Annotated in this window: 61 protein-coding genes and 1 tRNA gene (2 of these 62 running past the window's edge); 56 read left to right on the top strand and 6 right to left on the bottom strand. The window is 58.7% G+C overall.

The annotated features are described in order from the left end of the window. The 3 genes from phaeop14_RS14500 to tuf (phaeop14_RS14490) all read left to right on the top strand — a co-directional run. Positions 1–1,135: the 3' portion of a DNA topoisomerase IV subunit A gene (locus tag phaeop14_RS14500; protein WP_040181700.1), read on the top strand. 1,214 nt of this gene lie to the left of the window's left edge; 1,135 of the gene's 2,349 nt are visible here — the last part of the coding sequence; its start codon lies off the left edge, out of view; the stop codon is at positions 1,133–1,135. A gap of 127 nt (positions 1,136–1,262) precedes the next feature. Then, complete coding sequence (locus phaeop14_RS14495; RefSeq protein ID WP_040176076.1) at positions 1,263–1,874, top strand: hypothetical protein; 612 nt, start codon at positions 1,263–1,265, stop codon at positions 1,872–1,874. A gap of 262 nt (positions 1,875–2,136) precedes the next feature. After that, positions 2,137–3,312, top strand: a complete 1,176-nt coding sequence (gene tuf, locus phaeop14_RS14490) for an elongation factor Tu (RefSeq protein WP_024095804.1) — start codon at positions 2,137–2,139, stop codon at positions 3,310–3,312. A 404-nt stretch (positions 3,313–3,716) separates the two neighbouring features. On the opposite strand, the gene phaeop14_RS14485 is transcribed toward tuf (phaeop14_RS14490), so the two are convergent. Next, on the bottom strand, positions 3,717–4,427 hold the full coding sequence (locus tag phaeop14_RS14485; protein WP_158524516.1) for a lysophospholipid acyltransferase family protein: 711 nt from the start codon (positions 4,425–4,427) through the stop codon (positions 3,717–3,719). A 152-nt stretch (positions 4,428–4,579) separates the two neighbouring features. Between phaeop14_RS14485 and phaeop14_RS14480 the strand changes: the two genes are divergently transcribed. Beyond that, positions 4,580–4,655: transfer RNA gene (locus tag phaeop14_RS14480), tRNA-Trp, on the top strand. A 167-nt stretch (positions 4,656–4,822) separates the two neighbouring features. Here the strand turns inward: phaeop14_RS14480 and phaeop14_RS14475 are convergent. After that, positions 4,823–7,015 (bottom strand): O-linked N-acetylglucosamine transferase, SPINDLY family protein, encoded by a 2,193-nt coding sequence (locus phaeop14_RS14475; protein ID WP_096789933.1) that lies wholly within the window; start codon positions 7,013–7,015, stop codon positions 4,823–4,825. Positions 7,016–7,340: 325 nt separating this feature from the next. Between phaeop14_RS14475 and secE the strand changes: the two genes are divergently transcribed. Then, positions 7,341–7,538: a preprotein translocase subunit SecE gene (secE, locus tag phaeop14_RS14470; RefSeq protein ID WP_008560174.1), complete on the top strand. Its 198-nt coding sequence runs from the start codon at positions 7,341–7,343 to the stop codon at positions 7,536–7,538. A 244-nt stretch (positions 7,539–7,782) separates the two neighbouring features. After that, entirely contained in the window at positions 7,783–8,316 is a 534-nt protein-coding gene (nusG, locus tag phaeop14_RS14465; RefSeq protein ID WP_072503622.1) for a transcription termination/antitermination protein NusG, read from the top strand. 133 nt (positions 8,317–8,449) lie between these two features. On the opposite strand, the gene phaeop14_RS14460 is transcribed toward nusG, so the two are convergent. Then, entirely contained in the window at positions 8,450–8,878 is a 429-nt protein-coding gene (locus phaeop14_RS14460) for a RidA family protein (protein ID WP_052465765.1), read from the bottom strand. A 287-nt stretch (positions 8,879–9,165) separates the two neighbouring features. Here phaeop14_RS14460 and rplK point away from each other — a divergent pair, with 287 nt between their 5' ends. The 6 genes from rplK to rpoC all read left to right on the top strand — a co-directional run bounded on the left by rplK (position 9,166) and on the right by rpoC (position 20,416). Then, entirely contained in the window at positions 9,166–9,591 is a 426-nt protein-coding gene (gene rplK / locus phaeop14_RS14455) for a 50S ribosomal protein L11 (protein WP_024095809.1), read from the top strand. Position 9,592: 1 nt separating this feature from the next. Beyond that, positions 9,593–10,291 carry a 50S ribosomal protein L1 gene (gene rplA / locus phaeop14_RS14450; RefSeq protein WP_014878906.1) on the top strand — a complete coding sequence of 233 codons (699 nt, stop codon included), beginning with the start codon at positions 9,593–9,595 and terminating at the stop codon, positions 10,289–10,291. Positions 10,292–10,737: 446 nt separating this feature from the next. Continuing rightward, complete coding sequence (gene rplJ / locus phaeop14_RS14445) at positions 10,738–11,256, top strand: 50S ribosomal protein L10 (RefSeq protein WP_040173578.1); 519 nt, start codon at positions 10,738–10,740, stop codon at positions 11,254–11,256. Positions 11,257–11,337: 81 nt separating this feature from the next. Further along, positions 11,338–11,712, top strand: a complete 375-nt coding sequence (rplL, locus tag phaeop14_RS14440; protein ID WP_040173581.1) for a 50S ribosomal protein L7/L12 — start codon at positions 11,338–11,340, stop codon at positions 11,710–11,712. 274 nt (positions 11,713–11,986) lie between these two features. After that, positions 11,987–16,123, top strand: coding sequence for a DNA-directed RNA polymerase subunit beta (rpoB, locus tag phaeop14_RS14435; protein WP_040182876.1), 4,137 nt, complete (start codon positions 11,987–11,989; stop codon positions 16,121–16,123). Between the two features lie 51 nt (positions 16,124–16,174). Continuing rightward, positions 16,175–20,416, top strand: a complete 4,242-nt coding sequence (rpoC, locus tag phaeop14_RS14430; RefSeq protein WP_040173586.1) for a DNA-directed RNA polymerase subunit beta' — start codon at positions 16,175–16,177, stop codon at positions 20,414–20,416. 153 nt (positions 20,417–20,569) lie between these two features. On the opposite strand, the gene phaeop14_RS14425 is transcribed toward rpoC, so the two are convergent. Beyond that, positions 20,570–21,586, bottom strand: a complete 1,017-nt coding sequence (locus tag phaeop14_RS14425) for an alpha/beta hydrolase family protein (protein WP_096789932.1) — start codon at positions 21,584–21,586, stop codon at positions 20,570–20,572. A gap of 303 nt (positions 21,587–21,889) precedes the next feature. On the opposite strand from phaeop14_RS14425, the gene phaeop14_RS14420 reads away from it, so the two are divergent. Then, positions 21,890–22,714, top strand: a complete 825-nt coding sequence (locus tag phaeop14_RS14420) for a glycosyltransferase (protein ID WP_096790324.1) — start codon at positions 21,890–21,892, stop codon at positions 22,712–22,714. Next, positions 22,711–23,613, top strand: a complete 903-nt coding sequence (locus phaeop14_RS14415; protein WP_096789931.1) for a DMT family transporter — start codon at positions 22,711–22,713, stop codon at positions 23,611–23,613. The genes phaeop14_RS14420 and phaeop14_RS14415 overlap by 4 nt, the downstream gene beginning before the upstream one ends. Positions 23,614–23,619: 6 nt before the next feature. On the opposite strand, the gene phaeop14_RS14410 is transcribed toward phaeop14_RS14415, so the two are convergent. Next, complete coding sequence (locus phaeop14_RS14410; RefSeq protein ID WP_040182874.1) at positions 23,620–24,396, bottom strand: putative rhamnosyl transferase; 777 nt, start codon at positions 24,394–24,396, stop codon at positions 23,620–23,622. Positions 24,397–24,810: 414 nt separating this feature from the next. Between phaeop14_RS14410 and rpsL the strand changes: the two genes are divergently transcribed. The 13 genes from rpsL (at position 24,811) to rplP (ending at position 35,120) form a co-directional block, all read left to right on the top strand. Continuing rightward, complete coding sequence (gene rpsL / locus phaeop14_RS14405) at positions 24,811–25,182, top strand: 30S ribosomal protein S12 (protein WP_005621086.1); 372 nt, start codon at positions 24,811–24,813, stop codon at positions 25,180–25,182. 15 nt (positions 25,183–25,197) lie between these two features. Further along, positions 25,198–25,668, top strand: a complete 471-nt coding sequence (gene rpsG / locus phaeop14_RS14400; RefSeq protein WP_014876015.1) for a 30S ribosomal protein S7 — start codon at positions 25,198–25,200, stop codon at positions 25,666–25,668. 18 nt (positions 25,669–25,686) lie between these two features. Beyond that, positions 25,687–27,807 (top strand): elongation factor G, encoded by a 2,121-nt coding sequence (gene fusA, locus phaeop14_RS14395; protein ID WP_040173605.1) that lies wholly within the window; start codon positions 25,687–25,689, stop codon positions 27,805–27,807. A 66-nt stretch (positions 27,808–27,873) separates the two neighbouring features. Next, positions 27,874–29,049 (top strand): elongation factor Tu, encoded by a 1,176-nt coding sequence (tuf, locus tag phaeop14_RS14390; protein WP_024095804.1) that lies wholly within the window; start codon positions 27,874–27,876, stop codon positions 29,047–29,049. Between the two features lie 598 nt (positions 29,050–29,647). Beyond that, positions 29,648–29,962: a 30S ribosomal protein S10 gene (gene rpsJ, locus phaeop14_RS14385; RefSeq protein WP_008563081.1), complete on the top strand. Its 315-nt coding sequence runs from the start codon at positions 29,648–29,650 to the stop codon at positions 29,960–29,962. A gap of 18 nt (positions 29,963–29,980) precedes the next feature. Next, complete coding sequence (rplC, locus tag phaeop14_RS14380; RefSeq protein ID WP_024095823.1) at positions 29,981–30,694, top strand: 50S ribosomal protein L3; 714 nt, start codon at positions 29,981–29,983, stop codon at positions 30,692–30,694. Then, positions 30,691–31,308, top strand: coding sequence for a 50S ribosomal protein L4 (rplD, locus tag phaeop14_RS14375; RefSeq protein WP_040174834.1), 618 nt, complete (start codon positions 30,691–30,693; stop codon positions 31,306–31,308). Before rplC ends, rplD begins: the two co-directional genes overlap by 4 nt. Continuing rightward, on the top strand, positions 31,305–31,601 hold the full coding sequence (locus phaeop14_RS14370; protein ID WP_014876008.1) for a 50S ribosomal protein L23: 297 nt from the start codon (positions 31,305–31,307) through the stop codon (positions 31,599–31,601). Before rplD ends, phaeop14_RS14370 begins: the two co-directional genes overlap by 4 nt. Positions 31,602–32,478: 877 nt before the next feature. After that, on the top strand, positions 32,479–33,321 hold the full coding sequence (rplB, locus tag phaeop14_RS14365; RefSeq protein ID WP_040174830.1) for a 50S ribosomal protein L2: 843 nt from the start codon (positions 32,479–32,481) through the stop codon (positions 33,319–33,321). A gap of 3 nt (positions 33,322–33,324) precedes the next feature. Next, complete coding sequence (gene rpsS / locus phaeop14_RS14360; RefSeq protein ID WP_005980699.1) at positions 33,325–33,603, top strand: 30S ribosomal protein S19; 279 nt, start codon at positions 33,325–33,327, stop codon at positions 33,601–33,603. A 3-nt stretch (positions 33,604–33,606) separates the two neighbouring features. Further along, positions 33,607–33,987 (top strand): 50S ribosomal protein L22, encoded by a 381-nt coding sequence (gene rplV, locus phaeop14_RS14355; RefSeq protein WP_008560423.1) that lies wholly within the window; start codon positions 33,607–33,609, stop codon positions 33,985–33,987. Continuing rightward, a complete protein-coding gene (gene rpsC, locus phaeop14_RS14350; protein WP_024095828.1) occupies positions 33,987–34,694 on the top strand; it encodes a 30S ribosomal protein S3 in 708 nt (235 codons plus the stop codon). The genes rplV and rpsC overlap by 1 nt, the downstream gene beginning before the upstream one ends. Before the next feature lie 12 nt (positions 34,695–34,706). Continuing rightward, complete coding sequence (gene rplP / locus phaeop14_RS14345) at positions 34,707–35,120, top strand: 50S ribosomal protein L16 (RefSeq protein WP_014876004.1); 414 nt, start codon at positions 34,707–34,709, stop codon at positions 35,118–35,120. Positions 35,121–35,238: 118 nt separating this feature from the next. Here the strand turns inward: rplP and phaeop14_RS14340 are convergent, their stop codons facing one another. Further along, positions 35,239–35,706, bottom strand: a complete 468-nt coding sequence (locus phaeop14_RS14340) for a DM13 domain-containing protein (protein WP_096789930.1) — start codon at positions 35,704–35,706, stop codon at positions 35,239–35,241. Positions 35,707–35,828: 122 nt separating this feature from the next. On the opposite strand from phaeop14_RS14340, the gene phaeop14_RS14335 reads away from it, so the two are divergent. From phaeop14_RS14335 to phaeop14_RS14195, 29 genes are all read left to right on the top strand, one after another. After that, positions 35,829–36,449, top strand: coding sequence for a TIGR02466 family protein (locus phaeop14_RS14335; protein WP_096789929.1), 621 nt, complete (start codon positions 35,829–35,831; stop codon positions 36,447–36,449). A 67-nt stretch (positions 36,450–36,516) separates the two neighbouring features. Beyond that, positions 36,517–36,861, top strand: coding sequence for a hypothetical protein (locus phaeop14_RS14330; protein WP_123580077.1), 345 nt, complete (start codon positions 36,517–36,519; stop codon positions 36,859–36,861). Between the two features lie 73 nt (positions 36,862–36,934). Beyond that, complete coding sequence (locus tag phaeop14_RS14325; RefSeq protein WP_096789927.1) at positions 36,935–37,300, top strand: hypothetical protein; 366 nt, start codon at positions 36,935–36,937, stop codon at positions 37,298–37,300. 214 nt (positions 37,301–37,514) lie between these two features. Then, positions 37,515–37,715, top strand: a complete 201-nt coding sequence (gene rpmC, locus phaeop14_RS14320; protein WP_014876000.1) for a 50S ribosomal protein L29 — start codon at positions 37,515–37,517, stop codon at positions 37,713–37,715. Between the two features lie 12 nt (positions 37,716–37,727). Continuing rightward, on the top strand, positions 37,728–37,958 hold the full coding sequence (rpsQ, locus tag phaeop14_RS14315) for a 30S ribosomal protein S17 (protein WP_014875999.1): 231 nt from the start codon (positions 37,728–37,730) through the stop codon (positions 37,956–37,958). 100 nt (positions 37,959–38,058) lie between these two features. Beyond that, positions 38,059–38,427 carry a 50S ribosomal protein L14 gene (rplN, locus tag phaeop14_RS14310; RefSeq protein ID WP_005621870.1) on the top strand — a complete coding sequence of 123 codons (369 nt, stop codon included), beginning with the start codon at positions 38,059–38,061 and terminating at the stop codon, positions 38,425–38,427. Between the two features lie 2 nt (positions 38,428–38,429). Then, entirely contained in the window at positions 38,430–38,741 is a 312-nt protein-coding gene (rplX, locus tag phaeop14_RS14305; protein ID WP_014875998.1) for a 50S ribosomal protein L24, read from the top strand. Next, positions 38,734–39,297: a 50S ribosomal protein L5 gene (gene rplE, locus phaeop14_RS14300; protein ID WP_040180838.1), complete on the top strand. Its 564-nt coding sequence runs from the start codon at positions 38,734–38,736 to the stop codon at positions 39,295–39,297. The genes rplX and rplE overlap by 8 nt, the downstream gene beginning before the upstream one ends. A gap of 18 nt (positions 39,298–39,315) precedes the next feature. Further along, complete coding sequence (gene rpsN / locus phaeop14_RS14295) at positions 39,316–39,621, top strand: 30S ribosomal protein S14 (RefSeq protein WP_040174804.1); 306 nt, start codon at positions 39,316–39,318, stop codon at positions 39,619–39,621. A gap of 13 nt (positions 39,622–39,634) precedes the next feature. Beyond that, positions 39,635–40,027: a 30S ribosomal protein S8 gene (gene rpsH, locus phaeop14_RS14290; RefSeq protein ID WP_014875996.1), complete on the top strand. Its 393-nt coding sequence runs from the start codon at positions 39,635–39,637 to the stop codon at positions 40,025–40,027. Between the two features lie 12 nt (positions 40,028–40,039). Continuing rightward, positions 40,040–40,573, top strand: coding sequence for a 50S ribosomal protein L6 (rplF, locus tag phaeop14_RS14285; RefSeq protein WP_014875995.1), 534 nt, complete (start codon positions 40,040–40,042; stop codon positions 40,571–40,573). Between the two features lie 11 nt (positions 40,574–40,584). Next, a complete protein-coding gene (gene rplR, locus phaeop14_RS14280; protein ID WP_014875994.1) occupies positions 40,585–40,944 on the top strand; it encodes a 50S ribosomal protein L18 in 360 nt (119 codons plus the stop codon). Between the two features lie 167 nt (positions 40,945–41,111). Next, positions 41,112–41,678 (top strand): 30S ribosomal protein S5, encoded by a 567-nt coding sequence (gene rpsE / locus phaeop14_RS14275; RefSeq protein WP_014875993.1) that lies wholly within the window; start codon positions 41,112–41,114, stop codon positions 41,676–41,678. A gap of 12 nt (positions 41,679–41,690) precedes the next feature. Continuing rightward, the gene (rpmD, locus tag phaeop14_RS14270) at positions 41,691–41,879 is read left to right on the top strand and encodes a 50S ribosomal protein L30 (RefSeq protein WP_014875992.1); all 189 of its coding nucleotides are present in this window, start codon (positions 41,691–41,693) and stop codon (positions 41,877–41,879) included. A gap of 343 nt (positions 41,880–42,222) precedes the next feature. Continuing rightward, positions 42,223–42,438 carry a DUF1127 domain-containing protein gene (locus phaeop14_RS14265; RefSeq protein WP_040174801.1) on the top strand — a complete coding sequence of 72 codons (216 nt, stop codon included), beginning with the start codon at positions 42,223–42,225 and terminating at the stop codon, positions 42,436–42,438. Between the two features lie 628 nt (positions 42,439–43,066). Then, a complete protein-coding gene (gene rplO / locus phaeop14_RS14260; RefSeq protein WP_040174795.1) occupies positions 43,067–43,537 on the top strand; it encodes a 50S ribosomal protein L15 in 471 nt (156 codons plus the stop codon). Between the two features lie 110 nt (positions 43,538–43,647). Then, complete coding sequence (secY, locus tag phaeop14_RS14255) at positions 43,648–45,012, top strand: preprotein translocase subunit SecY (protein WP_040174793.1); 1,365 nt, start codon at positions 43,648–43,650, stop codon at positions 45,010–45,012. Further along, the gene (locus tag phaeop14_RS14250) at positions 45,009–45,656 is read left to right on the top strand and encodes an adenylate kinase (protein WP_096789926.1); all 648 of its coding nucleotides are present in this window, start codon (positions 45,009–45,011) and stop codon (positions 45,654–45,656) included. Before secY ends, phaeop14_RS14250 begins: the two co-directional genes overlap by 4 nt. 331 nt (positions 45,657–45,987) lie before the next feature. Beyond that, positions 45,988–46,356: a 30S ribosomal protein S13 gene (gene rpsM / locus phaeop14_RS14245; protein WP_014875983.1), complete on the top strand. Its 369-nt coding sequence runs from the start codon at positions 45,988–45,990 to the stop codon at positions 46,354–46,356. A gap of 15 nt (positions 46,357–46,371) precedes the next feature. After that, complete coding sequence (gene rpsK, locus phaeop14_RS14240; RefSeq protein ID WP_014875982.1) at positions 46,372–46,761, top strand: 30S ribosomal protein S11; 390 nt, start codon at positions 46,372–46,374, stop codon at positions 46,759–46,761. Positions 46,762–46,876: 115 nt separating this feature from the next. Continuing rightward, entirely contained in the window at positions 46,877–47,893 is a 1,017-nt protein-coding gene (locus phaeop14_RS14235; protein WP_014875981.1) for a DNA-directed RNA polymerase subunit alpha, read from the top strand. A gap of 134 nt (positions 47,894–48,027) precedes the next feature. Beyond that, entirely contained in the window at positions 48,028–48,450 is a 423-nt protein-coding gene (rplQ, locus tag phaeop14_RS14230; RefSeq protein WP_014875980.1) for a 50S ribosomal protein L17, read from the top strand. A gap of 188 nt (positions 48,451–48,638) precedes the next feature. Then, a complete protein-coding gene (locus phaeop14_RS14225; protein WP_040180855.1) occupies positions 48,639–50,036 on the top strand; it encodes a trypsin-like peptidase domain-containing protein in 1,398 nt (465 codons plus the stop codon). Positions 50,037–50,038: 2 nt separating this feature from the next. Next, the gene (locus tag phaeop14_RS14220) at positions 50,039–51,361 is read left to right on the top strand and encodes a replication-associated recombination protein A (RefSeq protein ID WP_096789925.1); all 1,323 of its coding nucleotides are present in this window, start codon (positions 50,039–50,041) and stop codon (positions 51,359–51,361) included. A gap of 134 nt (positions 51,362–51,495) precedes the next feature. Further along, positions 51,496–51,876 carry a fluoride efflux transporter CrcB gene (gene crcB, locus phaeop14_RS14215; RefSeq protein WP_040174786.1) on the top strand — a complete coding sequence of 127 codons (381 nt, stop codon included), beginning with the start codon at positions 51,496–51,498 and terminating at the stop codon, positions 51,874–51,876. Then, entirely contained in the window at positions 51,873–52,919 is a 1,047-nt protein-coding gene (locus phaeop14_RS14210) for an RluA family pseudouridine synthase (RefSeq protein ID WP_014875976.1), read from the top strand. Before crcB ends, phaeop14_RS14210 begins: the two co-directional genes overlap by 4 nt. Before the next feature lie 12 nt (positions 52,920–52,931). Then, the gene (locus phaeop14_RS14205) at positions 52,932–53,600 is read left to right on the top strand and encodes an HAD-IA family hydrolase (protein WP_096789924.1); all 669 of its coding nucleotides are present in this window, start codon (positions 52,932–52,934) and stop codon (positions 53,598–53,600) included. A 4-nt stretch (positions 53,601–53,604) separates the two neighbouring features. Then, on the top strand, positions 53,605–54,312 hold the full coding sequence (locus tag phaeop14_RS14200; protein WP_096789923.1) for an ATP12 family chaperone protein: 708 nt from the start codon (positions 53,605–53,607) through the stop codon (positions 54,310–54,312). A 229-nt stretch (positions 54,313–54,541) separates the two neighbouring features. Further along, positions 54,542–55,037 carry the beginning of an amino acid ABC transporter substrate-binding protein gene (locus phaeop14_RS14195; RefSeq protein ID WP_014875973.1) on the top strand. 521 nt of this gene lie beyond the right edge of the window, so only the first 496 of its 1,017 coding nucleotides appear in the window; it begins with the start codon at positions 54,542–54,544; its stop codon lies off the right edge, out of view.

Raw genomic sequence — 55,037 nt, 5'->3', positions numbered from 1 at the left:
TGATATCATCCGCTATGACGATGATCCCAAAGCGGCGTTGATGCGGGAAAACTGGTCGCAGGATCACCCGCGCGCCTATACCGAAGCAGACTATGTTTCGCCTGCTACCGGTGCCGGGGAGTTGAGCGAGGTGCAGGCCGAGGCGATCCTCAACATGCGCCTGCGCAGCTTGCGCCGCTTGGAAGAGATCGAACTGGTGCGCGAACGTGACGCCCTGCGCGAAGAACGCGCCGGGCTGGTTGAATTGTTGGCGTCGGAAGACCTGCAATGGTCCCGCATCGCGGAACAGCTGAAGGACACCAAAAAGCAGTTCGGCAAAACCTATGAGGGCGGCCCGCGCCGCACCCGCTTTGCTGAGGCGGGAGAGGTCGAAGAGGTGCCGCTGGAAGCCATGATCGACCGCGAGCCGATCACTGTGGTTTGCTCGCAAATGGGCTGGATCCGGGCAATGACCGGCCATATCGATCTGGGGCGCGAATTGAAGTTCAAGGACGGCGACGGCCCGCGCTTCATCTTCCACGCCGAAACCACAGACCGGTTGCTGGTCTTCGCCTCCAACGGGCGGTTTTATACGATTTCCGCATCCAATCTGCCCGGCGGGCGTGGCATGGGAGAGCCATTGCGGCTGATGGTTGACCTGCCGAACGAGGTCGAAATCGTCGATATCCTGATCCACAATCCGGAAGGCCGCCTGCTGGTCGCTTCGGATGCGGGCAATGGTTTCATCTGCGCCGAGAAAGATATCGTGGCCCAGACCCGCAGCGGCAAACAGGTGCTGAACGTCAAAGACGACGACCGCGCCAAGATCTGTATCCCGGTGACGGGCGACCATGTTGCGGTGGTGTCCGAGAACGGCAAATTCCTTGTCTTCGCGGTTGAGGAAATGCCGGAACTGACCCGTGGCAAAGGCGTGCGTCTGCAGAAATACAACATGGCGCGTGGCAAGCAGGGCTCGTTGGAACTGGATGGCGGGCTGAGCGATGTCACCACCTTCAACTGGGATGATGGCCTCAGTTGGGAAATGGGTGGCGGCAAGACACGGCACGAAACTGACTTGGGGCAATGGCTGGGCAAACGCGCCGGTATCGGCAAGCGGCCGCCCTATGGTTTCCCGCGCAATTACAAATTCAAATAAGGCACCTCTTGCGGCCACGCACCTGTGGCCTCAGCGCCACCCGTCGGAACCACGGTGCCATCATGGCTTTACCGGTTCCGCACGGGGCGGCTATCTGAAGGCGCACGTTAATTGAAATGAGACTGCTATGATCCGGATCTTCGCTCTCCTGGCCGCCATGGTCGCCGTTGCCGCCTGTACCGCAGCCGCGCCTGACGAACCGCTGGAGGATCTCGGAACCTTCAAGCTGGGCCATAATATCGTCATCGCCTCCAAGGTGCAGATGGTGCCGGGATCGCGCGAGGTGTCCAAGCAAGAGTGGGTCGATATTCTCACCAATGAGGTCGATGCCCGGTTCAACCAGTATGACGGCGACAAGATCTATCACTTCGGCATCAGTGTTGAGGGCTATTTTGTTGCTCCCGGCGGTGTGCCGCTTGTGCTTAGCCCGAAATCTGTTCTGGCGATCAATGTGACTGTCTGGGATGACGCCGCAGGCACCAAACTGAACAAGGTCGTGAAGAAATTCACCGTCTTCGAGACGACAACCGCAGACAGCTTCTTGGTTGGATCGGGCCACGCCCGCACCCGGGAAGAGCAGATGCGGGGGCTTGCGCGCAATGCTGTTGGCCAGATCGAAGACTGGCTTGTTGAGCAGCGCAAGGACAACGGCTGGTTTGAGCCGGAGCAGAGTGATGCTGCAGACCTCAGCGAAGATGCCAGCGCCGCAAGCGCCGGGCCCGCAGCGGTGGGTGGCTAACGGTCCAAGATCGCAGTTTTTATCGCGTTCTAGGCGGCATAAATTCGCGCGCATAGCGCGCGAGTTGGAGACTTCGGCCTGACATCAGGCCAACTGCGATGAGCCGGGCACGCGGGCTGTGGGGTCTTCTCTACGATCTTGTGGGGATTTGCGCGCCGACGTGCCGGAACGGGTTGATTTTCACCCGCAAACCAAATAAGCCGCGCGCGCAGAGGAAATTCGGGTCGGGTTCCGACCCCCAATTCAAAAGGGCGCCTACAGAATGGCTAAGGAAAAGTTTGAACGTACAAAACCGCACGTCAACATCGGCACCATCGGCCACGTTGACCACGGCAAGACCACGCTGACCGCAGCGATCACCAAGTATTTTGGTGACTTCAAAGCCTACGACCAGATCGACGGCGCACCTGAAGAGAAAGCGCGCGGGATCACCATCTCCACCGCGCACGTGGAATATGAGACCGAAGGCCGTCACTACGCCCACGTCGACTGCCCCGGCCACGCTGACTATGTGAAGAACATGATCACCGGTGCGGCGCAGATGGACGGCGCGATCCTGGTTGTGAACGCTGCTGACGGCCCGATGCCGCAGACCCGCGAGCACATCCTGCTGGGCCGCCAGGTTGGCATCCCGAAGATGGTCGTGTTCATGAACAAAGTGGACCAGGTTGACGACGAAGAGCTCCTGGAGCTGGTCGAAATGGAAATCCGCGAGCTGCTGTCGTCCTACGACTACCCCGGCGACGATATCCCGATCATCGCAGGGTCCGCTCTGGCGGCGATGGAAGGCAACAAGCCTGAAATCGGCGAAGAGAAAATCAAGGAGCTGATGGCGGCTGTTGACGATTACATCGACACCCCTGAGCGTGCTGTTGACCAGCCGTTCCTGATGCCGATCGAAGACGTGTTCTCGATCTCCGGTCGTGGTACCGTTGTGACCGGTCGTGTTGAGCGCGGCGTGATCAACGTTGGCGACTCGATCGAAATCGTTGGTATCCGTGACACCTCCACCACCACCTGTACCGGTGTGGAAATGTTCCGCAAGCTGCTGGATCGTGGTGAAGCAGGCGACAACATCGGCGCGCTGCTGCGCGGTGTCGACCGTGACGGCGTTGAGCGTGGTCAGGTTCTGTGTAAGCCGGGTTCCGTGAAGCCGCACACCAAGTTCGAAGCTGAGGCCTATATCCTCACCAAAGAAGAAGGTGGTCGTCACACCCCGTTCTTCGCGAACTACCGTCCGCAGTTCTACTTCCGCACCACCGACGTGACCGGCACCGTGACCCTGCCTGAGGGCACCGAGATGGTTATGCCGGGCGACAACCTGAAGTTCGACGTCGAGCTGATCGCACCGATCGCGATGGAGCAGGGCCTGCGCTTCGCGATCCGCGAAGGCGGCCGCACCGTCGGCGCTGGCGTTGTGTCGAAAATCACTGAGTAAGGTCGAGTTTCCAACGGAAACTCTGGCCTGTGGCGGCAGGCGGTTTTCCTTCGGGAAAACTGCCGAGAGCCCGCACCGGTGAGATGATAGAAAGGCCGCTCCAACTGGGGCGGCCTTTTTTCTATGGGCTGAGGTCGGCGGAGCAGAGGCCGATTAGTTACCTGAGCGAGACGGTAAAGCGGTCGAGTTTTCTCTTATGGCTTTCATGAACACCTGCGTTACGGGGATTTCTGCCAAGGCATGGTTGGTGTCGTCAGAGGACGCCTTTTTCCGAACCTTGCTGGTAGTGCAGGAAAGCAGGTCCACAAACCGCGCGGTCTTCGGGGCGGTGGGCGGAGATCAAAGAATACTCTGCGTATCGGTGATCAATCCACGAATCGAAACTGCGGCGAAAAACGCATTAACTAACCTGCCGGGTTCTTCTGCCCCTCACCGTCGCGCCCGACCGCCGTATCGGCCGCATTGGTGATGGCATCCAGTGAGGCCTGCAGGCTCAGTCGCAACGTTTCCACTTGCTCATCGGTGGGCTTCTTCGGCACCTCGTCTGTCCATTCCTGACAGAGGAGAACACCATGTGAAAATGGCAGGGGCAGCATTTGCTGATCCCACGTCGGCAGCTTGATCACTTTCCGCTCTGCAAAAGCGACGGTGAACACACGGCATCCGGTCATCCGCGCCCACGTGATCGGCACGCCCGAAGATATACGGGCCGGGCCTCTCGGTCCGTCGGCGGCGATGCCGATGGAACAGCCTTCTTTGGTGCGGCGCAGCACTTCGCGGGATAGGGCGACGTGGCGTTTGTGACTGGACATCGGGATGGTCTCAAATCCCAGACGGACGAGAATCTGTCCGGCCAGCCGCCCGGCACGGGCGGCGGAGGTCAGCGCACAAATGCGGCCCAGAGAGGTGTCAAACAGATAGGGGGCCATGATCAGCCGCTGGTGCCAGAGCACGAAGATCACGGGTTCCCCTGAGGCGACGCAGGCATCCATCTCCTCAAATCCGCGACGCTCCCAGCGTGAGGTTCGATAGGCGAATCGCACATAGCCGGCCAATAGGGCCTCGACGGCGCGATTCACCTTCGGGCTGTCGGCGATTTTCTTACGCAGGCTCACTCTGGGCTCTTTCTTCTGGATCCTTTGCCCTGTCATACTGGAGCCTGGCAGCCGGGACCAGCCATCCCGGGCTGAGACGCGGAAATCAGGGGGATTTCGTCGATTTCCCTCTTGCCAGCGGCGCATCCCTGGCTTAGGAACTGCCGCATCGTAGGGGTATAGCTCAGTTGGTAGAGCGACGGTCTCCAAAACCGTAGGTCTCGGGTTCGAACCCTGATGCCCCTGCCATTTTCCAAACTTTCCAACCTCGCAGGCAGCTGCGTGATGATCTCAATCAGTTGTTGTCTGTGCTATCGCGGGCAGACGGCTGCGGTAGTGATCTGCATCCACGCGGGATGCCCCCGCCGCCTTGTTCGGGCAGCGAGGGCAAATGCGTTGGTTTGCCTATACAGTGATCAAGCCGCGTGAATGGGCGGCGCGGCCACTTTCCCGTGGGAGAATCTGTCGACGGGCGGTTTGGGCAGGGGATCCTCGGCCGGGACCGCCACGTGTTGAGGCGGTAGGGCGTCGCAATGCCGTGCAAACACAATGTCCAACCCGCGCTCCAGATCCTGCATATAGCGCGCCGTATCGAATAGAGGGGCCTTAGATTGCATCAGACGCAGTTTGCTGCGCAGCGCCATCAGCTGGTCGCGATCTCCGGCCAGCGTCTGCGCCCGCGCCTCATAGGCCTGGGGGGTGGTTGTAACCAGCTCCTCCATATGGGCAGCAGCCAGCAGACTGGCGGTGGTGCGGGCAGCGAACTGGCGGCCAGCCATTGTCAGCACGGGCAGCCCGGCAACCAACGCATCGCGGGCGGCTGGGCCGGCATTAAGGGTAAAGCTATCGAGGAAGAGATCTGCAACCATGCTGCGGGCCATCCGCTCTTCACCGGTGCAGGGGGCGGCAAAGATTAGGCGGCTCGGGTCGACGGAGCGATCGCCTGCCGCCGTGCGTAGCGCTGCCTGTGCCTCCTCAGCGTAGTCCGCCAGCCAGAGCACGCTGCCATCGATCTTGGTCAGCAGGCGCATCCAGATATCGAACTCACGCGGGGTTACCGCGTGGCTGGCGGTGAAACTACAGAACACAAATGCCTCATCGGGCAGACCGCAGTCGCGACGGCTGAACTGATGCCCAGACAGATCCTGCGGACCTGAAACACTCAGGTAGCTGTGCGGCATGCGGATCAGATGTTCCTCGAAATACCGCTCACTGCCGGGCGGGCAGGTGACCGCATCCCCGAGGATATAATCATAGGCTGGGGTGCCCATGGTGCCGGGGAAGCCTGGCATGGCAACTTGCACCGGCGCAATCCGGGCCGAGAATACGGTCGCGTCAGCCTCATGGGTGTAGCTGGTCAGATCAATCGCAATATCCAGCTGGTCTGCCACGGCCTGCGTCTTGATCGTGGTGGGCGATAGTCCGCGAATGTCGCGGTGCAGGACGCCGACCAGATCAGCGCGTGGCGCGCTGGCGGTGTAGACATATAGGGAGAATCGGCTCTGATCATGGCGGGCCAGCAGGCTGTCGAGCAGGCGCAGTGCGTCCAAATCCTGAGCTGAGCTGACAAAATAGCCGACACGAAGCTGCTGGGGCCGGGTTTCTGCCCTTGGGCGTTGCGGCGCCGGGTCCGCCTGCAACCCGGCGCTGGCATGGGCCTGCATCCGGATGCGCAGGAGGTCGGGATTGTCCTCGAGGCCAATCTGAGCCTGCGGCGCACAGGCGGAGCCGCGCAGTCCCAGATGGCGGCGGTGATCCTGATATTCATCCAGCCAGCGCCAGTCACAGAGATCTGCCATCAGGCGCAGCTTCTGGGCGCGGGCACGATCATCGTTTGGGCGGGCCAGCAGGATCTGTTCCAGATTGCGTATCGCCTCAACCCGGTCGCCAGCCATGCCGGTAAGCTGGGCGAGATTATAGCGGGCCTCCAAGAAACCCGGCGCAAATCGTGCAGCCTGTCCATAAAGATCGCGCGCGATACCCAGATTGCCAAGCTGACGCTGGATATTGGCGCGGTTGTAGAGCAACTGCGCATTATCTGGCGCCTGATCAATCGCATTAGCAAAGCACTGGTCTGCTTCGATGATGCGATCCTGATCCAGCAGAGTGTTGCCTAGATTATTAAGCGCAGGCAAACAGGTCGAATCGAGCGCCAGTGCCTTTCTATAAAGGGCGACTGCGTCTTCGGATCGATTCTGTAGGCGATAGACATCGCCCATCGCTGCGAAAGTCGTGGCAGAGGTTGGATTCAGCTCACAGGCCTTGTTCAAACATGTCGCAGCTTCATCTAGCGCCGTCTGGGCTAGGTGGCAGCGCCCCAGAAGCTCCCAGAGGAATGCAGATTTGCGATGGCTGTTGAGCAACTCGGCACATTGGGTGGCAGCTTGCTGATATTGCCCGTGCTGAAACAGCGCGGTCAGTTGCTCCTGCAGTTCTGGGTCCAGCTTGATGTCTTTTTGCTGTGGCAGTCGGGTGCCGCGGCCGGAAAGTTTGCCGGAAATCTGCATGGTCAGCGGTGGGGTCGCCTGCGCTTCGCGCTGGGTGGCGGCCCCTACTGGGGTGGTGTGGCTCAGGCCGGTTGCCTGTGGGTCATTCTTTGCGAGGGTCATGGAATCCTATCTCATAATCGCGCTCGGTAACGGGCAGGGCGTAATGTGGTGGCATCCGCGCTTCCCAGTGTCGATGTTTATGCCTCTCGAAAATTAAGATAGAATTGACTGCACTGACGCCGGTTGGAGCGCCGATTTCCTAGAGGCGTGGTAAGGCGGCCGGTCGGCGGGTCAAGAGCAGCGGTATCCTGACGGGCAACGGTCTGGTGCTTGTCAAACAGACATTGGACCCCAGCTGCCGGTGCGCGATCTCCAGCGGGGCTTGAAATTGCCATGGTCTGCGGTTAAATCGCTGCTTGATTGCTAGCAGAGAGAATCCCGCCTCATGGCCACCACCAACCCCGTCCAGTTCATCCAGCAGGTTCGCGCCGAAGTTTCCAAGGTCGTATGGCCGACCCGCCGTGAGGTGCTGCTGACCACCGTGATGGTGTTCGTCATGGCGGCGCTTACGGCCGTGTTCTTTGCCATTGTGGACATTCTGATCCGCTTTGGGCTTGAGGGCATCTTGGGCATGTTCGGCTAACTCAGCCTGACGACCCTCCGTTGCGCAGTGTTGCGACACAGGCGGTTGGGTCATTGCAATTGACGGCTCTCCTCTTGATCTTGGACTCCCGGGGCGATAGGTGAGCGCGTAACTCTGACGTAGGCGTGTGGCGATTCGTGTCGCGCGCCGCTTTTTGTTAGAGGGCAGCCCTGAGAGGCTGTATCTTATTTCAGCAGCGGCACGACAGTCTTGTCGGCCAAGAGACACAAGGACGATCAGGTTCATGGCGAAACGGTGGTATTCGGTCAGCGTTCTTTCGAACTTCGAAAAGAAAATCGCAGAGCAGATCCGCACGTCGGTCGCAGAACAGGGCCTTGAAGACGAGATCGACGAAGTTCTGGTCCCCACCGAAGAGGTGATTGAAATTCGCCGTGGCAAGAAAGTCTCGACCGAGCGTCGCTTCATGCCCGGTTACGTGCTGGTGCATATGGAAATGTCCGACCGCGGCTACCACCTGATCTCTTCGATCAATCGTGTGACCGGTTTCCTCGGGCCGCAAGGCCGCCCGATGCCGATGCGCGACGCTGAGGTGCAGGGAATCCTCGGCCGCGTCCAAGAAGGCGAAGAAGCGCCACGCACGCTGATCTCTTACGAGGTCGGTGAGCGCGTCAAGGTCAACGACGGCCCGTTCGAGGATTTCGATGGTATGGTCGAAGGCGTCGACGACGACAATCAAAAGCTCAAGGTCACCGTGTCTATCTTCGGCCGCGAGACCCCGGTGGAGCTGGACTTCACCCAGGTGACCAAGCAGGGGTGATTGGCTCATTCTAACCGAATTCAAATAGAACGCCGCGAAGCCTCAAGCTCGCGGCGTTTTGTTTTGAACGGCGGCTGTGTCGACATAACGGTCCGATAAACGCCGGATTGATGGTGAACGACCCACGACCAGTCTATTCGTCGAGTTTTCGGAAACGTTCTTCAGGTATGACGGCTGTCGCAACTACTTCGACAAGTAGGTCATCATTCCAGATTTTTGCGACCTGAATGCCGGTTGTCGCAGGTCCGAATTCTCTATTCAGAATGGAGCGGCGCGCCTCGGTGATTAACTCCTTATCCTGCTCGCGAACGTAGTACGTTGTAAGCGTAACGATATCGTCCAACTTTCCGCCAGCGGCCGCCAAGACCTTGTTAATATTTTCGAAAGCCGCCTTTGTTTGCGACGCAGCATCCCCCAAGTGCAGAGCGTTGAAGTCCGCGTCCCACGCAACTTGTCCGGAGAGATGGATGCGACGCCCATCTGGTTCAACGACCGCTTGATTCATGGGATAATCAACACTTCGCCAAACGTTATCGCTGTTTATATTTACCCTTTTTTTCATCTGGTAGTCCTCAACTTTTTGGTATTCTCCACGAGGCTATCAGCCAACTCCTTTGCGGTCATTCGGATTAGATTTGGTGTGATTTTGAGATTTGCTATCGGCTCAAAGCTGACATGGTTTTGTCCCGCTCCCCCACTTGCCAACCCCCGCATTCCCCTATACACGCCGCCTCTATCGCCTCCGGGCGAGATTCTCTCGTGGGAGATGGATGGATCGCGATCCTGACATCGGACCACGCAACATACACCGGATGGGACGCGTCCCATCTTCGTTGAAAGGACTACCAAATGGCTAAGAAGCTTGTTGGCACAATGAAGCTGCAAGTGCCCGCCGGTAAGGCAAACCCGTCCCCGCCGGTTGGTCCGGCGCTGGGTCAGCGTGGCATCAACATCATGGAATTCTGCAAGGCGTTCAACGCCAAGACCGCAGACATGGAGCCCGGCGCGCCGTGCCCGACCGTGATCACCTACTATCAGGACAAGTCCTTCACCATGGACATCAAGACGCCGCCCGCGTCTTACTACCTGAAGAAGGCCGCCAAGGTAAAATCCGGCGCGAACAACCCGTCGCGTGAAACCGTTGGCACCGTCAGCGTCGCTCAGGTGAAAGAGATCGCCGAAGCGAAAATGAAAGATCTGAACGCGAACGACATCGACGCCGCAATGCAGATCATCCTGGGCTCTGCCCGCTCCATGGGCATCGAGGTGAAGTAAGATGGCTAAGCTCGGTAAACGGACCCGCGCTGCGCGCGAAGCTTTCGCTGGCAAGGACAACCTGTCGGTGGAAGAAGCGGTCGCTCTGATCAAGGCGAACGCAAACGCAAAATTCGATGAAACCATCGAAATCGCCCTGAACCTCGGCGTTGACACCCGTCACGCAGACCAGATGGTTCGCGGCGTTATCGGTCTGCCCAACGGCACCGGCAAAGACATGCGTGTTGCTGTTTTCGCCCGTGGCGCGAAAGCTGACGAAGCCAAAGAAGCTGGCGCGGACATCGTCGGTGCAGAAGACCTGATGGAAACCATCCAGGGCGGCACCATCGATTTTGATCGCTGCATTGCAACCCCGGACATGATGCCGATCGTCGGCCGTCTGGGCAAAGTGCTTGGCCCTCGCAACCTGATGCCGAACCCCAAGGTTGGCACCGTGACCATGGACGTGAAAGCAGCCGTGGAAGCAGCCAAAGGTGGCGAAGTTCAGTTCAAGGCTGAAAAAGGCGGCGTTGTCCACGCAGGCGTCGGCAAAGCGTCCTTCGACGAGGCCAAGCTGATCGAGAACGTCAAGGCGTTCATCTCGGCAGTGGCCAAGGCCAAGCCGGCTGGTGCCAAAGGCGCCTATATGAAGAAAATCGCTCTGTCCTCCACCATGGGTCCGGGCGTCACTGTTGACGTGGAAACCGCCGTTACCGAGTAATCTCGGCAGGCGGGACGATAGTTTGGTGGTGCGCTATGTCGCTCTGCCGTAGATCGTATCCATCAGCGATAGACCGGGGGTCCCTTGCAGGGGTCCCCGGTTTTGCATTTCGGGGCTGTCCTTGCCAGGATTTCGGCTGATCCCGCCCCTGTTGGGCCCTGAGGCAATTTTGCCCTTGGAAAACCCCTAAAATGGGACTAACTACGACCGCGAGATAAAGCGTGCGATTCGTCGTGCGCTTTATTTCATTTCGTCCAAGATGGTGGGTGGCCTGTCGATCGGGTCTTAATTTCCCTCCTGAGACGGGAACGACCAAAGGATCGAGGGAATTCCTACCCTCGGGTGATTTTGGCTCACCCCGTTAAAACGGACTTGAACGCCGAACAGCAATGTTCGGCACATCAATGAGCCGGGATGCGAAAGTGTCCCTAAACTTGGAGAGAACTGTGGATAGAGCCCAGAAAGAGAGAGTGGTCGAGGAACTCGGCCAGATCTTCGAAAGCTCTGGCGTGGTGGTCGTAGCCCACTACACCGGTCTGACAGTTGCAGAGATGCAGGATCTGCGGGCGCGCGCAAGCGACGCCGGGAGCTCCGTGCGTGTTGCCAAGAACAGGCTCGCCAAAATCGCCCTCGAGGGTAAGCCGTGTGAAAGCATGTCTGACCTGCTGACAGGGATGACCGTTCTGACCTATTCCGAGGACCCCGTGGCAGCAGCCAAGGTGGCCGAGGGCTTCGCCAAGGAGAACAAAAAGTTCGAAATCCTTGGCGGTGCAATGGGCGAGAACGCTCTTGACCGTGCCGGCGTTGAAGCCGTGTCGAAAATGCCTTCGCGCGACGAGCTTATTGCTCAGATCGCAGGCATGCTCGGCGCACCTGCTTCCAACATCGCCGGTGCGATTGGCGCACCTGCAAGCAACATCGCAAGCATCCTTTCGACCATCGAAGAGAAGGCGGAAGCTGCGTAAGCGGTTGGCACTGAATGACTGGCGTCGGGCATCAGCCCGCACGTTGGAACACACACACTGTAAACGGAAAGAGCTGATAAAATGGCTGATCTGAAGAAACTGGCAGAAGACATCGTTGGTCTGACCCTGCTTGAAGCACAAGAACTGAAAACCATCCTGAAGGATGAGTATGGCATCGAGCCCGCAGCTGGCGGCGCAGTTGTCATGGCAGCTGGCGGCGACGCCGGTGGCGCAGCGGAAGAAGAAAAGACCGAATTTGACGTCGTTCTGAAAAACGCTGGTTCGTCCAAAATCAACGTGATCAAAGAAGTTCGCGGCATCACCGGTCTTGGCCTGAAAGAAGCCAAAGAGCTGGTTGAAGCTGGCGGCAAGATCAAAGAAGGCGTGGACAAAGCCGAAGCAGAAGACATCAAAGGCAAGCTGGAAGCAGCTGGCGCCGAAGTCGAGCTGGCCTAAGCTACGCGATACGGGACAACACTGGGGGTCGGTTTCGGCACCCTCTGAACATCCCGGAAATTTGGCTGGGCCCGGTGAAAACCGGGTCCAGCCGAACCTGTCTTAGAAAGGGCCCAAATTTACGGGCGTTTTTTCAGGCGAGGTTCAAAGGATCGGGAGGCCACCATTCGGGAAGGTGGTCATGAATTGATCCGAACACGCTGTCTCGTATGAGTAAGGTGCCGGGGCCCGGCGGCATCCTTGCTCAGTGAGAATTGGAAAGGTGACATCTGACATGGCTCAATCGTTCCTTGGCCAGAAACGTCTTCGCAAATACTACGGTAAAATCCGCGAAGTCCTGGACATGCCGAACCTCATCGAGGTCCAGAAATCTTCTTACGACCTCTTCCTGCGCTCTGGTGATGCAGAACAGCCGCTCGACGGCGAAGGCATCATGGGCGTGTTCCAGTCGGTATTCCCGATCAAGGACTTTAATGAGACGTCGGTTCTGGAATTCGTGAAATATTCCTTCGAGCGTCCGAAGTACGACGTCGAGGAATGCATGCAGCGCGACATGACCTACTCGGCTCCGCTGAAGGTCACATTGCGTCTGATCGTCTTTGATGTGGACGAAGATACCGGCGCCAAGTCGGTGAAGGACATCAAAGAACAGGACGTCTACATGGGCGACATGCCCCTGATGACGCCAAACGGCACCTTTGTGGTCAACGGCACCGAGCGTGTGATCGTATCCCAGATGCACCGTTCGCCGGGCGTGTTCTTTGATCACGACAAGGGCAAGACGCATTCTTCGGGTAAGCTGCTGTTTGCCTGCCGCATCATCCCGTATCGCGGCTCCTGGCTGGACTTCGAATTTGACGCCAAGGACATCGTCTTTGCGCGTATCGACCGTCGCCGCAAACTGCCTGTGACAACCCTGCTGTATGCTCTGGGTCTCGATCAGGAAGGCATCATGGATGCCTATTACAACACCGTGAACTTCAAGCTTGAGAAGAGCCGTGGCTGGGTCACGCCGTTCTTCCCCGAGCGCGTGCGCGGCACCCGTCCGACCTATGATCTGGTTGACGCAGCCACTGGTGAGATCTTTGCCGAAGCAGGCAAGAAGGTCACGCCGCGCGCCGTCAAGAAGATGATCGACGAAGGCAACATCACCGACCTTCTGGTGCCGTTTGAGCATATCGTTGGCAAATTTGTCGCCAAGGATATCATCAACGAAGAAAACGGCGCCATCTATGTCGAGGCCGGCGATGAGCTGACTCTTGAGTACGACAAAGGCGGCGAGTTGATTGGTGGGACTGTCAAGGAACTGATCGATGCCGGTATCACCGACATCCCGGTTCTGGACATCGACAACATCAACGTCGGCCCCTACATGCGCAACACCATGGCGCAGGATAAGAACATGGGTCGCGACACCGCGCTCATGGATATCTACCGCGTCATGCGCCCGGGTGAGCCGCCGACCGTCGAAGCAGCCTCCGCGCTGTTTGACACGCTGTTCTTCGATTCCGAGCGCTATGACCTCTCCGCCGTTGGCCGTGTGAAGATGAACATGCGCCTTGCTCTGGATGCTGAGGACACTCAGCGGACCCTTCGCAAAGAAGACATCATCTCCTGCATCAAGGCGCTGGTTGAGCTGCGCGACGGCAAGGGCGACATCGACGACATCGACCACCTTGGTAACCGTCGTGTGCGCTCCGTTGGCGAGCTGATGGAAAACCAGTACCGCGTCGGCCTTCTGCGCATGGAGCGTGCGATCAAGGAACGGATGTCCTCCGTTGAGATCGACACCGTCATGCCGCAGGATCTGATCAACGCAAAACCGGCTGCCGCGGCTGTCCGTGAATTCTTCGGCTCCTCGCAGCTGTCTCAGTTCATGGACCAAACCAACCCGCTCTCCGAAGTGACGCACAAGCGTCGCCTCTCGGCGCTTGGGCCTGGCGGTTTGACCCGTGAGCGTGCTGGCTTTGAGGTGCGCGACGTTCACCCGACCCACTATGGTCGGATGTGCCCGATTGAGACACCGGAAGGCCCGAACATTGGTCTGATCAACTCGCTGGCGACCTTTGCCCGCGTGAACAAGTACGGTTTCATCGAAACACCTTACCGTGTCGTCAACGAGGCGAAGGTGACCGACGAAGTCCACTACATGTCCGCGACAGAAGAAATGCGTCACACTGTGGCGCAGGCGAACGCGACACTGGACGAAGATGGCAAGTTCATCAACGATCTGGTTTCGACCCGTCAGTCGGGCGATTATACTCTGGCTCCGCGTGAAAGCGTGGACTTGATCGACGTCTCGCCCAAGCAGTTGGTCTCCGTTGCGGCCTCACTGATCCCGTTCCTGGAGAATGACGATGCGAACCGGGCTCTGATGGGCTCGAACATGCAACGTCAGGCGGTCCCGCTGCTGCGCGCAGAGGCACCGCTGGTCGGCACCGGCATCGAAGAGATCGTGGCACGGGATTCCGGCGCGGCCATCATGGCCAAGCGCGGCGGTATCATCGACCAGATCGACGCACAGCGTATCGTGATCCGGGCGACCTCTGACCTCGAAATGGGTGATGCGGGTGTGGACATCTACCGCATGCGCAAGTTCCAGCGTTCGAACCAGAACACCTGCATCAACCAGCGTCCGCTGGTGAAAGTAGGCCAGGAAGTCCGCAAGGGCGAAGTGATTGCCGACGGTCCGTCCACCGATATGGGTGAACTGGCTCTGGGTAAAAACGTCGTCGTGGCCTTCATGCCCTGGAATGGCTACAACTACGAAGACTCCATCCTGATCTCCGAGCGTATCGCGCGTGACGACGTCTTCACCTCGATCCACATCGAGGAATTCGAAGTCGCCGCCCGTGATACCAAGCTTGGGCCGGAAGAGATCACCCGCGACATTCCGAACGTCGGTGAAGAAGCGCTGCGCAACCTCGATGAGGCGGGCATTGTTTACATCGGTGCGGATGTGGAACCGGGCGATATCCTCGTCGGTAAGATCACACCCAAGGGCGAAAGCCCGATGACCCCGGAAGAAAAGCTGCTGCGCGCCATCTTTGGTGAAAAAGCATCTGACGTGCGCGACACTTCGCTGCGCGTGAAGCCGGGTGACTACGGGACTGTGGTTGAGGTGCGTGTCTTCAACCGTCACGGCGTCGAAAAAGACGAGCGTGCGCTGCAGATCGAGCGTGAAGAAGTCGAGCGTCTGGCCCGTGACCGGGACGACGAGATGGGCATTCTGGACCGCAACATCTATGCGCGTCTGCGCGGCATGCTGCTGGGTAAAACCGCTGTCAAAGGCCCCAAGGGCATCAAGGCCGGTTCTGAAATCACCGAGGAGCTGCTGGACACACTCAGCCGCGGTCAGTGGTGGATGCTGGCGCTTGAAGACGAGCAGAGCGCACAGGTTGTCGAGGCCCTGAACGAGCAGTACGAAGCACAGAAACGTGCTTTGGATGCCCGTTTTGAAGACAAGGTCGAGAAAGTGCGTCGCGGCGATGATCTGCCGCCGGGCGTGATGAAGATGGTCAAAGTCTTCATCGCGGTGAAGCGCAAGCTTCAGCCGGGCGACAAGATGGCCGGTCGTCACGGGAACAAAGGTGTGATCTCGAAAGTGGTGCCGATGGAGGACATGCCGTTCCTCGCTGATGGTACCCCGGTCGATTTCTGTCTGAACCCGCTGGGTGTTCCGTCGCGGATGAACGTTGGTCAGATTCTGGAGACCCACATGGGTTGGGCCGCACGCGGTCTAGGCATCAAAGTTGACGATGCGCTGCAGGAGTACCGTCGTTCGGGCGATCTGACCCCGGTTCGCGAAGCGATGCATCATGCCTATGGTGACGATGTCTACGGTGAAGGTATTGCCGACATGACCGAGACCGATCTGGTTGAGGCCGCAGGCAATGTGACCCGTGGTGTGCCGATCGCAACACCAGTCTTTGACGGCGCCAAAGAGGCCGACGTCAACGACGCTCTGGTGCGCGCTGGCTTTGACACCTCCGGTCAATCCATCCTGTTTGATGGCCGCACCGGCGAGCAGTTTGCCCGTCCTGTGACCGTTGGCATCAAATACCTGCTGAAACTGCACCACCTGGTCGACGACAAGATCCACGCGCGCTCGACCGGCCCGTACTCCCTCGTTACTCAGCAGCCGCTGGGTGGTAAGGCGCAGTTCGGTGGTCAGCGCTTTGGTGAGATGGAAGTCTGGGCTCTGGAAGCCTATGGCGCCGCCTACACCCTGCAGGAGATGCTCACCGTGAAATCGGATGACGTTGCAGGCCGGACCAAGGTCTATGAATCGATCGTCAAGGGCGAGGACAACTTTGAAGCGGGCGTACCGGAATCGTTTAACGTTCTGGTGAAAGAAGTCCGTGGCCTCGGCCTGAATATGGAACTCCTGGATGCAGAGGGTGAGGAGTAAGGGCCTCGGCCCTTGCTTTCTCTCCTTTCTGCACGAATTTGAGGTATCAAAATGAACCAGGAACTGACGAATAATCCGTTCAACCCGCTCACGCCGCCGAAGGTCTTTGATGAGATCAAGGTGTCGCTGGCATCGCCCGAGCGGATCCTGTCGTGGTCCTACGGCGAGATCAAAAAGCCGGAAACCATCAACTACCGGACGTTCAAACCCGAACGCGACGGTCTGTTCTGCGCGCGCATCTTTGGCCCGATCAAAGACTACGAATGTCTGTGCGGCAAATATAAGCGCATGAAATATCGCGGCGTTGTCTGCGAAAAATGCGGTGTGGAAGTCACCCTGCAAAAGGTCCGCCGCGAGCGCATGGGCCACATCGAGCTGGCGTCGCCGGTTGCGCATATCTGGTTCCTCAAGTCGCTGCCGTCGCGCATCGGCCTGATGCTGGACATGACTCTGCGCGATCTGGAGCGGGTTCTGTATTTCGAAAACTACGTTGTCATCGAGCCGGGTCTGACCGACCTCACCTACGGCCAGATGATGACCGAAGAAGAATACATGGACGCTCAGGACCAGTTCGGCATGGACGCCTTCACCGCCAACATCGGCGCTGAAGCGATCCGTGAAATGCTGGCCGCGATCGATCTGGAAGCTGAAGCCGAGCATCTGCGCGCAGAGCTGGCCGAAGCCACAGGCGAACTGAAGCCCAAGAAGATCATCAAGCGCCTGAAGGTGGTTGAAAGCTTCCTGGAATCCGGCAACCGCCCGGAATGGATGGTCATGACCGTCATTCCCGTGATCCCGCCGGAACTGCGCCCGCTGGTGCCGCTGGACGGGGGCCGTTTTGCGACCTCCGACCTGAACGACCTGTACCGCCGTGTGATCAACCGGAACAACCGTCTGAAGCGTCTGATCGAACTGCGCGCACCCGACATCATCGTCCGCAACGAAAAGCGGATGTTGCAGGAATCCGTGGACGCTCTGTTCGACAACGGCCGTCGTGGCCGCGTGATCACGGGCGCCAACAAGCGTCCGCTGAAATCGCTGTCCGACATGCTGAAAGGTAAGCAGGGTCGCTTCCGTCAGAACCTTTTGGGTAAGCGGGTCGACTTCTCCGGTCGTTCGGTCATTGTGACCGGCCCCGAGCTGAAGCTGCACCAGTGCGGTCTACCGAAAAAGATGGCGCTCGAACTGTTCAAGCCCTTCATCTATTCGCGTCTGGAGGCCAAAGGTCTGTCCTCCACCGTGAAACAGGCGAAGAAGCTGGTCGAAAAAGAGCGCCCCGAAGTGTGGGATATCCTCGATGAGGTTATTCGCGAACATCCGGTGATGTTGAACCGTGCGCCGACGCTGCACCGTCTTGGCATTCAGGCGTTTGAACCCACGCTGATCGAAGGTAAAGCTATTCAGCTGCACCCGCTGGTCTGCTCGGCGTTCAACGCGGACTTCGACGGTGACCAGATGGCGGTTCACGTTCCGCTGAGCCTTGAGGCCCAGCTGGAAGCGCGTGTTCTGATGATGTCTACGAACAACGTTCTGTCGCCCGCCAACGGCGCGCCGATCATCGTTCCTTCGCAGGATATGATCCTGGGTCTCTACTATGTGACCCTGGAACGTGAAGGCATGCCCGGTGAAGGCAAGATCTTTGGGACCATCGACGAGGTTCAGCACGCGCTGGACGCCGGCGAAGTGCACCTGCACACCAAGATCACAGCGCGGATCACCCAGATCGACGAAGAAGGCAACGAGGTTCTCAAGCGTTTTGAGACCACCCCGGGCCGGGTCCGTCTGGGCGCGTTGCTGCCGAAAAACGTCAAGGCACCGTTTGAGCTGGTCAACCGTCTTCTGCGGAAGAAAGAGGTTCAGCAGGTCATTGACACCGTCTACCGTTACTGCGGTCAGAAAGAGTCCGTGATCTTCTGTGATCAGATCATGACCATGGGCTTCCGTGAAGCGTTCAAGGCGGGCATTTCGTTCGGCAAGGACGACATGGTGATCCCCGACACCAAATGGACGCTGGTCGATGAGACCCGCGATCAGGTGAAGGACTTCGAACAGCAGTACATGGACGGCCTGATCACTCAGGGTGAAAAGTACAACAAAGTTGTCGATGCCTGGTCGAAGTGTAACGACAAGGTCACCGATGCGATGATGGGCACCATCTCCGCAGACAAGCGCAACGAGGCTGGCGCCGTGATGGAACCGAACTCGGTTTACATGATGGCTCACTCCGGTGCGCGTGGCTCGGTCACCCAGATGAAACAGCTGGGCGGGATGCGCGGCCTGATGGCGAAGCCGAATGGCGACATCATCGAGACCCCGATCATCTCGAACTTTAAAGAAGGTCTGACCGTTCTCGAGTACTTCAACTCGACCCACGGTGCCCGTAAGGGTCTGTCGGACACCGCTCTGAAGACTGCGAACTCGGGTTACCTGACCCGTCGTCTGGTTGACGTGGCACAGGACTGCATCGTGCGCGATCGTGACTGTGGCACCGAGGCCGCGATCACTGCTGAGGCAGCGGTCAACGACGGTGAGGTTGTGGCGTCGCTTGGCGAGCGTATTCTGGGTCGTGTTGCGGCTGAGGATATCAAGAAGCCGGGCACCGAGGAGATCATCGTGGCCGTTGGCCAGCTGATCGACGAGCGCATGGCAGATGCAGTGGAAGAGGCCGGCGTTCAGTCGACCCGTATCCGCTCGCCGCTGACCTGTGAGGCCGAAGAAGGCGTTTGTGCCCAGTGCTATGGCCGTGACCTGGCCCGTGGTACGCAGGTGAACACCGGTGAAGCTGTCGGCATCATCGCCGCGCAGTCGATCGGTGAACCCGGTACACAGCTGACGATGCGGACCTTCCACATCGGCGGCGTTGCTCAGGGTGGCCAGCAGTCTTTCCTCGAAGCCTCGCAAGAGGGCAAGATCGTCTTCGAGATGCCGCAGACCCTGGAAAACGCCAACGGCGAGACCCTGGTTGTTGGGCGGAACATGAAGCTGATCATTCAGGACGAGCACGGGGAAGAGCGCGCCAGCCACAAGCTGGGTTACGGCTCCAAACTGTTCGTCAAGGAAGGCCAGACCGTGGCCCGTGGCGACAAGCTGTTCGAATGGGATCCCTACACCCTGCCGATCATCGCCGAGAAACCCGGTACCGCAAAATATGTGGACCTGGTCTCCGGTATCGCTGTGCGGGATGAGACCGACGAAGCCACCGGCATGACCCAGAAGATCGTGATCGACTGGCGTGCGGCTCCCAAGGGCTCTGACCTCAAGCCTGAAATCATCCTGGTGGATGGCGATGGCGAGCCGGTGCGCAGCGATGCGGGCAACCCGCTGACCTATCCGATGTCCGTGGACGCCATCCTGTCGGTCGAAGAAGGCCAGCAGATCATGGCAGGTGACGTTGTCGCGCGTATCCCGCGCGAAGGCGCCAAGACCAAGGACATCACCGGTGGTCTGCCACGGGTTGCGGAACTGTTCGAAGCCCGTCGTCCCAAGGATCACGCGATCATCGCTGAAATCGATGGTTACGTGCGCTTTGGCCGCGACTATAAGAACAAGCGCCGCATCTCGATCGAGCCTGCTGATGAGTCGATGGAGCCCGTCGAATACATGGTGCCCAAGGGCAAGCACATTCCGGTTCAGGAAGGTGACTTCGTCCAGAAGGGCGACTACATCATGGACGGCAACCCGGCGCCGCATGACATCCTGTCCATTATGGGTGTCGAGGCTCTGGCGAACTACATGATCGACGAGGTTCAGGACGTCTATCGCCTGCAGGGTGTGAAGATCAACGACAAGCACATCGAGGTGATCGTTCGCCAGATGCTGCAGAAGTGGGAGATCTCCGACTCCGGTGACACAACGCTGCTGAAAGGTGAGCATGTGGACAAGCAGGAGTTCGACACCGCCAACGAGAAGGCGCTGGCCCGTGGCAAGCGTCCTGCTCAAGGTGAGCCGATCCTCTTGGGTATCACCAAGGCGTCGCTGCAGACCCGCTCCTTCATCTCGGCGGCCTCCTTCCAGGAGACCACCCGTGTCCTCACCGAAGCATCGGTACAGGGCAAGAAGGACAAGCTGGTTGGCCTGAAAGAGAACGTCATCGTGGGTCGCCTGATCCCGGCCGGTACCGGTGGTGCCACCCAGCGGGTGCGCAACATCGCTCAGTCGCGTGACAATGTCGTCCTTGACGCACGCCGCGAGGAGGCAGAAGCCGCCGCCGCACTGGCTGCCCCGTCGATGGATGACGTCGCCACCGAGGATAGCCTCGACAATCTGGTGGAAACCCCAGAGAGCCGCGACTGATCCACGCTGATCTGAAATGAAAACAGCCCCTCGCAACCGATGTTGCGGGGGGCTTTTGTTTGGAGGTGTCCGCAAACCATGATGGCCCGCTCCCGGGACCTTGCCGACTTTCGCTGCAGCTGCGCCAAGGGCTGCTTCCGCGCTCAAGTATCGTCAGTCACTACCTTTGCTTTCAGATGCCGCTAGACTTTGCATTACGATTTCTGCGGCCTGTTCATGCACTTGGTTACGATCAACGCTGTCATGATCGGAAAAGATATGTGCTTTTCCAACGAGGGACTTGTCCGAGGGGAAATCTAGGAAAGTGTAATGGCCCACTTGTTTGCCTAGGTCATGACGTTGAAACCGGGCATTTTGCGAAACTAGCCAGTCGCCACAATGCTCTGACGGTGCTTCGTTGTCCGCTCCTCCAGTCAGGATTACGACGGGTAGCTCAATTTCGGCGACTGATTGTGGAGTGAAGGATCGGATCGGTAGTGCCGGAGCAATCGCAACCACCGACTTTATCCGATTGTCGGAACGGTCACGTCCGTGCTCGGCCCAAGACCGGCGAAAGGCATCTGACGTTTCCGTCAGTGTGGAAATGCTGTCCGCCGCATTTGGAAACTCTTTCGGGCCGCCTTCAGAAATCCCGTTCGCGCTGCGCCAGCCCTCAAACTCTTCCAGACTGGTTTGGGCACCTGCAAGTGCCATAACCGTATAGCCCCCAAGAGAAAAACCAACCGCTGAAACCTGATCGAAGTCTAACCTGTCAGCAAAGAAACCGCTCGTCCCAAGTGACGATAGCATCACGGACAAGTCTGTCGCTCGTTCCCACCAGCACAGAAAGCCCTCGGCGAGATATGGTTCCAAACCGGTGTTGCCGTGGTGATTTGCCCCCAAGACCACATAGCCTTCACCTGCAAGTGCTCGCGCCAGCCATCCGAGGCTCTCGGCTGTGCCGCCAGTGCCATGGGATAGAAGTACGACCGGCAGTCTTTTTCTGGTTGTCAGTGCGGCATCTAATTTAACATCGCCAAGCTCAAAAAACTGTCCTGAAGTCTGCTCACCGCTCTCTAAATCCTCAATTGGGTACCATGCTGACCATGCGATTGGGCGTTCAGAATTGTTATGCCAGTTGGATCGTGACGCGTCCTTAATTACACCGGATCTGTAGCCGCAAACTGCCATTCTGAGTCTCCTTCAACGCCAAGGCTCTAGAAATTTTTGACAATTTTCAACGCTCTCGTCGCTCGGTTTGGCTCTTTCCAAAAAAGTGGACATTCGAGCGATCCGCAGCATCGGTAAAATGGGCTCGAAGCGGACCAACGCGATTTGCGGACATCACGGTTTTCGGTGCAGCGGCTTCGGTTGCGGGCCGACCGCGCTGTCTCGGGGCGGGGCGATTTATGATCTTTCCAACGAGCCTTGGGAATGATCTTTTGCGCTCAACACCGCCCGGTCCGTCCGGGCTGCGATTGGGGGCGCTTGGATATGGATATCAAACTCAGCATTGTCGGCCTTGTGCGCTTTTCCGTGCTGACCCCGACCTATTATTCCGAACGGTTCGCGACCCTTGAGGACACTGCTGCCCATCTCTTTGCACCAGAGCGGATGGAGCTGCGGTTTCGGGTGTTCGAACGCCTGTGTCTGCGGTCCCTGTTGCGGCAGAGCGATCAGGGGTTTCATCTGATCGTCCTCACCGCTGAGGATATGCCGGAGATCTATCTGGAGCGCCTTGCGCGTCTGCTGGAACCTGCTTCCAATATCACCCTGATGCCCGTCGGCCCCGGTGCCCATTATCGAATGCTGAAGCAGGGTTATAACGCGGTTCCGCTTGATGGTGCGACGCATCGGCTGATGTTCCGGCTGGATGATGACGATGCGGTGGATCTGGACTATGTCGCCCGCAATCGCCGCCTTGCGATGGGATTGATCCCTCTGCAGAGCGGCGATACGCCTTTTATCCTAGCCAACAACCGCGGCCTTTACCTGCGGCGCACGCAGGGGCCGGATGGTGCGACGGATGACATTTTTGACGCCTGTGAGAAGGCGCCTTTGTCGGTGGGGGCGGCGCTTGTGGCGCCAGTTGAGTATCGCGACAATCCATATCGGTATAATCACCGCCGCTACGCGCAGCATTGGAACACGTATTCTGACATCTCGACGCCTGGCTTCCTGCGCACCATTCATGGCGACAACAAATCCCGCCCGGCGCAAATGGGGATCACACATAAGATGTCCGAAGCAGAAATTACCACAGCGCTGGATCGCCATTTCGCCCTGACCCCCGATCAACTCCGGGACGTGTTGCCGTGATCTCTCGGCTGACAGGCAATCAGCTGGGCGCGCTGTTGATGGTGGGCAGTATGGCTGGCTTCACCCTTAATGACGGGATGGTCAAACTTGCCGGGCAAAGCCTGCCGCTTTCGCAGATCCTTGTGGTGCGCGGTGTTGCGGTCAGCCTGCTGATTTATGCGCTGGCGCGGAGTTATGGCGGCCTGCGTCTGTCTCTGACGCGGCGCGACTGGGCCCTGGTTGCCGGGCGCAGCCTTGCTGAGATTGCCACCACCTATTTCTTTCTCAGCGCACTGCTAACCCTGCCGATCGCAAATGTGACAGCCATTTTGCAGATGCTGCCGCTGACGGTGACGCTGGCGGCCGTGCTGCTGTTCGGAGAGCAGGTCGGCTGGCGACGGGCCACAGCCATCGGTGCGGGGTTCCTCGGCATGTTGCTGATCGTGCGCCCCGGCACTGAGGGATTTGATACCGGCACCGGCTATGCGCTTGCGGCTGTTCTCTGCGTAACGGCCCGTGATCTCTTTACCCGGCGCATGTCGGCGGCGGTGCCGTCGCTGACGGTTACATTGATGGCGGCTGTGTCGGTGTTGGTGTTTGGCCTCGGGCTTGGCCTACAGGAGACATGGCAGCCGCTGACCCTGCCGACCACGCTGATCCTGCTATTGGCAGCGGGCTGCATCTTTGTCGGCTATCTGTTTTCAGTGATGGTGATGCGGGTGGGGGACGTGGCGGCGGTCTCGCCGTTTCGCTACACGGGCCTGCTTTGGGCGCTGCTCTTGGGGTGGCTGATGTTTGACAGCTGGCCTGATACGCTCACCCTTATCGGGGCGGCCATTGTCGTCGCTGCGGGCGTTTTCAGCCTGTTGCGTGAGCGCCCGCGCCGTGCCGCCGTGCCTGACCTGTCGCCACCGGAATAACGCGGCTTACCTCGTGATCGCAAAGCGCGCCTCGAATTCGCCCTCTTGCTCCGGGGTAAGACGGGTCAACTCAGGCTCCTTGGCGCCCTTCTGTCGGGAATCATTGGAGGCATTGAGTGTACGCACGAACATTGGCGCATCCGGGATCGTGATGCTGGGCATGAAACGGGCAATCTTGTGGTGGGCGAAGTTCATGATGCTCTGTCCGCAGCCCCCCGCCACATACATCCCCATTGCGGCAACAAAATAGGGGCGGTGAACCTCAGCTGCATAAATCCCATCCGGCTGGAACCGGGCGGTGAACCCCTTGCAGAAATCAATTGCGAGGGTTTGGTTACGGGCGATCAGCAGCTGGCAGTCCTGAGCGGTCTGTCGCAGCCGTTCAACAAAATCGACTGACACCGCATCATCGTCATCATGGCGAAACTGCAAACAGGGGGCACGGGAATCATGGCGGGCGTCATTCAGCACCTGTTTCATCACCTTCCGGTGCGGGCCAGGGGGCAGGGCGCGGATCTGCACCTGCGGCATATCCGCTGTCAACGCGCGCAGTCGCGCGACATGTACCGCGGGCAGGCTGTCGCCGATGACAATCACCAGCGTGAAATCCGGATCGGTCTGGGCGCGCAGGCAGGGCAGGGCGACCCGCTCCATCAGCTGAAACCGCTCCTCCAGGCGCGCCTCTGCATAGAGATAGGCGATCCGCGCCTCCAGACTGTCATGTTCCACCTGAAAGCCGCCGATGGCCGGGTAGGAAAACCGGCATAGACCTATGACCTGCATCGCGGTACACCCTCACATCCACGGCCTCTGATTTGGGCCGACTGGTTGCATGGGACTATGCACCGCGCTGGTTGCACAAACAAGCAAGGCGCTCGCACCGGTCTCGACCCGGCGTTGGTCATGTCTGTCGGTGTCGTGCGCGCCGGGGCCGCTGTTGACATCCCCCGCGACTCCCCATATACGCCCGCCTATCCGGCACCCGGGGGTCGCCCCAAAAGCCGATATCAAAATCTAAGTGGCCCAAGATCTCGCGCGCCTATTTGTGCGGATCCTCTGTAAACCCACCGCGTCGTTTACCTCGGAATGGAAACGATTGCGGTTTTTGCGCTTGCGGACGCGTAAGTGCGACGAATTTAGCCGTACGTTCAAGGACGTGCATGACACATGTGTTGTTGAGACGGGGAAAGAACCGGAATGCCAACGATCCAACAGCTGATCCGCAAGCCGCGGCAGCCGAAAGTAAAACGCTCTAAGTCCATGCACCTGGAACAGTGCCCGCAAAAGCGCGGCGTCTGCACCCGTGTGTATACCACCACACCAAAGAAACCGAACTCCGCTATGCGGAAAGTTGCGAAGGTTCGCCTGACCAACGGTTTCGAAGTGATCTCCTACATCCCGGGTGAAAGCCACAACCTTCAGGAGCACTCCGTGGTTCTGATCCGTGGCGGCCGTGTAAAAGACCTTCCCGGTGTCCGTTACCACATCCTGCGTGGTGTTCTGGATACCCAGGGCGTCAAAGACCGTAAGCAACGCCGCTCCAAGTACGGCGCGAAGCGTCCTAAGTAAGAAGGATATTGATAAATGTCTCGCCGTCACGCTGCTGAGAAACGCGAAGTTCTGCCCGACGCCAAGTTTGGCGACCGCGTTCTGACCAAATTCATGAACAACCTGATGATCGATGGTAAAAAGTCGGTCGCAGAAAGCATCGTTTACAACGCATTCGACCGCGTTGAATCGAAAATCAAACGTGCCCCCGTGGAAGTGTTCCACGAAGCCCTGGACAACGTGAAGCCTTCCGTCGAAGTGCGCTCGCGTCGTGTGGGTGGTGCAACCTACCAGGTGCCCGTTGAAGTGCGCCCCGAGCGCCGCGAAGCCCTGGCGATCCGCTGGCTGATCAAAGCGGCCCGCGCGCGCAACGAAAACACCATGGAAGAACGCCTCGCCGGTGAGCTGCTGGACGCTGTTCAGTCCCGCGGTACCGCCGTGAAGAAGCGCGAAGACACCCACAAGATGGCAGAGGCCAACAAAGCCTTCTCCCATTATCGCTGGTAAGCTAGGGGACCCAAACCTATGGCACGCGAATATCCGCTCGAACTATACCGTAACTTCGGTATCATGGCGCACATCGATGCAGGTAAAACCACCTGCTCCGAGCGCATCCTGTATTACACCGGCAAATCCCACAATATTGGTGAGGTGCACGATGGTGCAGCCACCATGGACTGGATGGAGCAGGAGCAGGAACGCGGCATCACCATCACCTCGGCTGCGACCACCACGTTCTGGGAACGCACCGAAGACGGTGAAACTGCTGACTCGCCCAAGCACCGCCTGAACATCATCGACACCCCCGGCCACGTTGACTTCACCATTGAAGTTGAGCGTTCGCTGGCGGTTCTCGACGGTGCTGTCTGCGTTCTGGACGCCAACGCTGGTGTTGAACCCCAGACCGAAACCGTGTGGCGTCAGGCTGACCGCTACAAGGTTCCGCGTATGGTGTTCGTCAACAAGATGGACAAAATCGGCGCTGACTTCTTCAACTGCGTCAACATGATCGAAGACCGTACTGGCGCCCGCGCGGTTCCGGTTGGTATCCCGATCGGCGCAGAGACCGAGCTGGAAGGCCTGGTTGATCTGGTCAACATGGAAGAATGGCTGTGGCAGGGTGAAGACCTTGGCGCGTCGTGGATCAAAGCACCGATCCGTGACAGCCTGAAAGACATGGCCGACGAATGGCGCGGTAAGATGATCGAAGCGGCCGTCGAAATGGACGACGCTGCGATGGAAAACTACCTGATGGACGGTGCTGAGCCGGACGTCGCTACCCTGCGCGCGCTGCTGCGCAAAGGGACTCTGGAGCTGGCTTTTGTTCCGGTTCTGGGTGGTTCCGCGTTCAAGAACAAGGGTGTTCAGCCGCTGCTCAACGCTGTCATCGACTATCTGCCCAGCCCGCTGGATGTTGTCGATTACATGGGCTTTAAGCCCGGTGATGAAACCGAAACCCGTGATATTGCCCGCCGTGCGGACGACGACATGGCGTTCTCGGGGCTGGCGTTCAAAATCATGAACGACCCCTTTGTTGGCTCGCTGACCTTCACCCGGATCTACTCCGGTGTGCTGAACAAGGGCGACACGTTGCTGAACTCGACCAAAGGTCGTAAAGAGCGCGTTGGCCGGATGATGATGATGCACTCCAATGACCGTGAGGAAATCACGGAAGCCTTTGCGGGCGACATCATCGCGCTGGCAGGTCTGAAAGACACCACAACCGGTGACACGCTTTGCGCCGTCAACGATCCTGTTGTTCTGGAAACCATGACCTTCCCCGATCCGGTGATCGAGATCGCGGTTGAGCCGAAAACCAAGGCCGACCAGGAGAAAATGTCCCAGGGTCTGCAGCGTCTTGCTGCCGAAGATCCGTCCTTCCGCGTGGAGACCGACATCGAGTCTGGTCAGACCATCATGAAGGGCATGGGCGAACTTCACCTGGACATCCTGGTTGACCGTCTGAAGCGTGAATTCAAGGTCGAAGCCAACATCGGTGCGCCGCAGGTTGCTTACCGTGAGACCATCGGTCACGAAGTCGAACACACCTACACCCACAAGAAACAGTCGGGTGGTTCGGGTCAGTTCGCTGAAGTGAAGATGATCATCTCGCCGACAGAGCCTGGCGAAGGTTATTCCTTCGAATCCCGCATCGTTGGTGGTGCGGTTCCGAAGGAATACATCCCGGGTGTTGAAAAGGGCGTCCAGTCCGTCATGGATAGCGGCCCGCTGGCTGGCTTCCCCGTGATCGACTTCAAGGTTGCTCTGATCGACGGTAAGTTCCACGACGTTGACTCCAGCGTTCTGGCCTTCGAAATCGCAGCACGTATGTGTATGCGTGAAGGCATGCGCAAAGCTGGCGCCAAGATGCTGGAACCGATCATGAAGGTGGAAGTTATCACACCTGAGGATTACACCGGTGGCATCATCGGCGATTTGACCTCGCGTCGTGGTCAGGTGACCGGCCAGGAGCCCCGCGGCAACGCAATTGCGATCGACGCATTTGTGCCGCTGGCGAACATGTTCGGCTACATCAACACCCTGCGTTCGATGAGCTCGGGCCGCGCCCAGTTCACCATGCAGTTCGATCACTACGATCCGGTTCCGCAGAACATCTCTGACGAGATCCAGGCAAAATTCGCATAAGCGAACAGATATTGAGGGGTTCGCGCCACGGCGCGTGCCCTTCTCAACACGAAAAGGAGGCCTCTCATGGCTAAGGAAAAGTTTGAACGTACAAAACCGCACGTCAACATCGGCACCATCGGCCACGTTGACCACGGCAAGACCACGCTGACCGCAGCGATCACCAAGTATTTTGGTGACTTCAAAGCCTACGACCAGATCGACGGCGCACCTGAAGAGAAAGCGCGCGGGATCACCATCTCCACCGCGCACGTGGAATATGAGACCGAAGGCCGTCACTACGCCCACGTCGACTGCCCCGGCCACGCTGACTATGTGAAGAACATGATCACCGGTGCGGCGCAGATGGACGGCGCGATCCTGGTTGTGAACGCTGCTGACGGCCCGATGCCGCAGACCCGCGAGCACATCCTGCTGGGCCGCCAGGTTGGCATCCCGAAGATGGTCGTGTTCATGAACAAAGTGGACCAGGTTGACGACGAAGAGCTCCTGGAGCTGGTCGAAATGGAAATCCGCGAGCTGCTGTCGTCCTACGACTACCCCGGCGACGATATCCCGATCATCGCAGGGTCCGCTCTGGCGGCGATGGAAGGCAACAAGCCTGAAATCGGCGAAGAGAAAATCAAGGAGCTGATGGCGGCTGTTGACGATTACATCGACACCCCTGAGCGTGCTGTTGACCAGCCGTTCCTGATGCCGATCGAAGACGTGTTCTCGATCTCCGGTCGTGGTACCGTTGTGACCGGTCGTGTTGAGCGCGGCGTGATCAACGTTGGCGACTCGATCGAAATCGTTGGTATCCGTGACACCTCCACCACCACCTGTACCGGTGTGGAAATGTTCCGCAAGCTGCTGGATCGTGGTGAAGCCGGCGACAACATCGGCGCGCTGCTGCGTGGTGTCGACCGTGACGGCGTTGAGCGTGGTCAGGTTCTGTGTAAGCCGGGTTCCGTGAAGCCGCACACCAAGTTCGAAGCTGAGGCCTATATCCTCACCAAAGAAGAAGGTGGTCGTCACACCCCGTTCTTCGCGAACTACCGTCCGCAGTTCTACTTCCGCACCACCGACGTGACCGGCACCGTGACCCTGCCTGAGGGCACCGAGATGGTTATGCCGGGCGACAACCTGAAGTTCGACGTTGAACTGATCGCACCGATCGCGATGGAGCAGGGCCTGCGCTTCGCGATCCGCGAAGGCGGCCGCACCGTCGGCGCCGGCGTTGTGTCGAAAATCACTGAGTAAGGTCGAGTTTCCAACGGAAACTCTGGCCTGTGGCGGCAGGCGGTTTTCCTTCGGGAAAACTGCCGAGGGCCACTCAGGTGAGATGATAGAAAGGCCGCTCCAACTGGGGCGGCCTTTTTTCTATGCGAGGCTCTGCATCGCGTTCCGTAATATTTGGGAAAAGTGAATGGTGTGTTGCGCTTACACGATGGTTGTTAGGTTGCTTCGCTGTGGTCAGTTGAGCTGAAGTTGCCCACGCCGAAACTTCACATGTGAAAGTATTGACGGGTGTCAGAATGCGGATTTTCGCGGTTCTATTGCGCTGTTGAGTTCCCTCCGGAAATCGCAACACCCTACGGGTTAGCAGCCGTTGCGGCCTTTTTCCTGCCGCGCATGGCGCTAGGAAAGCCAAGCCCAGCAGCGCGCTTTTCGCATTTTGATCACCGCTTATCGTGGCGCCCTCAAACCCCCTTGCCACACTGGTCCAACAGGCGTATACGGCGCCATCTCGCATTGCGAGGATGAGGCGGGGTGATTCCCGCCTTTTGGGTTCGATGAGGGTGCGCGGTGGTCGCTTGCCCTCCTCTCAACCCCAACGCCTGAGAAAAAAGGCACGACTATGCAAAGCCAAAATATCCGTATCCGGCTGAAGGCATTCGACTTCCGCGTACTGGACGCCAGCACGCAGGAAATCGTGAACACTGCCAAGCGGACCGGCGCGCAGGTGCGCGGCCCGATCCCCCTGCCGAACAAGATTGAGAAATTCACCGTTCTGCGTGGCCCGCACGTTGACAAGAAATCTCGTGACCAGTTCGAGATCCGCACCCACAAGCGGCTCCTGGACATCGTTGATCCGACCCCCCAGACCGTGGACGCGCTGATGAAGCTCGACCTCGCCGCTGGTGTGGACGTCGAAATCAAGCTGCAATCCTAAGATCGGAGGGTAATGAATATGCGCTCTGGTATTATCGCAAAGAAAGTCGGCATGACCCGGCTGTTCCTCGAAGACGGCAAGCAGGTTCCTGTGACCGTTCTTCAGCTGGACGGCCTGCAAGTGACCGCACAGCGCACCGAGGAAAAAGACGGCTACACAGCTGTTCAGCTCGGCGCAGGTTCGGCCAAGGTCAAGCGCGTCTCCAAAGCCATGCGCGGCCACTTCGCAGCAGCGAAGGTTGAGCCCAAGCGCAAGCTGGTTGAATTCCGCGTGCCTGCAGATGGCCTGATCGAAGTGGGTGCGGAAATCTCCGCAGAGCACTTCCTGGAAGGTCAGAAGGTCGACGTGACCGGCACCTCCATCGGTAAAGGTTTTGCCGGTGCGATGAAGCGCTGGAACTTTGGTGGTCTGCGCGCCTCGCACGGTGTGTCGATCTCCCACCGTTCCCACGGTTCGACCGGTCAGTGTCAGGATCCCGGCAAGGTTTTCAAAGGCAAGAAAATGGCCGGCCACATGGGTGCTGCCCGCGTGACCACTCAGAACCTTGAAGTCGTCAAGACCGACGCCGATCGTGGCCTGATCATGATCAAAGGCGCCGTTCCCGGCTCCAAAGGTGGCTGGGTCACCGTTAAAGACGCCGTGAAAAAGAAAGCCCCCGAAGGTCTGCCCTATCCGGCAGCTCTGAAGTCGGCTGCAGCGGAAGAAGTCTCCGCGGAAGGTGGTGAAGCATGAAACTTGATGTGATCAAACTGGACGGCGCCAAAGCCGGCGACATCGAGCTGGATGCAGAGCTGTTCGGCCTCGAGCCGCGCACCGACATCCTGCACCGTGTGGTGCGCTGGCAGCGTAACAACGCGCAGCAGGGCACGCACAAGGTCAAGACCCGCTCCGAGACCTCCTACTCGACCAAGAAGATCTATCGCCAAAAAGGCACCGGTGGCGCGCGTCACGGTGACCGTAACGCGCCGATCTTCCGCAAGGGTGGTATCTACAAGGGTCCGACCCCGCGTTCGCACGGCCACGATCTGACCAAGAAATTCCGCAAGCTGGGTCTGCGCCACGCGCTGTCCGCCAAGGCAAAAGCGGGTGAACTGGTCGTTATTGAAAACGCCGATTCCGCAGGCAAGACAGCCGCTCTGGCCAAGCAGGTCAAAGACCTGGGTTGGAAGCGCGCACTGGTCATCGATGGCGCATCCGTGGACGAGGGCTTTGCCCGCGCCGCGCGCAACATCGACGGTCTGGATATCCTGCCGACAATGGGCGCAAACGTCTATGACATCCTGAAGCGTGACACCCTGGTGCTCACCAAAGCAGGTGTCGAAGCACTGGAGGCTCGCCTGAAATGAGCGCGAAGGCAGAACACTACGACGTGATCCGCAAGCCGATCATCACTGAAAAAGCAACCATGGCATCCGAAACCGGTGCAGTGGTGTTTGAAGTGTCGATCGACTCCAACAAGCCCCAGATCAAAGAAGCCGTCGAGGCGCTCTTTGGTGTGAAGGTCAAAGCGGTCAACACCACCATCACCAAGGGCAAGGTCAAGCGTTTCCGCGGCCAGCTGGGCAAGCGTAAAGACGTGAAGAAAGCCTATGTGACCCTGGAAGAAGGCAACACCATCGACGTGTCCACCGGACTCTGAGATCTGTTTGTCTGAGACTTAAGAAGGCCCCTGCGAAAGCGGGGGCCTTTTTCGTTGGTGAGTACTACGAAGGGCAGCGCCTGACTCTAAGTGGGCGTGACGCGCCCTCCCGTTTGGCCGAAGGCAAACCTGCGGTTTGACGGGGAGGGCCGGGCGCTGCTCGGTCTGCGGCCTGGAGGCTGAAAGAGCAGATACTACACCTGCATGAACGCCGCGCTTGCCCAACCTCAAGACTATTTCACAGCTTAAGCTATCCTCTCGCAAGGGTATATCTCTTTGTCCAATAGTAAAATCAGGACTCGCAACTCAGGGCGGTGACAGGCCGAAGAGCTGAAAATTTCACAAAGCTCGCAAAATGCGCTTAAGAATTCGAGCTGGTATTTCGGTGGATAACCTGGTGCAGAAATTCTCTCTGCAGGGTTTGCCGTGCGTCCGCATACGCAAAATCAGTTTCTTTACCCGTGGCTTCTTGGGCTATTTCAATCCCAGATCGTCCTTGGGGGTGGGTTTAAAATAGTTGGGTTTCATCGCGATCTCTGACTGTCCTTTCGATGGGACGTCACAAGGTTTCTACCTTGTGTCGTGAGGTTAAGGTCCTTCATCGATGCTATCCTAGTGATAACGAACGCATCGGGAGCCGCTTCCCCATTGCCACCCCTCCCAACCTCTGCTAAGTCGCAGCAATCCTGACGACCCCGGATTCGCTCCGGGGTTATTACGTTTGTCAGGATGTTCGAACCTGGGGACCTTCGGGGCCCTATAATCTGGCCACCCTAGTAGGGCGTCTCATCTTGGGACAACCGGGCGGGGGGCTTACACATAGCGGACCCAAAGACAAAAACCTAAGGGTCTGCACGCTAAACGGAAGACAGAAAGCATGGCACTCAAGTCGTATAAGCCGACGACGCCGGGCCAGCGTGGGCTGGTTCTGATCGACCGTTCGGAGCTTTGGAAAGGGCGTCCGGTCAAATCTCTCACTGAGGGTCTGACCAAATCGGGCGGCCGGAACAACACCGGACGGATCACTTCACGTCGTCGTGGCGGCGGCGCAAAGCGTCTCTACCGGATCGTTGACTTCAAACGGAACAAATTTGATGTCGCGGCAACCGTTGAACGGATCGAATATGACCCGAACCGGACCGCATTCATCGCGCTGATCAAATACGAAGACGGCGAGCAGGCCTATATCCTCGCTCCGCAGCGTCTGGCAGTTGGTGACCAAGTCGTTGCATCCGCAAAGGCCGACATCAAGCCGGGCAACGCAATGCCGTTCTCGGGCATGCCGATCGGTACCATCGTTCACAACATCGAAATGAAGCCCGGCAAAGGCGGCCAGATCGCCCGTGCAGCCGGTACTTACGCTCAGTTCGTTGGTCGTGATGGTGGCTACGCTCAGATCCGCCTGTCCTCGGGCGAACTGCGCCTGGTTCGTCAGGAATGCATGGCCACCGTTGGTGCGGTCAGCAACCCCGACAACTCGAACCAGAACTTTGGTAAAGCCGGCCGTATGCGCCACAAGGGCAAGCGTCCTTCTGTGCGTGGTGTGGTTATGAACCCGATCGATCACCCGCACGGTGGTGGTGAAGGTCGTACCTCCGGTGGCCGTCACCCCGTGACACCCTGGGGTAAGCCGACCAAAGGCAAGCGTACCCGCAACAAAAACAAAGCGTCGCAAAAGCTTATCATCCGCTCGCGCCACGCCAAGAAGAAGGGACGTTAATCTATGTCTCGCTCTGTATGGAAAGGCCCCTTTGTCGATGCTTACGTGCTTAAAAAAGCCGAAGCAGCGCGCGAGTCGGGCCGCAACGAAGTCATCAAGATCTGGTCGCGTCGTTCCACCATTCTGCCCCAGTTCGTGGGTCTGACATTTGGTGTGTACAACGGTCAGAAGCACATTCCCGTCAACGTCTCGGAAGACATGATCGGTCAGAAGTTCGGTGAATACTCCCCGACTCGGACCTATTACGGTCACGCTGCGGACAAAAAAGCGAAGCGGAAGTAAGTCATGGGCAAGGCAAAAAATCCCCGCCGCGTGGCAGACAACGAAGCAATGGCAAAACTGCGCATGCTCCGTACCTCCCCGCAGAAACTGAACCTCGTCGCCGGCATGATCCGTGGCAAGAAAGTTGAGAAGGCTCTGACCGATCTGACTTTCTCCAACAAGCGGGTCGCGCAGGACGTGAAGAAATGCCTTCAGTCCGCAATTGCGAACGCCGAGAACAACCATAACCTGGACGTCGATGAATTGATCGTGGCCGAGGCTTATGTGGGTAAAAACCTGACCATGAAACGCGGCCGTCCTCGTGCCCGTGGCCGGTTTGGCAAGATCCTCAAGCCGTTTTCGGAGATCACCATCAAGGTGCGTCAAGTTGAGGAGCAAGCCTAATGGGACATAAAGTCAATCCGGTCGGCATGCGCCTTCAGGTCAACCGCACCTGGGACAGCCGTTGGTACGCCGACACCAAAGATTATGGTGATCTGCTGCTGGAAGACCTGCGCATCCGTGATTTCATCAAGGAAGAGTGCAAGCAGGCAGGCATCGCCCGCGTGATCATCGAACGCCCCCACAAGAAGTGCCGTGTGACCATTCACACCGCGCGTCCGGGCGTGATCATCGGTAAAAAAGGTGCTGACATCGAAGTGCTGCGCAAGAAGCTCGCCTCGATGACAGACTCGGAACTGCACCTCAACATCGTTGAAGTCCGCAAGCCCGAGCTCGACGCACAGCTGGTCGGCGAGTCCATCGCTCAGCAGCTGGAACGTCGTGTGTCCTTCCGTCGCGCGATGAAACGTGCCGTACAGAACGCCATGCGCATGGGCGCCCTGGGTATCCGGGTGAACGTTGCTGGTCGTCTGGGCGGCGCTGAAATCGCACGGACCGAATGGTACCGTGAGGGCCGTGTGCCGCTGCACACGCTGCGCGCCGACATCGATTACGCTCACTCCGAAGCCATGACCCCTTACGGGATCATCGGGATCAAAGTCTGGATCTTCAAAGGCGAGATCATGGAACACGATCCTCAGGCGCGTGACCGTAAAGCACAGGAACTCCAGGACGGTCCGGCACCTCGCGGTGCAGGCGGTCGTCGCTAAGGAGGAGATGACATGCTTCAACCAAAGCGTACTAAATTCCGCAAAATGCACAAAGGCCGGATCTCCGGTCTGGCAAAAGGCGGTTCGGACCTGAACTTCGGCACCTATGGCCTGAAGGCAACCACTCCTGAGCGCGTCACCGCGCGTCAGATTGAGGCTGCTCGTCGTGCCATGACCCGCCACATGAAGCGTCAGGGTCGTGTCTGGATCCGCATCTTCCCGGATACCCCGGTGACCTCCAAGCCCGTCGAAGTTCGTATGGGTAAAGGTAAAGGTTCCGTGGATTACTGGGCTTGCAAAGTGAAGCCCGGCCGCGTGATGTTTGAGATCGACGGCGTCAATGACGACATCGCACGTGAGGCCCTGCGCCTGGCCGCGATGAAGCTGCCGGTCAAGACCCGCGTCGTGGTTCGCGAAGACTGGTAATCGCTTGCGCATCCGCGCATTCGATTAGAAAAAAAGACCCCCGCTGAGCAATCGGCGGGGGTTTTCTTATGAAATCAAAAAAGGCGGGCAGTTGTCCGCCCCGCTCGGCCCGGCCAGATCAGCGATACTGCGCTGCGGTGATGAACTCTGCGAAGGTTTCGCACCAGATCACCACTGTGGTGTACTCCTCGATATTGATACCCTCGGGGATAGCTAGGATCAGACCGTCGAACATCTTCACATCGCCGACGCGGGCTGAGGTGGCCTTGATTGCCTCAAAGCCCGCTTCGTCCTCGACAAACTCCGGCGCGAGGTAGAGCTTGTAATCCGGACCCGGTGCCAGCGCGCCCATATGGGTGATCTGCTGCGGCGACAGGCTAACACGGCCGGTGCCCCAATGCAGGAAATCGCTACCGGCCAGATCGCGGGTGAAGCTGCCCGTATATGTCGCGCCGTCCGCACTGGCGGTCAGAGTTGCGGTATCGGGGCTATCCGGAGCGGTCAGAATGGGCAGCATGTAAATCCCCAAGGCAAAGCCGATCGCCAGCGTGATACCGTGGCTCAGCAGTCTCAAAATCCAGCGCATATCATGTTCCTTTTTCGGATGGGATCAGACTAGCCAGTCCGCAGAGGAAATGGGAAGATGCGGGTGCATAGGAGCTGGCAAAGCATCTCGTACTTCACGCTGTGTTGCGCTAAAGGACGGGTATGGCACAGATAGATTCCCTCTTCGTAACCCGTCTCTACCGCGCAGCCCTGTCCGAACATGGACCCAAGGTCGACGCCGGTGAACTTGAAAACTCCTGCTTCGTGATCGCGCAAGACGACGATGCCGGCCAGGACTGGTGCGAGGAGAACGGCTATCCCGGCTACACCTCCTATGCCTCGTTGACGGATCTGCCCTGGCGCTTCCCGATCTTCGCTGACCTGGTGAAATCGCTGGACCTGCATGTCGCGGCCTTTGCCAAGGATCTGGAGCTCGATCTCGACGGTCGCGCCTTGGTGCTTGAGGATCTCTGGATCAACATCCTGCCCGAAGGCGGCACCCATGCCAGCCACATCCACCCCCATTCGGTGATTTCCGGCACCACCTATGTGTCGATGCCGGACGGGGCTTCCGCGCTGAAGCTGGAAGATCCGCGCCACGCCATGATGATGGCGCATCCGCCGCGCACTAAGGAGTGCCGGCAGGAGCTGAAGAGCTTTGTCTACCAGAAGCCTAATGTCGGCGATGTGCTGCTCTGGGAGAGCTTCATCCGCCATGAGGTGCCGATGAACATGTCCGAAGACGAGCGCGTCTCGGTGAGTTTTAATTACCGCTGGGAGTGAATCTTGGGTTGCGCCTGCAGCGATGGTAACTATGCAGGGTGCACAACCTAAAAGGATGGCTGACTAAATGAAATCAATTCTAATTCTTGCTTCTGTATCCCTGATGGCGCTGTCAGCCTGCGTTGATTCTGAGAAAGCAGCGATGCGACGTGGGTCTCTCATTGCGCAGGTTTTTCCTAATCCTGCTGATCGAACGGGGATCCATCTGGCTCTCCCTGTCGGCTCATTCTTGCAGATCATCTACTTCAAGAATGAAGTTAGCTCTAAAGCTATTGATCGTCGTGTAGCGGGCTACTGCGAACGTATCGGTGAGCCTGTCTTAACCGTGTATAAGGCCCCGAAGGCGAGCGTTGCGACTTTGGCAAATGGAACGCAGCGACCCGCGACGACTATCTGGTATGACTGCAAATAATCTGTGAGTTCCCTTTGCCCCGCCGTCATCCCCGGTGGGGTAAAATCCAAATGAAGACCGGCAAGTGATCCAGATGTACCATCACGCGGCAATTGAACTCAGTGATGGTGAGCAAGTTGTCTATGCCACTCACGCCCGCATAGCGCCAACACTGAGCGAGATAATCGTCATCGTGCTTTGCGCACCAGTGGCACTGGTGATCTGGCTGTTCATCCATCGCGCCTTTCGCTCGGTCACCTACATCATCACCACGCGGCGCGTGTTGATTGTTGAAAAGCAGGGCATTGCCGATCAGATCGGCATTCAGGATATTCAGCGTGTTAAGGCGAGACGGCGCGCGGTGATGATTTCTGGGATAAGCAAACGTCTGTGGCTTGCACGGCTGCAAAACGGGTGGCAATTTGATACGATCTTAACGCGGGTTCGGGCACTGCGCTAAACGCTGTGACCGGGTGCAAACGGTGTCGCAAACTTCGCCCTTGCTCCGACCGCCCACCTCCTGTAAGTGGACCCATCGCCTGACCCTTGATCTGTCTGGATCCGGGGCTGGTGATTCTTTTTGCCGCGTCTTTTGGCGCGGTGTGACATAACCCACCAGGTAACAAGGTGACCCATTCGGGGCCTTCTGGTGCTTAGGACAAGGAACAAAGGCGATGAACGCCAATGATCTGCGCGAGAAAACCGTGGATGAACTCCGCGATACCCTCGCATCCCTGAAAAAAGAGAGCTTCAACCTGCGTTTTCAGCAGGCAACCGGTCAGCTGGAATCGACCGCAGGCATCAAGGCGGCTCGCCGCAATGCTGCACGCGTCAAAACCATCCTGAACGAAAAAGCTGCAGCAGCAGCTGAATAAGGAGCTTCTCGAATGCCTAAACGTATCCTGTCCGGCGTTGTGACCTCCGACGCCAACGCACAGACCGTCACCGTTTCCGTAGAGCGCCGCTTTACGCATCCGGTTCTGAAGAAAACCATCCGTAAGTCCAAGAAATACCGGGCTCACGATGAACAGAACGCTTTCAAGGTCGGCGACTCCGTACGCATCATCGAATGCGCGCCGAAATCGAAAACGAAACGCTGGGAAGTTCTGGAAGCCTAAGAGTCTCATCCGAGACTCCTGGCGACTGGGCTGAACAGCAAAGTCGAAACCCTGGGGGATCACGCCACGCATCGGCGCCCCAAAGGTCGGGAGAAACCACATGATCCAGATGCAAACAAACCTGGATGTTGCTGACAACTCCGGCGCTCGCCGAGTTCAGTGCATCAAGGTTCTGGGTGGTTCCAAGCGTAAATACGCATCCGTAGGCGACATCATCGTCGTCTCGGTCAAGGAAGCCATCCCGCGCGGCCGCGTGAAAAAAGGGGACGTCCGCAAGGCCGTCGTCGTACGCACCGCCAAAGAGGTCCGTCGTGAAGACGGCACCGCAATCCGTTTTGACCGCAATGCAGCTGTCATCCTGAACAACAACAACGAGCCGGTAGGTACCCGTATCTTTGGCCCGGTTGTTCGTGAACTGCGCGCGAAAAACTTCATGAAGATCATCTCGCTCGCTCCGGAGGTGCTGTAATCATGGCTGCTAAACTCCGCAAAGGCGACAAGGTCGTCGTGCTGGCCGGCAAGGATAAGGGCAAAGAAGGCACCATTGCCTCCGTTGACCCCAAAGCTGGCAAAGCCATCGTTGACGGTGTGAACATGGCAATCCGCCACACCCGTCAGACCCAGTCCGACCAGGGTGGCCGTCTGCCTAAGGCACTGCCGATCCAGCTGTCGAACCTGGCTCTGCTGGACGCAAATGGCAAAGCAACCCGCGTTGGCTTCCGCATGGAAGGCGACAAGAAAGTGCGCTTCGCTAAAACCACGGGGGACGTGATCGATGCTTGATAACGCAACCTACACCCCGCGTCTGAAAACTCTCTACAAGGACTCCATCCGTGGCGCCCTGAAAGAAGAGTTCGGCTACAAGAACGAGATGATGATCCCCAAGCTGGAGAAAATCGTTCTGAACATCGGCTGCGGCCGTGCTGCCGTCAAAGACAGCAAGAAAGCCAAGTCTGCTCAGGCTGACCTGACCGCAATCGCGGGCCAGAAAGCTCTGACCACCGTGGCAAAGAACTCCATCGCTGGCTTCCGCGTTCGCGAAGGCATGCCGATGGGCGCAAAGGTGACTCTGCGCGGCGACCGGATGTATGAATTCCTCGACCGTCTGACCACCATCGCGATGCCCCGTATCCGCGACTTCCGCGGCGTTTCGGGCACGTCTTTTGACGGCCGTGGCAACTACGCCATGGGTCTGAAAGAGCACATGGTCTTCCCCGAGATCGACTTCGACAAGATCGACGAACCCTGGGGTATGGACATCGTGATTGCCACCACCGCGAACACCGACGCGGAAGCCAAGGCGCTGTTGAAAGCATTCAACATGCCCTTCAACAGCTAAGCGCGGGAAGGAAGAGACATGGCTAAGAAAAGCATGATCGAACGCGAGAAGAAGCGCGAGCGCCTGGTGGCAAAATACGCCGCAAAGCGTGCCGAGCTGAAAGAAATCGCAAACGACGAATCTCGCCCGATGGAAGAGCGTTTTAAAGCGCGCCTCGAACTGGCGAAACTGCCGCGTAACTCGTCGGCAACCCGTCTGCACAATCGCTGCCAGCTGACCGGCCGTCCTCACGCTTACTACCGTAAGCTGAAGATCAGCCGTATCGCTCTGCGGGAACTGGGCTCGAATGGCCAGATCCCCGGCATGGTGAAATCGAGCTGGTAAGGGAGAGACTGATATGAACGATCCTATCGGCGATATGCTCACCCGTATCCGTAACTCGCAAATGCGCGGCAAATCCACTGTCATGACACCGGCTTCCAAGCTGCGTGCATGGGTTCTGGATGTGCTCAAGCAAGAGGGTTACATCCGCGGTTATGAGTCTGCGACTGATGCAAAGGGCCACCCGGCTCTCGAAATCAGCCTGAAGTACTTCGACGGCGAACCTGTCATTCGTGAACTGAAGCGGGTCTCCAAACCCGGTCGTCGCGTTTACATGGGCGTCAATGACATCCCGTCGGTCCGTCAGGGCCTGGGTGTGTCGATTGTCTCCACCCCCAAGGGTGTGATGTCGGACGCAAGCGCACGCGCAGCCAACGTTGGCGGCGAAGTGCTCTGCACCGTCTTCTAAGGAGGCCCCACGATGTCCCGTATTGGTAAAAAACCGGTCGAACTTCCCAGCGGCGTAACTGCTTCTGTGTCCGGCCAGACCATCGAAGTTAAAGGCCCGAAAGGCGCCCGTACCTTCACCGCGACCGACGACGTCACCCTGACGGTTGACGATAATGTCGTCAAAGTGGACCCCCGCGGCAAATCCAAGCGCGCGCGCCAGCAGTGGGGCATGTCCCGCACCATGGTCGCAAACCTGGTTGCAGGCGTGACCTCCGGCTTCAAAAAAGAGCTGGAGATCCAGGGTGTGGGTTACCGGGCTCAGATGCAGGGCAACACCCTGAAGCTGAACCTGGGCTACAGCCACGACGTTGATTTCACTGCCCCGGAAGGTATCACCATTACCGCTCCGAAGCAGACTGAAATCGTTGTCGAAGGTAATGATCAACAACTCGTTGGCGAAGTTGCGGCCAAAATCCGCGACTGGCGTCGTCCCGAGCCCTACAAAGGCAAAGGCATTCGCTACAAAGGCGAGTTTATCTTCCGCAAGGAAGGCAAGAAGAAGTAAGGACCAGCAAAATGGCAAACAGCAAACGCACCCTGTTTCTGAAGCGCCGGCTGCGCGTCCGGAACAAGCTTCGCAAGGTCAACGCAGGCCGTCCGCGCCTGTCCGTGCACCGTTCGAACAAGAACATCTCTGTTCAACTGATCGACGACGTACGTGGTGTGACCCTCGCTTCGGCATCGACCCTGGAAAAAGACCTGGGTCTCGTTGGCAAGAACAACGTCGAAGCAGCCACCAAAGTGGGTTCGGTTATTGCCGAGCGCGCCAAGGCGGCAGGCGTCTCCGAGGCCTATTTCGATCGTGGCGGCTTCCTGTTTCACGGCAAGGTGAAGGCTCTGGCCGACGCTGCGCGTGAAGGCGGCCTGAAGATCTAAGGATCTGCGCCCTGTGTTTTCGGTTGTCCGGGAACGCGGGGCGCACCCTAAGTCAAGGTGGATGGCGTTCGCGCCATCCCGATGATCCGGGGGTGGGCCGGTTCGGCCCTTGCCCACCTGGATTGAGTATACGTCAGGCGCTTGTCGCCAGAAAAAAGGATTGCCTCATGGCAGAACGTGAAAATCGCCGTGGCCGTGGCCGCCGCGAAGAAGAAACACCGGAATTTGCTGACCGTCTGGTCGCGATCAACCGGGTGTCGAAAACCGTAAAAGGTGGTAAGCGCTTTGGCTTCGCCGCTCTTGTGGTTGTTGGCGATCAGAAAGGCCGCGTCGGCTTCGGTAAAGGTAAAGCGAAAGAGGTCCCCGAGGCCATTCGTAAAGCCACCGAGCAGGCCAAGCGTCAGATGATCCGTGTGCAGCTGAAAGAAGGCCGCACCCTGCATCACGACATGCACGGCCGTCACGGCGCAGGCAAAGTTGTCATGCGCACCGCCCCTGAAGGTACCGGTATCATCGCAGGTGGTCCGATGCGTGCTGTCTTCGAAATGCTCGGCGTCAAAGACGTTGTTTCGAAGTCGATCGGTTCGCAGAACCCCTACAACATGATCCGCGCCACTATGGACGGTCTGAAAAAAGAGCAGTCGCCTCGTTCGGTTGCTCAGCGTCGTGGCAAAAAAGTCGCCGACATCCTGCCCAAGCGGGATGAAGCACCTGCCGCTGAAGCAGAAGCGTAAGGAGACGGACACATGGCAAAAACCATCGTTGTTAAGCAGATCGGTTCCCCGATCCGCCGCCCCGCAGACCAGCGCGCTACCCTCGTTGGCCTGGGCCTGAACAAGATGCACAAGACTCGCGAACTGGAAGATACCCCTTCCGTACGCGGTATGGTCAACAAGATCTCGCATCTGGTTGAGATCATCGAAGAGCGCGACTAAGCCTCTCTCGCATGAGCCAAGAATACAGAAAGCGCCCCGATTTCGGGGCGCTTTTTTCTTTTTCTGGCCAACCTGGTGCTCATGTATGTCAGGCTCTCACGCCGATGTCTGTTGGGGCTGTGCGCCCCCGGGTCCACGGGTCCAGAGGGGTGCAGAAACCCCAGAACGCAGCCCGGACGGGCGGGTTGACGTTTGAGTCACCTCCTATGCTTGGCATGCATAGCGGGCAGTCCGAGCTGTCAGTTGTTTGCGCAAACATTTGCGCCTATCTCACGGGTGTCACTGAAACAGACACAATTGAGAACAGCCGGAAATTCGTCCGGCCAGAGAAAGGACCAATACCATGGCACATGTCATCAACACCACCGACACTGGCTTCAATCTGATCACCCGCCTGCGCGGCCTGGCAGAAGAGATCAAGGATAGCTGGGCGCGTCGCGCCGAGTACAAACGCACCTTCGCTGAGCTGGACAGCCTTTCCAACCGCGATCTGGCCGACATCGGCGTGCGTCGCTGCGATATTCCGCAGATCGCTCATGTTCAGGCCTACGGCCACTGAGCTTTGCCATCCGGGGCTGATCGCAGTATTGCTGCCGCCCCTGGGTTGCCCAAGTGTCAGACTGGCTCTCTCTCCTCCCTCAGGGGCCGGACTGGACGCGCCTCCGCTTTGCGGGGGCGTTTTTGGTTTCTGAGGCGGCGGGCCAATAAGAGGCCGGGTGTTGGCCAGTAGCTGGCCGTTGCGACCCCAGCGCCCGCCCGCTCCATGATCCGTTCATGCGCCTGTGGCATCCTGCACAGGATCGCGATCACCCGCCGGGCCTGACACCCCCGGCACCGATGACCAGGGCCCCGGCGTGGCAGTCGGGAAGCACGATAATATTATCCTCGCACGGGAGAGATCCCGTCCCACATACCCCGGCGGCGCCGCCACCCTTTATGGTCGGCCACAAACGCAACGGAACCATGAGGTAGCAGAATAACACGCAACCGGCAGGGCAGAGGCCCCGGCGCTGCGTCTGGCTGTGCGCCTTTGGGAGCCAGTTGCCAGCCATATTGCACCCTTGATCCCGCTCCGCATCGGGTCTATACGCCCCCGGTGGTCCTGCGGGACACAGAATCATAAAACCAAGAAACGCCGTGTCTGCCCTAATCCGCTTCGGGGGCACTTCCGGCAAAGGAGAAGCGATATGAAACTCAATGAACTGCGCGACAATCCAGGCGCCGCCAAAAAACGTATGCGCGTTGCCCGTGGTCCGGGTTCCGGTAAAGGTAAAATGGGTGGCCGTGGTATCAAAGGTCAGAAATCCCGTTCGGGTGTTTCGATCAATGGCTACGAAGGCGGCCAGATGCCCCTCTACCAACGCCTGCCGAAGCGTGGCTTCAACAAGCCGAACCGTAAGTCCTACGCCGTTGTGAACCTGGGCCTGATCCAGAAATTCATCGACGAAGGCAAGCTGGAAGCCGGTTCCATCACCGAAGATACCCTGATTTCTTCGGGTCTGGTACGCCGTAAACTGGACGGTATCCGCGTTCTGGCAAAGGGTGACTTCACTGCCAAGGCAACCATCGCTGTGACCGGCGCCTCCAAGGCCGCCGTTGACGCGGTCGCAAAGGCTGGTGGCGCCCTGACCGTGGCAAACACTGCCGCAGCTGAGTAACAGCTTGTGAGCGGCGCCGATGCCGCTTACATAGTCTTCAGTTTTCCATTAACGCCGCCCGAGCCGGAAAACGGCCCTGGGCGGCGTTTTCGCAAGAAGAGACCTTTTTTATGGTATCAGCAGCAGAACAAATGGCGGCGAACACCAGCTGGGCCGCTCTTGGCAAAGCCACGGATCTGCGCAACCGCATCCTGTTTACGCTCGGGCTTTTGATTGTCTATCGCCTGGGCACCTATATTCCCGTTCCGGGGATTGATGCGGATGCTCTGCGCCAGTTCATGACCTCGGCAGGGCAGGGCATCGGGGGCATGGTGTCCATGTTCACCGGCGGTGCGCTTGGCCGTATGGGCATCTTTGCACTTGGCATCATGCCCTATATTTCGGCGTCGATCATTGTGCAGCTGCTGACCTCGATGGTCCCGGCGCTCGAACAGCTCAAAAAAGAGGGCGAGCAGGGCCGCAAGAAAATCAACCAATACACCCGTTACGGCACCGTGCTTCTGGCCACGGCGCAGGCCTATGGCCTCGCTGTGTCGCTCGAATCGGGCGATCTGGCGACGGATCCGGGCCTGTATTTCCGTCTCGCCTGCATGATCACGCTGGTCGGCGGCACCATGTTCCTGATGTGGCTCGGCGAGCAGATCACCCAGCGCGGCATCGGCAATGGTATCTCCCTGATCATCTTCGTTGGCATCATCGCCGAGGTGCCCGCCGCAATTGCCCAGTTCCTGGCCTCCGGCCGCTCCGGTGCCATTAGCCCGGCAGTGATTATCGCGGTAATCCTGATGATGATCGCGATCATCATGTTCGTGGTGTTCATGGAACGCGCCCTGCGCAAGATCCACATCCAGTATCCGCGCCGTCAGGTCGGCATGAAGGTCTATGACGGTGGTTCCAGCCACCTGCCGGTCAAGGTGAACCCGGCAGGTGTGATTCCCGCAATCTTCGCTTCGTCCTTGCTGCTGCTGCCGGTGACCATCTCCACCTTCTCGTCGAATGCAACCAGCGGTCCGATTATGTCTTGGCTGCTGGCCAACTTCGGCCCCGGTCAGCCGCTCTACCTGTTGTTCTTCGTCGGCATGATCGTGTTCTTTGCCTATTTCTACACCTTCAACGTGTCCTTCAAACCTGACGAGGTGGCCAATAACCTGAAGAACCAGAACGGTTTTGTCCCCGGCATCCGCCCCGGCAAAAAGACCGCGGAATACCTCGAATATGTGGTCAACCGTGTGCTGGTCCTGGGCTCCGCCTATCTGGCTGCTGTCTGTCTACTACCGGAAATCCTGCGCGGTCAGCTTGCAATCCCGGTTTACTTTGGCGGTACCTCCGTGTTGATTGTGGTTTCTGTTGTGATGGACACCATTCAACAGGCACAAAGCCACCTGCTTGCGCATCAATACGAAGGTCTCATTGAAAAGAGCCAGCTGCGCGGTCGGAATAAGAAACGGACACGACGGGGACCTGCACGCCGATGAGCAATATTATCCTTCTGGGCCCGCCCGGCGCGGGCAAGGGAACACAAGCCCGTTACCTGGTTGAATCTCGCAATATGGTTCAGCTGAGCACCGGCGACATGCTGCGCGATGCGCAGGCGTCGGGCAGTGAAATGGGCCAGCGGGTTGCCGCAGTGATCGCCCGCGGTGAGCTGGTCACGGATCGCATCGTGATCGGTCTGATCCGTGAGAAGATCGAAGAGGGGGCCGAGGGCGGCTTTATCTTCGACGGCTTCCCCCGCACACTCGCTCAGGCGGATGCGCTGGCGGAACTGCTGCGCGAAACTGGTCAGAAACTGGATGCGGTGATTGAGATGCAGGTGGATGACACCGCATTGGTCGCCCGCATCACCGGTCGCTCCACCTGTGGCGATTGCGGTGAGGTCTATCACGACGAGACCAAGCCCTGGCCTGAGGATGGCAAATGCACCAATTGCGGTGGCACCAGCCAGAAACGCCGCCCGGATGACAACGAGGAAAGCCTCCGCACCCGTCTGATGGAATACTACAAGAAGACCTCGCCGCTGATCGGCTATTACTATGCCAAGGGCAACCTGCAGCGCCTCGACGGTCTGGCGTCCATCGAAGAGGTCCGCAAAAACCTCGGCTGGATCATGGGTGACTGATGGCCTGATCCGTTTGGATTTGAAAACGCCCCGCGCCACACCGGCCGGGGCGTTTTTGTACGTGGTCGCGTGCTGGCAGAAATACCTCACAAATTGCGCTGCGGGAGGTTGACCTTGGGGGAAACTTCGGCCCCAGTCTTGCCGACGGGTTGACCATAGTGCGATTTCCACATAGGGAACCCCATCCCTTCTGGGAATCATCACAGGTGCGTGCAATTTCTGCCGCCCTGACCACCTCGAAATGCTGGACCAACGGGCGACACTGCCAAGGTCAAGCGTTGTGAAAAAAGGTTCCGGCGCTACGGAACCGCAACGAAAAGGAAAGTGACACGTGGCACGTATTGCCGGCGTAAACATCCCGACTGCAAAGCGGGTACCGATCGCCCTCACCTATATCACTGGCATTGGCACGACCTCTGCTGAAGCCATCTGCGAAGCCGTAGGCATCGACGCAACCCGTCGTGTAAACGAGCTGTCCGACGCTGAAGTTCTGGCCGTGCGTGAGCACATCGACGCCAACTACACCGTCGAAGGCGACCTGCGCCGTGAAGTTCAGATGAACATCAAGCGTCTGATGGACCTCGGCTGCTACCGCGGTCTGCGCCATCGTCGTAACCTGCCCGTTCGCGGTCAGCGTACCCACACCAACGCTCGTACTCGCAAAGGCCCCGCAAAGGCCATTGCTGGTAAGAAGAAATAAGGGAGGGTTTGATCAATGGCACGCGATAAGACTCGTACCAAGCGCAAAGAGCGCAAGAACATCGCCTCCGGCGTTGCACATGTGAACTCCTCGTTCAACAACACCAAGATCCTGATCTCGGACGTGCAAGGCAATGCGATTTCCTGGTCCTCCGCAGGCACCATGGGCTTCAAAGGGTCGCGTAAATCGACTCCTTATGCGGCTCAGATGGCTGCTGAAGACGCAGGCAAAAAGGCGCAGGAACACGGCGTTAAAACTCTGGAAGTCGAAGTTCAGGGTCCCGGTTCGGGCCGTGAATCCGCACTGCGCGCTCTGGCCGCAGTGGGCTTCAACATCACCTCGATCCGTGATGTGACCCCGATCGCGCACAACGGCTGCCGTCCGCCGAAGCGCCGTCGCGTCTAAGCGACACTGATTTTTGCTGGGGCTTTGCGATTTCTGCAAGGCCCCAGTACGCCATTTGAAACCTCGGGCGTCTGTACCTTCGGACATGAGGTATAGACAGGAATGGAGGGACCGCATGATCCACAAGAATTGGGCTGAACTGATCAAGCCGACTCAGCTTGACGTGAAGCCGGGCAATGATCCCGCACGCCAGGCCACCGTTGTGGCTGAACCGCTGGAGCGCGGCTTTGGTCTGACACTGGGCAACGCGCTGCGCCGCGTCCTGATGAGCTCGCTGCAAGGCGCCGCCATCACCTCCGTGCAGATCGACAACGTCCTGCATGAATTCTCCAGCGTCGCCGGCGTTCGCGAAGATGTCACCGACATCATCCTGAACCTCAAAGGTGTGTCGCTGCGCATGGAAGTCGAAGGCCCCAAGCGTCTTTCGATCAATGCCAAAGGCCCCGCAGTTGTCACCGCCGGTGACATCTCCGAATCCGCTGGCATCGAAGTGCTGAACCGTGAACACGTGATCTGCCACCTTGATGATGGTGCGGATCTGTTCATGGAACTGACCGTCAACACCGGCAAGGGCTATGTCTCTGCTGACAAGAACAAGCCCGAAGATGCGCCCATCGGTCTGATCCCGATCGACGCCATCTATTCGCCGGTCAAGAAGGTCTCCTATGACGTTCAGCCGACCCGCGAAGGTCAGGTTCTGGACTATGACAAACTGACCATGAAGATCGAAACAGACGGCTCCATCACGCCCGATGACGCGGTCGCTTATGCGGCCCGTATCGTGCAGGATCAGCTGTCGATCTTCGTCAACTTCGACGAGCCGGAATCGGCAAACCGTCAGGACGATGACGACGGTCTCGAGTTCAACCCGCTTCTGTTGAAGAAAGTGGACGAGCTGGAACTGTCCGTACGTTCGGCAAACTGCCTGAAGAACGACAACATCGTCTACATCGGCGATCTCATCCAGAAGACCGAAGCAGAAATGCTGCGCACGCCGAACTTCGGCCGCAAGTCGCTGAACGAGATCAAAGAAGTGCTGTCGGGCATGGGTCTGCACCTTGGCATGGACGTCGAGGACTGGCCGCCGGACAACATCGAAGATCTGGCGAAGAAGTTCGAAGACAGCTTCTAAAAGATTGGGCGGCTTACGGGCCGCCCGAAATGCCCGGATGTGCCGGGGACAACAAGGGCACACGCCCCAAGGTGAGCCGCTGACACGCATCAGCAGCCTGACAAAGCAAAAACGCAGATCAAAGGACTATCAAAATGCGTCACGCACGTGGTTACCGCCGCCTGAACCGTACTCATGAGCACCGTAAGGCCCTGTTCTCCAACATGGCTGGCTCGCTGATCGAGCACGAGCAGATCAAGACAACCCTTCCCAAAGCAAAAGAACTGCGCCCGATCATCGAAAAGATGATCACCCTGGCAAAGCGCGGCGACCTGCACGCCCGTCGTCAGGCCGCGTCCAAGCTGAAGGAAGACAAGGACGTCGCAAAACTGTTCGAGGTTCTGGGCCCGCGCTACAAAGACCGTCAGGGCGGCTATGTCCGTATCCTGAAAGCCGGTTTCCGCTATGGCGACATGGCACCGATGGCGATCATCGAATTCGTTGATCGTGATCGCGATGCCAAAGGCGCCGCCGACAAGGCACGTCTGGCCGAAGCAGAAGCTGCTGCTGACGAATAATCAGATCGGTCATCTGACCGGACCTGACCCCCGCTCTGGCAACAGGGCGGGGGTTTTTCGTTTTCGCACTCCGCGCGGCGGGCTGAAAGCGGGTGGGTGAAAATGAAGCGTTTTTCCCCCGCAAATCCAACCTTGTAAAAGATGCCTCCGGTCCGCATATCCTGTTCACAAGAACAATCGGAGTCGTCATGTTTCGCGCAATCCTGACCGCAGCGGGCCTGTTTCTGGCCACTCAGATCCCCACCACACAGGCGCTCGCAGAGACCCGTGTGCCGCAGAATCAGGCGGAAATTTCCCTCGGCTTTGCACCCTTGGTGAAAGAGGCCGCTCCGGCCGTGGTCAATATCTACGCCAAGATTGTCCATGAACAGCGCCGCACGCCTTTTATGAACGACCCGTTCTTTGATGATTTCTTTCGCGGCCTCTCGAAGCCCCAACCCCGTGTGCAGAACTCCCTCGGATCTGGGGTGATCCTGTCTGCGGATGGCATTGTGGTGTCGAATTACCACGTTGTGGGCATGGCAACCGACATCCGTGTGGTGACCACAGACCGGCGCGAATATGCGGCACAGGTGGTGCTGGCGGATCAGGCCAGTGACCTGGCCATTCTGCAATTGGAAGAGGCCGAAGACCTGCCCTATCTGGAGCTGCGCGACAGTGACGGGGTTGAGGTGGGTGAGCTGGCGCTGGCCATCGGCAATCCCTTCGGCGTTGGTCAGACCGTCAGCAGCGGGATCGTCTCCGGTCTGGCGCGCAGCGGCGCGGCGACAGGGGAGGGTATTGGCTATTTCATCCAGACAGATGCGCCGATCAACCCCGGTAACTCTGGCGGGGCGCTGATTGATGTGAATGGTGACCTAATCGGCATCAACACCCGTATCGTGACCCGCTCCGGCGGCTCAAATGGTATCGGCTTTGCCATCCCCGCCAATTTGGTGCGCGCGTTTATGCGACAGGCCGATCAGGGCGCCGAGGAATTCCAGCGCCCCTGGGCTGGCATGATGGGGCAGCCGGTGGATGCGGATCTGGCGGCCTCGCTGGGGATGGACCTGCCGGAGGGGATGGTGATCTCCGAACTGCACCCCTCCAGCCCTTTCACCAAGGCGGGGTTTGAGGTGGGCGATGTGATCCTTGACGTGGCCGGGCAGGTGGTGAACTCCCCGTCGGAGATGGTGTTCCGCATGTCCGTTACCGGGCTCGGCGATACGGCCGAGATCACCCGTTTGCGGGCAGGCGAACGCGAGGTGTTGACGGTCGAGATGATGCTGGCCCCGGATGAGCCACCTGCCAACCCGCTCAGCCTTGATAAAAACACGCCGCTGCCGGGACTGACGGTCGCGCGGATCAATCCGCAATCGATCCTGCGGTTCCAGCTGCCTTTGTCCTCTGACGGGGTGGTGATCACCGACCCCGGCGCCTATGGCGGCCGCGTCGGTCTGCGCGCAGGAGATATCATTCTGGGCATCAACAATGAGGTGATTGCCTCGCCCTCCGATGTGTCTGACGTGCTGGCGACCGTCGGCCGTTGGATGAAGGTCGATCTCAACCGGCAGGGCCAGCGCGTCTCGCTGCGCTACCGGCTCTGATCATGGCGGATCTCTTTGACAGTGGCGATGCCGCCCCCCGCCCGGACCCGCAATCGGAGGTGAACCGCCCGCTGGCGGATCGCCTGCGTCCGCAGTCGCTGGCAGAGGTGATCGGTCAGGCGCAGGTCCTTGGTGAGGAGGCGCCGCTTGGGGTGATGCTGGCCTCCGGCTCGCTCTCGTCGCTGATCTTCTGGGGGCCGCCCGGTGTGGGCAAGACCACCATCGCGCGGCTTCTGGCGCGAGAGACGGATCTGCATTTTGTGCAGATCTCAGCCATTTTCACCGGCGTGCCGGATCTGAAGAAAGTGTTCGAGGCGGCCAAGATCCGCCGCCAGAACGGGCAGGGCACGCTGCTCTTCGTGGATGAGATCCATCGATTCAACAAGGCCCAGCAGGACGGGTTCCTGCCGCATATGGAGGATGGCACCATCCTCCTGGTCGGGGCCACGACCGAGAACCCGAGTTTTGAGCTGAACGCCGCTGTGCTGAGCCGCGCGCAGGTCTTGGTGTTGGAGCGCTTGTCGCTTACGGACTTGGAACGGCTGAACCAGAGGGCGGAGCAGGAACTGGATCGCGCCCTGCCGCTGACCCCGGATGCGCGGGACGCCTTGCAGGAGATGGCCGATGGCGACGGGCGCGCCCTGCTGAACCTGATCGAACAGGTTGCGGCCTGGAAGGTAGATCGCCCGTTGGGGCGTGAGGCGCTGGCTGCACGGCTGATGCGGCGGGCGGCGAAATACGACAAATCCGGTGATGAGCATTACAATCTGATTTCCGCGCTGCATAAATCCGTGCGCGGTTCGGACCCGGATGCAGCCCTTTATTGGTTCGCCCGTATGCTGGAGGGGGGAGAGGATCCCCGGTACCTGGCCCGCCGCCTGACCCGGATGGCGGTTGAGGATATCGCCCTTGCCGACCCGCAGGCGCAGGGCATCTGCATTCAGGCTTGGGAAACCTATGAGCGTCTGGGCAGTCCAGAGGGCGAGCTGGCGCTGGCGCAGGCGGTGATCTATCTGGCCCTCGCGCCGAAGACCAACGCCGGCTACATGGCCTATAAGGCGGCGCGCCGACTGGCGAAACAGACCGGCAGTGCCCCGCCGCCGAAACATATTCTGAATGCGCCGACCAAGCTGATGAAATCGCAAGGCTACGGTGACGGCTATGACTACGACCACAACGCGGCAGATGGGTTTTCTGGACAGAACTACTTTCCCGACGATGTGCCACGTCCGGTGCTATATCAGCCGGTTGAGCGCGGGTTCGAGCGCGAGTTAAAGCGCCGGACCGAGTATTTCGCCAATTTGCGCGCCAAACGGAACAGCTGATCCGGCTTTGCGGGAAAAAGCCGGTGCCTGCGGCGCGAGTATTTTGGGAAAGGTGACGGGCCTGCGCCGCTGCGCAATGCTGCCATGCTTGCGCAAAACTTGACATCCATGCGCCAGCCGGCGACAGACCGTTGATGGTTTTTTCGGTTCTATATGTGGCCTTGGGCGGCGCGATCGGTGCCGCCTGCCGCTATCTGGCCGGTTTGGGGATTTACCGCCTTTTTGGGGCGGGAGAATTTCCGGTGGCGATTCTGACGGTGAATGTGATCGGCTCCTTTCTTATGGGCGCCTTTATTGTCACGGCCGCCCATAAGGGGCTGACCCACCTGAGCCCGTTTGTGATGACTGGCCTTCTGGGCGGTTTCACAACGTTTTCGGCCTTCTCGCTTGAGACGGCCACCCTGATCGAGCGCGGCGCCTTCGGGCAGGCTGCGCTCTATGTGCTGTTGTCCGTGGGCCTGTCGGTCGGCGGGCTGTTTTTCGGCCTTATGGCCGCCAGAGGAGTGTTCGCATGAGCGGCGTACAGATGATTACCGTCAGTGAAGACGATGCAGACCAGCGTATTGACCGCTGGCTGCGGCGGCTGTTCCCGCATGTGAGCCAGGGGCGGATCGAGAAGATGTGCCGCAAGGGCGAATTGCGTCTGGATGGGGGCCGGGTGAAGGCCAACAGCCGCGTCGCCGCCGGGCAGGTGGTGCGTGTGCCGCCGCTTGGCGCAAGCGATCTGAAACCGGCAGAGGCGCCGAGCTACCGGATTTCCGAAGCGGACGCCAAGATGATCCGTGGCTGTGTGATCTACAAGGACGATGCCGTCATCGTGTTGAACAAACCCGCAGGTTTGGCGGTGCAGGGCGGCAGCGGCACCACCAAACATGTCGACGGGCTGAGTGCGGCCCTGCAGTTCGACGCCGAAGAAAAGCCGCGTCTGGTGCATCGTTTGGACAAGGACACCTCAGGTGTGCTGGTGCTGGCGCGCACCCGCCTCGCGGCGCAGTCGCTGACCGCAGCCTTCCGGCATCGCGCCACCCGCAAGATCTATTGGGCGCTGGTGGCCGGGGTGCCGACGCCCTATCTTGGTGAAATCAAATGCGGCCTGGTGAAGGCGCCGGGACACGGCAAATCGGGCGAGGGCGAGAAAATGATCGCCATCCATTCCAATGAGGTGGACAGCACACCCGGCGCCAAACGCTCGCACACCCATTACGCCACGCTCTACCGTGTGGCCAGCCGTGCGGCCTGGGTTGCGATGGAGCCGATCACAGGCCGTACCCATCAGCTGCGCGCGCATATGGCGGAAATCGGTCACCCGATTGCCGGTGACGGCAAATACGGTGGCTCCAGTCAGGAAAACCTCGGCGATGGCTGGGGCGCGCAGCTGGGGGGGATTATCTCCAAGAAGCTGCATTTGCACTGCCGCCGTATGGCGTTTGAGCATCCGACCACGAAAAAGCCGCTGTCGATCACAGCACCTTTGCCCGATCACATGAAGGACAGCTGGGACACCTTTGGCTGGTCCGAAGATCTGGCGGCAGAAGATCCGTTTGAGAGCCTGCAATAAGGGGCTGCACAGATGAGTGGTGAGTTGCGTCTGATCCTGTTTGATGTGGATGGTACCCTGGCGGACAGCCAGGGCGCGATCACCTCGGCGATGGCGGCCGCCTTTGACGGGGTCGGACTGGCGGCGCCCAACCGGACGGAGATTCTGTCGATCGTCGGCCTGTCGCTGCCCTTGGCAATTGCCGAACTGGCCCCGGCGCTGGATGCCAGTGTTCAGGCAGAGTTGGTTGAGGGCTATAAGTCTGCCTACAAATCCGCCCGCATGGCTGCGGGTGCCGGGCATTCACCGCTTTACCCGGGGGCGGCAGAGGTGCTGGCGGAGCTGAATGCCGTGCCGCACTACCTGCTGGGGGTAGCCACTGGCAAATCTCAACGTGGATTGGATGCGCTGATCGAGGCGCATGAGCTGCGGTGTTTCGTAACCCGCCAATGTGCGGACCACCACCCGTCAAAGCCGCATCCGTCCATGGTGCTGCGGGCGATGGCCGAGACCGGGGCACTGCCTGAGCATACTGTGATGATCGGCGACACCAGTTTTGACATCGATATGGGCCGGGCTGCCGGCGTGCGCACCATTGCCGTGAACTGGGGATTTCACCCGGCGGACCAGCTGGGGGCGGATCACATTATCGACAGCTTCGCCGACCTGGCGCCGCTGTTACAGCACATCTGGAAAGACTGACGATATGAGCGAGTGGAAACAAAAGCGATTCTGGAAAACCGTCTCAGTGGCCGAAACCGAGGATGGGTTTGCGGTGGAATTGGACGGGCGGCGCGTAAAAACTCCGTCAAAAGCTGCGCTTTCTGTTCCGGGTCGCGAAATGGCCGAGGCAATTGCGGCGGAATGGAACGCGCAGACCGAATCAGTTAACCCTAACACCATGCCGGTCACCCGTTCGGCCAATGCCGCAATCGACAAGGTGACACAACAGCGCGCCGCCGTTGCGGATATGCTGGCCGAATACGGCGATTCCGATCTTTTGTGCTATCGCGCGCAGATGCCAACCGAGTTGGTGCAGCGCCAGGCCGAAATCTGGGACCCGGCGCTGGAGTGGGCGGCAGATGTGCTCCGCGCCCGTTTGGAGCCGCGTTCCGGAATATTGCATGCACCGCAAAACCCCGAGGCGCTGGCGCGGTTGCGCGGCTTAGTCCATGAAATGACACCATTTCAGCTGGCTGCTTTCCATGATCTGGTAGCAATGTCGGGGTCTCTGATCCTTGGGTTCGCAGCGGCAAAAGGCTGGCGCCCAGCCGAACAGATCTGGGAAATGTCTCGGCTGGATGAACTGTGGCAGGAGCAGCAATGGGGCCAGGACGAAGAGGCCCAGGCCACTGCTGACCTGAAACGCCATGCGTTTTTACACGCTAAACGGTTCTACGATTTTTCCTGTTAGCGCAATATATTACCGAGATTGCCGCGCAGCCGCAAAAATCGTTCGCGCCCACGAAAATGTTCGGCATGCGCCCATCGAAATTCCTGATCCCGCACTTGACGTTTGTTGATGAATGCGACCACACTCGATCGCGAAATGGGCAAAACCCTGTTTCAACACCTATCTCCGGCATGGCTGGTGCCGGGCAAAAAGAGCCGCCAAATAGGCGGACAATCAGGAAGAGGTAAACATGAAGAATAAGGTAATTTTGGGTGCGCTGACTGTTGCTGGTCTGGCCGCCGGTGCCGCTGCGGCGGGAACGCTGGATGACGTCAAGGCCCGTGGCAAGCTGAACTGCGGCGTGACCACTGGTCTGGTCGGCTTTGCAGCGCCCAATGCCAATGGCGAATGGGAAGGTTTTGACGTTGCTGTCTGCCGCGCGGTTGCTGCGGCTGTACTGGGCGACTCGACCGCCGTTGAATTCGTGCCGACCACCGGCAAAACCCGCTTCACCGCTCTGGCCTCCGGCGAGATCGATATGCTGGCGCGGAACACCACCTGGACCTTCAGCCGCGATGTCGACCTGAAGTTCGAATTTGTTGGTGTGAACTACTACGACGGTCAGGGCTTCATGGTTCCCAAGGAATTGGGCGTGTCCTCCGCGAAGGAACTGGATGGCGCGACCGTCTGTATCCAGACCGGTACCACAACCGAGCTGAACCTGGCGGATTTCTTCCGCTCCAACA

Origin of the sequence: Phaeobacter piscinae, assembly GCF_002407245.1 — a bacterium.
Classification (GTDB): domain Bacteria; phylum Pseudomonadota; class Alphaproteobacteria; order Rhodobacterales; family Rhodobacteraceae; genus Phaeobacter; species Phaeobacter piscinae.
This window is presented reverse-complemented; position numbering and strand designations above follow the sequence as displayed.

What these genes read in the sequence shown, in the direction of transcription:
- phaeop14_RS14495 (WP_040176076.1), top strand. Translation starts at nt 1,263, where the DNA reads ATGATCCGGATCTTCGCTCTCCTGGCCGCCATGGTCGCCGTTGCCGCC.
- tuf (WP_024095804.1), top strand. Translation starts at nt 2,137, where the DNA reads ATGGCTAAGGAAAAGTTTGAACGTACAAAACCGCACGTCAACATCGGC.
- phaeop14_RS14475 (WP_096789933.1), bottom strand. Translation starts at nt 7,015, where the DNA reads ATGACCCTCGCAAAGAATGACCCACAGGCAACCGGCCTGAGCCACACC.
- secE (WP_008560174.1), top strand. Translation starts at nt 7,341, where the DNA reads ATGGCCACCACCAACCCCGTCCAGTTCATCCAGCAGGTTCGCGCCGAA.
- nusG (WP_072503622.1), top strand. Translation starts at nt 7,783, where the DNA reads ATGGCGAAACGGTGGTATTCGGTCAGCGTTCTTTCGAACTTCGAAAAG.
- phaeop14_RS14460 (WP_052465765.1), bottom strand. Translation starts at nt 8,878, where the DNA reads ATGAAAAAAAGGGTAAATATAAACAGCGATAACGTTTGGCGAAGTGTT.
- rplK (WP_024095809.1), top strand. Translation starts at nt 9,166, where the DNA reads ATGGCTAAGAAGCTTGTTGGCACAATGAAGCTGCAAGTGCCCGCCGGT.
- rplA (WP_014878906.1), top strand. Translation starts at nt 9,593, where the DNA reads ATGGCTAAGCTCGGTAAACGGACCCGCGCTGCGCGCGAAGCTTTCGCT.
- rplL (WP_040173581.1), top strand. Translation starts at nt 11,338, where the DNA reads ATGGCTGATCTGAAGAAACTGGCAGAAGACATCGTTGGTCTGACCCTG.
- rpoB (WP_040182876.1), top strand. Translation starts at nt 11,987, where the DNA reads ATGGCTCAATCGTTCCTTGGCCAGAAACGTCTTCGCAAATACTACGGT.
- rpoC (WP_040173586.1), top strand. Translation starts at nt 16,175, where the DNA reads ATGAACCAGGAACTGACGAATAATCCGTTCAACCCGCTCACGCCGCCG.
- phaeop14_RS14425 (WP_096789932.1), bottom strand. Translation starts at nt 21,586, where the DNA reads ATGGCAGTTTGCGGCTACAGATCCGGTGTAATTAAGGACGCGTCACGA.
- phaeop14_RS14420 (WP_096790324.1), top strand. Translation starts at nt 21,890, where the DNA reads ATGGATATCAAACTCAGCATTGTCGGCCTTGTGCGCTTTTCCGTGCTG.
- phaeop14_RS14410 (WP_040182874.1), bottom strand. Translation starts at nt 24,396, where the DNA reads ATGCAGGTCATAGGTCTATGCCGGTTTTCCTACCCGGCCATCGGCGGC.
- rpsL (WP_005621086.1), top strand. Translation starts at nt 24,811, where the DNA reads ATGCCAACGATCCAACAGCTGATCCGCAAGCCGCGGCAGCCGAAAGTA.
- rpsG (WP_014876015.1), top strand. Translation starts at nt 25,198, where the DNA reads ATGTCTCGCCGTCACGCTGCTGAGAAACGCGAAGTTCTGCCCGACGCC.
- fusA (WP_040173605.1), top strand. Translation starts at nt 25,687, where the DNA reads ATGGCACGCGAATATCCGCTCGAACTATACCGTAACTTCGGTATCATG.
- tuf (WP_024095804.1), top strand. Translation starts at nt 27,874, where the DNA reads ATGGCTAAGGAAAAGTTTGAACGTACAAAACCGCACGTCAACATCGGC.
- rpsJ (WP_008563081.1), top strand. Translation starts at nt 29,648, where the DNA reads ATGCAAAGCCAAAATATCCGTATCCGGCTGAAGGCATTCGACTTCCGC.
- rplC (WP_024095823.1), top strand. Translation starts at nt 29,981, where the DNA reads ATGCGCTCTGGTATTATCGCAAAGAAAGTCGGCATGACCCGGCTGTTC.
- rplD (WP_040174834.1), top strand. Translation starts at nt 30,691, where the DNA reads ATGAAACTTGATGTGATCAAACTGGACGGCGCCAAAGCCGGCGACATC.
- phaeop14_RS14370 (WP_014876008.1), top strand. Translation starts at nt 31,305, where the DNA reads ATGAGCGCGAAGGCAGAACACTACGACGTGATCCGCAAGCCGATCATC.
- rplB (WP_040174830.1), top strand. Translation starts at nt 32,479, where the DNA reads ATGGCACTCAAGTCGTATAAGCCGACGACGCCGGGCCAGCGTGGGCTG.
- rpsS (WP_005980699.1), top strand. Translation starts at nt 33,325, where the DNA reads ATGTCTCGCTCTGTATGGAAAGGCCCCTTTGTCGATGCTTACGTGCTT.
- rplV (WP_008560423.1), top strand. Translation starts at nt 33,607, where the DNA reads ATGGGCAAGGCAAAAAATCCCCGCCGCGTGGCAGACAACGAAGCAATG.
- rpsC (WP_024095828.1), top strand. Translation starts at nt 33,987, where the DNA reads ATGGGACATAAAGTCAATCCGGTCGGCATGCGCCTTCAGGTCAACCGC.
- rplP (WP_014876004.1), top strand. Translation starts at nt 34,707, where the DNA reads ATGCTTCAACCAAAGCGTACTAAATTCCGCAAAATGCACAAAGGCCGG.
- phaeop14_RS14340 (WP_096789930.1), bottom strand. Translation starts at nt 35,706, where the DNA reads ATGCGCTGGATTTTGAGACTGCTGAGCCACGGTATCACGCTGGCGATC.
- phaeop14_RS14335 (WP_096789929.1), top strand. Translation starts at nt 35,829, where the DNA reads ATGGCACAGATAGATTCCCTCTTCGTAACCCGTCTCTACCGCGCAGCC.
- phaeop14_RS14330 (WP_123580077.1), top strand. Translation starts at nt 36,517, where the DNA reads ATGAAATCAATTCTAATTCTTGCTTCTGTATCCCTGATGGCGCTGTCA.
- phaeop14_RS14325 (WP_096789927.1), top strand. Translation starts at nt 36,935, where the DNA reads ATGTACCATCACGCGGCAATTGAACTCAGTGATGGTGAGCAAGTTGTC.
- rpmC (WP_014876000.1), top strand. Translation starts at nt 37,515, where the DNA reads ATGAACGCCAATGATCTGCGCGAGAAAACCGTGGATGAACTCCGCGAT.
- rpsQ (WP_014875999.1), top strand. Translation starts at nt 37,728, where the DNA reads ATGCCTAAACGTATCCTGTCCGGCGTTGTGACCTCCGACGCCAACGCA.
- rplN (WP_005621870.1), top strand. Translation starts at nt 38,059, where the DNA reads ATGATCCAGATGCAAACAAACCTGGATGTTGCTGACAACTCCGGCGCT.
- rplX (WP_014875998.1), top strand. Translation starts at nt 38,430, where the DNA reads ATGGCTGCTAAACTCCGCAAAGGCGACAAGGTCGTCGTGCTGGCCGGC.
- rplE (WP_040180838.1), top strand. Translation starts at nt 38,734, where the DNA reads ATGCTTGATAACGCAACCTACACCCCGCGTCTGAAAACTCTCTACAAG.
- rpsN (WP_040174804.1), top strand. Translation starts at nt 39,316, where the DNA reads ATGGCTAAGAAAAGCATGATCGAACGCGAGAAGAAGCGCGAGCGCCTG.
- rpsH (WP_014875996.1), top strand. Translation starts at nt 39,635, where the DNA reads ATGAACGATCCTATCGGCGATATGCTCACCCGTATCCGTAACTCGCAA.
- rplF (WP_014875995.1), top strand. Translation starts at nt 40,040, where the DNA reads ATGTCCCGTATTGGTAAAAAACCGGTCGAACTTCCCAGCGGCGTAACT.
- rplR (WP_014875994.1), top strand. Translation starts at nt 40,585, where the DNA reads ATGGCAAACAGCAAACGCACCCTGTTTCTGAAGCGCCGGCTGCGCGTC.
- rpsE (WP_014875993.1), top strand. Translation starts at nt 41,112, where the DNA reads ATGGCAGAACGTGAAAATCGCCGTGGCCGTGGCCGCCGCGAAGAAGAA.
- rpmD (WP_014875992.1), top strand. Translation starts at nt 41,691, where the DNA reads ATGGCAAAAACCATCGTTGTTAAGCAGATCGGTTCCCCGATCCGCCGC.
- phaeop14_RS14265 (WP_040174801.1), top strand. Translation starts at nt 42,223, where the DNA reads ATGGCACATGTCATCAACACCACCGACACTGGCTTCAATCTGATCACC.
- rplO (WP_040174795.1), top strand. Translation starts at nt 43,067, where the DNA reads ATGAAACTCAATGAACTGCGCGACAATCCAGGCGCCGCCAAAAAACGT.
- secY (WP_040174793.1), top strand. Translation starts at nt 43,648, where the DNA reads ATGGTATCAGCAGCAGAACAAATGGCGGCGAACACCAGCTGGGCCGCT.
- phaeop14_RS14250 (WP_096789926.1), top strand. Translation starts at nt 45,009, where the DNA reads ATGAGCAATATTATCCTTCTGGGCCCGCCCGGCGCGGGCAAGGGAACA.
- rpsK (WP_014875982.1), top strand. Translation starts at nt 46,372, where the DNA reads ATGGCACGCGATAAGACTCGTACCAAGCGCAAAGAGCGCAAGAACATC.
- phaeop14_RS14235 (WP_014875981.1), top strand. Translation starts at nt 46,877, where the DNA reads ATGATCCACAAGAATTGGGCTGAACTGATCAAGCCGACTCAGCTTGAC.
- rplQ (WP_014875980.1), top strand. Translation starts at nt 48,028, where the DNA reads ATGCGTCACGCACGTGGTTACCGCCGCCTGAACCGTACTCATGAGCAC.
- phaeop14_RS14225 (WP_040180855.1), top strand. Translation starts at nt 48,639, where the DNA reads ATGTTTCGCGCAATCCTGACCGCAGCGGGCCTGTTTCTGGCCACTCAG.
- phaeop14_RS14220 (WP_096789925.1), top strand. Translation starts at nt 50,039, where the DNA reads ATGGCGGATCTCTTTGACAGTGGCGATGCCGCCCCCCGCCCGGACCCG.
- crcB (WP_040174786.1), top strand. Translation starts at nt 51,496, where the DNA reads ATGGTTTTTTCGGTTCTATATGTGGCCTTGGGCGGCGCGATCGGTGCC.
- phaeop14_RS14210 (WP_014875976.1), top strand. Translation starts at nt 51,873, where the DNA reads ATGAGCGGCGTACAGATGATTACCGTCAGTGAAGACGATGCAGACCAG.
- phaeop14_RS14205 (WP_096789924.1), top strand. Translation starts at nt 52,932, where the DNA reads ATGAGTGGTGAGTTGCGTCTGATCCTGTTTGATGTGGATGGTACCCTG.
- phaeop14_RS14200 (WP_096789923.1), top strand. Translation starts at nt 53,605, where the DNA reads ATGAGCGAGTGGAAACAAAAGCGATTCTGGAAAACCGTCTCAGTGGCC.